At 61.2% G+C, this 57,671-nt stretch carries 49 protein-coding genes (1 of these 49 running past the window's edge); 24 read left to right on the top strand and 25 right to left on the bottom strand.

What is annotated here, in order from left to right:
* Positions 1-374 carry the beginning of an ABC transporter substrate-binding protein gene (locus tag PMI03_RS04875; protein ID WP_007690463.1) on the bottom strand. Its footprint begins 1,237 nt before the window's first position, so the window shows 374 of its 1,611 coding nt (coding positions 1-374); the start codon lies at positions 372-374; its stop codon lies beyond the left edge, outside the window.
* Between the two features lie 282 nt (positions 375-656).
* On the opposite strand from PMI03_RS04875, the gene PMI03_RS04870 reads away from it, so the two are divergent.
* Positions 657-1,670 (top strand): LysR substrate-binding domain-containing protein, encoded by a 1,014-nt coding sequence (locus tag PMI03_RS04870; RefSeq protein WP_007690462.1) that lies wholly within the window; start codon positions 657-659, stop codon positions 1,668-1,670.
* A 9-nt stretch (positions 1,671-1,679) separates the two neighbouring features.
* Here PMI03_RS04870 and PMI03_RS04865 read toward each other — a convergent pair whose 3' ends face one another.
* The 6 genes from PMI03_RS04865 to PMI03_RS04840 are packed head-to-tail and all read right to left on the bottom strand — an operon-like array spanning position 1,680 to position 8,004.
* A complete protein-coding gene (locus PMI03_RS04865; protein WP_007690460.1) occupies positions 1,680-2,528 on the bottom strand; it encodes an NADPH-dependent oxidoreductase in 849 nt (282 codons plus the stop codon).
* 13 nt (positions 2,529-2,541) lie between these two features.
* Positions 2,542-3,873: an LLM class flavin-dependent oxidoreductase gene (locus PMI03_RS04860; RefSeq protein WP_007690458.1), complete on the bottom strand. Its 1,332-nt coding sequence runs from the start codon at positions 3,871-3,873 to the stop codon at positions 2,542-2,544.
* Positions 3,870-5,093 carry an acyl-CoA dehydrogenase family protein gene (locus PMI03_RS04855; protein WP_007690456.1) on the bottom strand — a complete coding sequence of 408 codons (1,224 nt, stop codon included), beginning with the start codon at positions 5,091-5,093 and terminating at the stop codon, positions 3,870-3,872. Before PMI03_RS04855 ends, PMI03_RS04860 begins: the two co-directional genes overlap by 4 nt.
* A gap of 13 nt (positions 5,094-5,106) precedes the next feature.
* Positions 5,107-5,448, bottom strand: a complete 342-nt coding sequence (locus PMI03_RS04850; RefSeq protein WP_007690454.1) for a DUF3088 domain-containing protein — start codon at positions 5,446-5,448, stop codon at positions 5,107-5,109.
* 10 nt (positions 5,449-5,458) lie between these two features.
* A complete protein-coding gene (locus tag PMI03_RS04845; RefSeq protein WP_007690452.1) occupies positions 5,459-6,814 on the bottom strand; it encodes an LLM class flavin-dependent oxidoreductase in 1,356 nt (451 codons plus the stop codon).
* Between the two features lie 11 nt (positions 6,815-6,825).
* Complete coding sequence (locus tag PMI03_RS04840) at positions 6,826-8,004, bottom strand: acyl-CoA dehydrogenase family protein (protein ID WP_007690450.1); 1,179 nt, start codon at positions 8,002-8,004, stop codon at positions 6,826-6,828.
* Positions 8,005-8,390: 386 nt separating this feature from the next.
* Here PMI03_RS04840 and PMI03_RS04835 point away from each other — a divergent pair, with 386 nt between their 5' ends.
* The 13 genes from PMI03_RS04835 to PMI03_RS04775 all read left to right on the top strand — a co-directional run bounded on the left by PMI03_RS04835 (position 8,391) and on the right by PMI03_RS04775 (position 23,557).
* Complete coding sequence (locus tag PMI03_RS04835; RefSeq protein WP_007690448.1) at positions 8,391-9,233, top strand: ABC transporter ATP-binding protein; 843 nt, start codon at positions 8,391-8,393, stop codon at positions 9,231-9,233.
* A 21-nt stretch (positions 9,234-9,254) separates the two neighbouring features.
* Complete coding sequence (locus PMI03_RS04830; RefSeq protein ID WP_007690446.1) at positions 9,255-10,331, top strand: ABC transporter substrate-binding protein; 1,077 nt, start codon at positions 9,255-9,257, stop codon at positions 10,329-10,331.
* A gap of 34 nt (positions 10,332-10,365) precedes the next feature.
* Positions 10,366-11,184, top strand: a complete 819-nt coding sequence (locus PMI03_RS04825; RefSeq protein WP_007690445.1) for an ABC transporter permease — start codon at positions 10,366-10,368, stop codon at positions 11,182-11,184.
* A gap of 2 nt (positions 11,185-11,186) precedes the next feature.
* Positions 11,187-11,963: an ABC transporter permease gene (locus PMI03_RS04820; RefSeq protein ID WP_007690442.1), complete on the top strand. Its 777-nt coding sequence runs from the start codon at positions 11,187-11,189 to the stop codon at positions 11,961-11,963.
* Positions 11,964-12,091: 128 nt separating this feature from the next.
* Complete coding sequence (locus PMI03_RS04815; RefSeq protein WP_007690440.1) at positions 12,092-13,096, top strand: LLM class flavin-dependent oxidoreductase; 1,005 nt, start codon at positions 12,092-12,094, stop codon at positions 13,094-13,096.
* A 112-nt stretch (positions 13,097-13,208) separates the two neighbouring features.
* Entirely contained in the window at positions 13,209-13,769 is a 561-nt protein-coding gene (locus PMI03_RS04810; protein WP_007690436.1) for a GNAT family N-acetyltransferase, read from the top strand.
* A gap of 38 nt (positions 13,770-13,807) precedes the next feature.
* Complete coding sequence (locus PMI03_RS04805; RefSeq protein ID WP_007690434.1) at positions 13,808-15,442, top strand: ABC transporter substrate-binding protein; 1,635 nt, start codon at positions 13,808-13,810, stop codon at positions 15,440-15,442.
* A 70-nt stretch (positions 15,443-15,512) separates the two neighbouring features.
* Positions 15,513-17,138, top strand: coding sequence for an ABC transporter substrate-binding protein (locus PMI03_RS04800; protein ID WP_007690432.1), 1,626 nt, complete (start codon positions 15,513-15,515; stop codon positions 17,136-17,138).
* Between the two features lie 56 nt (positions 17,139-17,194).
* Entirely contained in the window at positions 17,195-18,196 is a 1,002-nt protein-coding gene (locus tag PMI03_RS04795; RefSeq protein ID WP_007690430.1) for an ABC transporter permease, read from the top strand.
* Between the two features lie 10 nt (positions 18,197-18,206).
* Positions 18,207-19,079 carry an ABC transporter permease gene (locus tag PMI03_RS04790; protein WP_007690428.1) on the top strand — a complete coding sequence of 291 codons (873 nt, stop codon included), beginning with the start codon at positions 18,207-18,209 and terminating at the stop codon, positions 19,077-19,079.
* Positions 19,076-20,758, top strand: a complete 1,683-nt coding sequence (locus PMI03_RS04785; protein WP_007690426.1) for an ABC transporter ATP-binding protein — start codon at positions 19,076-19,078, stop codon at positions 20,756-20,758. Before PMI03_RS04790 ends, PMI03_RS04785 begins: the two co-directional genes overlap by 4 nt.
* Before the next feature lie 63 nt (positions 20,759-20,821).
* Positions 20,822-22,174, top strand: a complete 1,353-nt coding sequence (locus PMI03_RS04780; protein WP_007690424.1) for an LLM class flavin-dependent oxidoreductase — start codon at positions 20,822-20,824, stop codon at positions 22,172-22,174.
* Positions 22,175-22,219: 45 nt separating this feature from the next.
* Positions 22,220-23,557 carry an NtaA/DmoA family FMN-dependent monooxygenase gene (locus PMI03_RS04775; protein WP_007690422.1) on the top strand — a complete coding sequence of 446 codons (1,338 nt, stop codon included), beginning with the start codon at positions 22,220-22,222 and terminating at the stop codon, positions 23,555-23,557.
* A gap of 30 nt (positions 23,558-23,587) precedes the next feature.
* Here the strand turns inward: PMI03_RS04775 and PMI03_RS04770 are convergent, their stop codons facing one another.
* Genes PMI03_RS04770 through PMI03_RS04755 form a run of 4 tightly spaced genes read right to left on the bottom strand, consistent with a single transcriptional unit; the run spans position 23,588 to position 28,175 of the window.
* Positions 23,588-24,535, bottom strand: a complete 948-nt coding sequence (locus PMI03_RS04770) for a spore coat protein U domain-containing protein (protein ID WP_007690420.1) — start codon at positions 24,533-24,535, stop codon at positions 23,588-23,590.
* Positions 24,536-24,550: 15 nt separating this feature from the next.
* Positions 24,551-26,965: a fimbria/pilus outer membrane usher protein gene (locus tag PMI03_RS04765; RefSeq protein WP_007690419.1), complete on the bottom strand. Its 2,415-nt coding sequence runs from the start codon at positions 26,963-26,965 to the stop codon at positions 24,551-24,553.
* Positions 26,937-27,656, bottom strand: coding sequence for a molecular chaperone (locus PMI03_RS04760; RefSeq protein WP_007690418.1), 720 nt, complete (start codon positions 27,654-27,656; stop codon positions 26,937-26,939). Before PMI03_RS04760 ends, PMI03_RS04765 begins: the two co-directional genes overlap by 29 nt.
* Before the next feature lie 21 nt (positions 27,657-27,677).
* Positions 27,678-28,175, bottom strand: a complete 498-nt coding sequence (locus PMI03_RS04755) for a spore coat U domain-containing protein (RefSeq protein ID WP_007690417.1) — start codon at positions 28,173-28,175, stop codon at positions 27,678-27,680.
* Positions 28,176-28,670: 495 nt separating this feature from the next.
* On the opposite strand from PMI03_RS04755, the gene PMI03_RS04750 reads away from it, so the two are divergent.
* Positions 28,671-31,232: an FAD-dependent oxidoreductase gene (locus PMI03_RS04750; RefSeq protein ID WP_007690416.1), complete on the top strand. Its 2,562-nt coding sequence runs from the start codon at positions 28,671-28,673 to the stop codon at positions 31,230-31,232.
* A 108-nt stretch (positions 31,233-31,340) separates the two neighbouring features.
* Here PMI03_RS04750 and PMI03_RS04745 read toward each other — a convergent pair whose 3' ends face one another.
* From PMI03_RS04745 to PMI03_RS04725, 5 genes are all read right to left on the bottom strand, one after another.
* A complete protein-coding gene (locus tag PMI03_RS04745) occupies positions 31,341-31,841 on the bottom strand; it encodes a GNAT family N-acetyltransferase (protein ID WP_007690415.1) in 501 nt (166 codons plus the stop codon).
* A 19-nt stretch (positions 31,842-31,860) separates the two neighbouring features.
* Entirely contained in the window at positions 31,861-32,754 is an 894-nt protein-coding gene (locus PMI03_RS04740) for a carbohydrate ABC transporter permease (protein WP_052034254.1), read from the bottom strand.
* A gap of 5 nt (positions 32,755-32,759) precedes the next feature.
* A complete protein-coding gene (locus PMI03_RS04735; protein ID WP_007690413.1) occupies positions 32,760-33,650 on the bottom strand; it encodes a carbohydrate ABC transporter permease in 891 nt (296 codons plus the stop codon).
* Positions 33,647-34,747: an ABC transporter ATP-binding protein gene (locus PMI03_RS04730; RefSeq protein WP_039973627.1), complete on the bottom strand. Its 1,101-nt coding sequence runs from the start codon at positions 34,745-34,747 to the stop codon at positions 33,647-33,649. The genes PMI03_RS04735 and PMI03_RS04730 overlap by 4 nt, the downstream gene beginning before the upstream one ends.
* Positions 34,748-34,861: 114 nt before the next feature.
* On the bottom strand, positions 34,862-36,118 hold the full coding sequence (locus tag PMI03_RS04725; RefSeq protein ID WP_007690410.1) for an ABC transporter substrate-binding protein: 1,257 nt from the start codon (positions 36,116-36,118) through the stop codon (positions 34,862-34,864).
* Positions 36,119-36,325: 207 nt separating this feature from the next.
* On the opposite strand from PMI03_RS04725, the gene PMI03_RS04720 reads away from it, so the two are divergent.
* A complete protein-coding gene (locus PMI03_RS04720; RefSeq protein ID WP_034522229.1) occupies positions 36,326-37,078 on the top strand; it encodes a GntR family transcriptional regulator in 753 nt (250 codons plus the stop codon).
* Between the two features lie 47 nt (positions 37,079-37,125).
* Here the strand turns inward: PMI03_RS04720 and PMI03_RS04715 are convergent, their stop codons facing one another.
* The 6 genes from PMI03_RS04715 to PMI03_RS04690 all read right to left on the bottom strand — a co-directional run bounded on the left by PMI03_RS04715 (position 37,126) and on the right by PMI03_RS04690 (position 45,522).
* A complete protein-coding gene (locus tag PMI03_RS04715; RefSeq protein ID WP_039973626.1) occupies positions 37,126-38,157 on the bottom strand; it encodes a GH25 family lysozyme in 1,032 nt (343 codons plus the stop codon).
* Between the two features lie 180 nt (positions 38,158-38,337).
* The gene (locus PMI03_RS04710) at positions 38,338-39,525 is read right to left on the bottom strand and encodes a galactarate dehydratase (RefSeq protein WP_007690404.1); all 1,188 of its coding nucleotides are present in this window, start codon (positions 39,523-39,525) and stop codon (positions 38,338-38,340) included.
* A gap of 80 nt (positions 39,526-39,605) precedes the next feature.
* Positions 39,606-41,327, bottom strand: a complete 1,722-nt coding sequence (locus tag PMI03_RS04705; protein WP_007690402.1) for an ABC transporter ATP-binding protein — start codon at positions 41,325-41,327, stop codon at positions 39,606-39,608.
* A gap of 7 nt (positions 41,328-41,334) precedes the next feature.
* The gene (locus tag PMI03_RS04700) at positions 41,335-42,456 is read right to left on the bottom strand and encodes an ABC transporter permease (RefSeq protein ID WP_007690400.1); all 1,122 of its coding nucleotides are present in this window, start codon (positions 42,454-42,456) and stop codon (positions 41,335-41,337) included.
* A 9-nt stretch (positions 42,457-42,465) separates the two neighbouring features.
* Positions 42,466-43,452, bottom strand: coding sequence for an ABC transporter permease (locus PMI03_RS04695; RefSeq protein WP_007690398.1), 987 nt, complete (start codon positions 43,450-43,452; stop codon positions 42,466-42,468).
* 129 nt (positions 43,453-43,581) lie between these two features.
* Positions 43,582-45,522 carry an ABC transporter substrate-binding protein gene (locus tag PMI03_RS04690; RefSeq protein WP_007690395.1) on the bottom strand — a complete coding sequence of 647 codons (1,941 nt, stop codon included), beginning with the start codon at positions 45,520-45,522 and terminating at the stop codon, positions 43,582-43,584.
* Between the two features lie 213 nt (positions 45,523-45,735).
* Here PMI03_RS04690 and PMI03_RS04685 point away from each other — a divergent pair, with 213 nt between their 5' ends.
* The 7 genes from PMI03_RS04685 to PMI03_RS04655 all read left to right on the top strand — a co-directional run bounded on the left by PMI03_RS04685 (position 45,736) and on the right by PMI03_RS04655 (position 52,766).
* The gene (locus PMI03_RS04685) at positions 45,736-46,449 is read left to right on the top strand and encodes a FadR/GntR family transcriptional regulator (RefSeq protein ID WP_007690393.1); all 714 of its coding nucleotides are present in this window, start codon (positions 45,736-45,738) and stop codon (positions 46,447-46,449) included.
* A gap of 98 nt (positions 46,450-46,547) precedes the next feature.
* On the top strand, positions 46,548-47,447 hold the full coding sequence (locus PMI03_RS04680) for a dihydrodipicolinate synthase family protein (RefSeq protein ID WP_007690391.1): 900 nt from the start codon (positions 46,548-46,550) through the stop codon (positions 47,445-47,447).
* 78 nt (positions 47,448-47,525) lie between these two features.
* On the top strand, positions 47,526-49,112 hold the full coding sequence (locus PMI03_RS04675) for an ABC transporter substrate-binding protein (protein WP_007690389.1): 1,587 nt from the start codon (positions 47,526-47,528) through the stop codon (positions 49,110-49,112).
* A 6-nt stretch (positions 49,113-49,118) separates the two neighbouring features.
* The gene (locus PMI03_RS04670) at positions 49,119-50,216 is read left to right on the top strand and encodes an ABC transporter permease (protein ID WP_007690387.1); all 1,098 of its coding nucleotides are present in this window, start codon (positions 49,119-49,121) and stop codon (positions 50,214-50,216) included.
* Between the two features lie 5 nt (positions 50,217-50,221).
* A complete protein-coding gene (locus PMI03_RS04665) occupies positions 50,222-51,157 on the top strand; it encodes an ABC transporter permease (RefSeq protein WP_007690385.1) in 936 nt (311 codons plus the stop codon).
* The gene (locus tag PMI03_RS04660; RefSeq protein WP_007690384.1) at positions 51,154-52,011 is read left to right on the top strand and encodes an ABC transporter ATP-binding protein; all 858 of its coding nucleotides are present in this window, start codon (positions 51,154-51,156) and stop codon (positions 52,009-52,011) included. The genes PMI03_RS04665 and PMI03_RS04660 overlap by 4 nt, the downstream gene beginning before the upstream one ends.
* On the top strand, positions 52,008-52,766 hold the full coding sequence (locus tag PMI03_RS04655) for an ABC transporter ATP-binding protein (RefSeq protein WP_007690383.1): 759 nt from the start codon (positions 52,008-52,010) through the stop codon (positions 52,764-52,766). The genes PMI03_RS04660 and PMI03_RS04655 overlap by 4 nt, the downstream gene beginning before the upstream one ends.
* A gap of 56 nt (positions 52,767-52,822) precedes the next feature.
* Here the strand turns inward: PMI03_RS04655 and PMI03_RS04650 are convergent, their stop codons facing one another.
* On the bottom strand, positions 52,823-53,611 hold the full coding sequence (locus tag PMI03_RS04650; RefSeq protein WP_039973625.1) for an inositol monophosphatase family protein: 789 nt from the start codon (positions 53,609-53,611) through the stop codon (positions 52,823-52,825).
* On the bottom strand, positions 53,611-54,483 hold the full coding sequence (locus tag PMI03_RS04645; protein WP_039973624.1) for a glycerophosphodiester phosphodiesterase family protein: 873 nt from the start codon (positions 54,481-54,483) through the stop codon (positions 53,611-53,613). The genes PMI03_RS04650 and PMI03_RS04645 overlap by 1 nt, the downstream gene beginning before the upstream one ends.
* Before the next feature lie 187 nt (positions 54,484-54,670).
* Between PMI03_RS04645 and PMI03_RS04640 the strand changes: the two genes are divergently transcribed.
* On the top strand, positions 54,671-55,819 hold the full coding sequence (locus PMI03_RS04640) for an ROK family transcriptional regulator (protein ID WP_039973623.1): 1,149 nt from the start codon (positions 54,671-54,673) through the stop codon (positions 55,817-55,819).
* Between the two features lie 30 nt (positions 55,820-55,849).
* Here PMI03_RS04640 and PMI03_RS04635 read toward each other — a convergent pair.
* Positions 55,850-57,671 (bottom strand): bifunctional diguanylate cyclase/phosphodiesterase (locus PMI03_RS04635; RefSeq protein ID WP_007690379.1); only part of this gene is annotated, 1,822 nt, incomplete at its 5' end.

The raw sequence follows: 57,671 nt of genomic DNA, 5'->3' as shown, positions 1-57,671 counted from the left end.
AGGGCCAGGATCGAGAAGGCGACATCAGCCGAGGTGAAATCCTTGCCGTCATGCCATTTGACGCCCTGGCGCAGTTTGAACGTATATTGCAGGCCGTCGTCGCTGACCTGCCATTCCGTTGCGAGTTGCGGAATGGGCTTGAAGTCCTCCAGCCCATAGGCCAGCAGCCCCTCGGTCACCTTGCCGCTGACGCGCGTCGTCGGGCCGGCCGTGTGGGCGAGCGTGACGAGGGTTGGCGGCTCCGGCTGAACGAGCAGGGTCAACGTTCCTCCCGCCGTCGGCTCGCCGGCTTGCGCAAAGCGGCCCAGCGGTGCCACGGCGCCGATGGCGGCAAAGGCGAGGACTTGATTGAACTGCCGTCTTCTGATGTTCATGAATTTCCCCAGGCTTGATCTCTCGGCAGTGACCTGCCGGTGCTATCTTCAGATCGGAGGCCGGAAATTCGGAAGAATGTTTTTCTCACCGTCTTTGAAAGAAAAGCTTCGCGCGACGCGCTGAGGCAGAGATGGTAATCTAGTAAAAATATAGACTATTCCGAAGTTTTAGTTTTTGCTTCCGCAAAGCGGTGCTTCAGGGAAAGAAAATGTTTCCATCGCGGCGGGCAAACGCAAAGCACGTTCTCGTCTAAGCCGGCATGATTGTGTTGCAATCGCCCTATGATGACGATCGCGACCCCCCGGAAAAAATCCATTCAGCCGACCCTGGCGCGTCTGCCGCCGCTGACGTCGCTTCGTGCTTTCGTCGCCACGGCGCGGCACCTGAATTTTCTGCGCGCGGCAGAAGAGCTGCATGTGACGTCGGCTGCGGTCGGGCAGCAAATTCGTCTGCTCGAGGATTATCTTGGCCAGCCGCTCTTCCATCGTACGCGGGGGCAATTGCAGCTGACATCAGCCGGACAGGCGTTGGTGCCCGGTCTGACGGACGCCTTCGATGCGGTTCTCGGCGCAATGACGCAATTTGCCGCCAGCGATCACGAACAGCCGATCCGGGTTTCCGTGGCGCCGTCTTTCGCGAGCAAATGGCTGATCCCACGGCTGGACGGTCTGCGCCGCGCCGCGCCGGGACTGCAGGTTCTGGTCGATGCCTCCGCGCAACTGACTGATCTCGACAGCGGCGATGCCGATTGTGTTATCCGATATGGCAGCGGCGCCTATCCCGGTCTCGTGGTGGATCATCTGTTCTCCGAGGCGGTCATACCGATCTGCAGCCCGGAATTCGCCGAGCGGCATTGGCTCCGCAACGGTCCGGAGGCGATCGAAGGCGTGCCGCTGCTGCATGAAGATGGCGCGGAGCACGATCATTCCTGCCCGGACTGGAATGCCTTGCTGAGGGCGGAAGGACTTTCCTACCGGCTATCGTCGCAGGGCGGCTTCCGTCTCAGCCAATCATCGCTGGTTATCGATGCGGCCTTGGCGGGGCAGGGGCTTGGTCTCGGCAAGGTCCGGCTGGCGGAGGCAGAACTCAGGGCCGGCCGGCTCGTCTGCCCCTTCGGCAGTCCCCAGCCCGTCAGCTTTTCCTATTTCTTCGCGACAACGGCCACCAAGGCGCGCCTAATGCGCGTCGATCTCTTCCGCAACTGGCTGCAGGCGGAGGCGAAGACGCTGCAGGCGATCGATGAGGTCCTGACATGGAATACACGCCCGGACCTCAGCATTATCGCCGCTGAATAGAGACAATCTCTACTTCAGCTTGAAACCGAGTTTGCGCACGGCAGCGCCGAGGAGATGACGTCCTTTGAGAGCTTCGACGGTGCCGATCCTGTTCTTCACCAGCTCGGTCCAATCCGTCAGCGGCAAGGACTGTTCCGCCTGAAAGCTGCCGAGAACGGCATTGTAGTCCCTGAGATCATCAGAACGAGGTGTCGTGTCGTAACGCTCGTGATGCAGGACAGTCGTCTGCGGCAACCGTGGCTTGACCCCGGCAGGAACGGCCGGATCGGGGTAGCCGACAGTCAGGCCGAAGACCGGGAACACGCCTTCCGGCAATTCCAGCTCGCGGGCGACCACTTCCGGATCGTTGCGGATCGCGCCGATATAGCAGGTGCCGAGCCCCAGCGACTCCAGTGCCGAGACGGCATTCTGCGCGGCAAGCGCCGCATCGATGACCCCCAGCAGGAAACTTTCGATATAGTCGAGACCTTCAGCCGGCGCGCCATCATCTGTAGCGATCTTGCGTGGCCGATTGAGATCCGCAAGCCAGATCAGCAAGAGTGGAGCCTGCTTGATCTGCCGCTGCGTGCCTGCGACCGTGTTCAGCCTGCTTTTGCGTACCTCGTCCGTAACGGCGATCACGCTCCAGGCTTGCAGATTGGAAGAGCTGGGTGCCGACTGGGCGGCGGCGATCGCCAGATGAAGCACGCTGTCCGGAACCGCCTTGGGCAGATAATTGCGCACACTGCGATGCGACAACAGCGTGTCGAGCGTCTCGTTCCAATCGCCCGAAAGGCGCTGGTCGTTGCGATAGCGCTCGGTGGCAAGGATGGTCAGGCGATCATCCTCTTCGGTCCTGACGGGGGCTAAGGATGTCATAGGGTCTTCTCCTTCATTCGGCGGCAGCTATGGCATAGGGATTGGCGGGACGTGCGAGGCCAAGATGATCGCGGAGCGTCCGACCGGCATAGTCCTGCCGGAAAAGTCCGCGGCGGCGCAGGATCGGCACGACTTCGTCGACGAAGACCTCCAGTCCATGCGGCAGAACATCCGGCATCAGGTTGAAACCGTCGACGGCGCCTGAGCGGAACCATGTCTCGATATCGTCTGCGATCGCTTCCGGCGTGCCGACGATGGTGCGATGTCCCGTTCCGCCGTTGAGCGCCCGGATGAGGCCACGCACGGTCAGCTGGTCGCGCCGGGCAAGCGCAAGGGTCGCCTGAAAGAAAGTGTGCCCGCCATCGGGTGGCAGCGGAATATCGTCCGGCAAGGGCTCGTCGAGCTTCAGCCGTTTCGGGTCGATCTGCAACACGCCGGACAGCCGCGCAAGACTATATTCCAGCGGGATGAGCTCGCGCAGCTCTTCCTGTCGCCGTTTGGCTTCCGCCTCCGTGCTGCCGATGATGGTGGCGAGACCGGCGAGCACCAGCAGGCTGTCTGGCGCACGGCCGAAGCGTGCTGCTCGGGCCCTGAGATCACCGGCATAGTCCAGCGCTTCCTCGAAAGACTGGGACGCCGAGAACACAGCTTCGGCATGCTCGGCCGCGAGTTGCCGCCCGTCGTCGGAGCCACCGGCCTGAACGAGAACGGGGTGACCCTGTGGTGGGCGCGGGATGTTGTGCGGGCCATGCACGGAAAAATGCTTGCCGCGATGAGCGATCGCATGCACCCGCGTGGGATCGACGAAGCGCCCGGTGGCGACATCGCCGAGAAATGCCTCTTCCTCCCAACTGTCCCACAATGCCTTGACGACCGTCGTGAATTCGGATGCCCGCTCGTACCGGCTGCCATGTGCCACCGGCTTCTCGAGGCCGAAGTTCCGGCTTTGCGAGAGATCGGCGCTGGTGACGATGTTCCAGCCCACGCGACCGCCGCTCGCATGATCCAGCGTCGCGAAGCGGCGGGCGATGTTGTAGGGCTCGTTATAGGTGGTCGACGCCGTGGCGATAAGGCCGATGCGGTCGGTATGGGCCGCGACGGTTGCCAGCACGATCGTCGGTTCCAGCGATGTCAACGGACGGAAATCGACGCGATCGGAAATGGCCGCCTGGTCGGCGAGGAAGATCGCATCGAAGGTGCCGCGCTCGGCGACGCGGGCAACGTTGATATAATGGTTGATGTCGAAGGAGGCGCGGGGATCGCTGCCTTCCATCCGCCAGGCCGCCGGTGAAAAGCCGGAATGCAGGATGTTGATGTTCAGGTGCAACTGCCGTTTCGCGCTCATTGGAAGATCCCCGGCTCAGGAAACTCGCCGGTCAGAAACCAGTTTCCGACGTTACGCGTCTTGTATTCAGCGGGGTTGTGAAGTGTGTGGATGCGGACGTTGCGCCAGAAGCGGTCGAAGCCATAGGGCCTGACGGCCGAGCGCGCACCCATCACCTCGAAGATCTCGCTGGTCACCTCCAGAGCGACACGGCCTGCCAGGACATTGGCCGAGGCAACGGCGATCGCTGTCTTGCCACGATCCTCCGCCGTCAGATCCTGGCCCTTGGCATAGGCATCGTCCAGCGCTGTCAACGCGCGGTCGGCAAGCGCCGTTGCCGCCTGCACCTTGATCCAGAGCTCGCCATATTGTCGCTTGATCCAGGGGTCGTCATGATGGCGTTCGACGCCGGAATGGATCCAGGGCCGCGATTTGGTGATGGTATAATCGCGCGCCGCAATCAAGGCACCCTGGGCGGTGCCGATGAAGACGTTGAGCAATACGCTCTGCTGTTGCATCGGCGTCAGCAAGGCGATTGCGTCACGCGACCGCTCCGGCAAAATCTCGTCGGCCCTGATCTTCACGTCCTTGTAGAAGACCTTGCCGCTGCCCGTCTGCCGTTGGCCGATGCCGTCCCAATCGTCGGCAATGGTGATCCCTTCGCGGCTTGGCGGGATATAGGCGGTGCTGCGCTGGTTCGTCTCCTCATCCTCCCAGGCGACCGTCAGGTAATCGGCGACATGTGATCCGGAAGCAAAGGGTCGGAAGCCGTTGAGGACGACCCCGCCATCCGATTCCCGCCGGCCGAAAAGGCTCTTGGAGAAGCTGTTGGTCGTATTGCCCCAGAACCATCGTCCCGCCGCAGAGCGGCGCAGAATGCCCGCTGAATAGCTATCAGAACTGGCGGTAACGGTGTTCTGCAATGGGCTGAAATGATAGCCGTAGAGGTGTCCGATCGACCCATCCACCTTGGCGAATTCGCGGACGATCCGCATGGCCGTTGAATAGCGCTCGCCGATCCCACCGAATTCTCTGGGGATCAACAGATTGACGAGCCCGCTTTCCTTCAGGAGCCTGACCTGCTCTTCCGGCCTGCCACCCTGTTGGTCCCGCTCGATCGCATCGCGGGCGAAGATGTCGCGTAGTTCCACCGCCTTGGCGAGGTACGGGTTCGTCGTATCCGGTGCGAAGAGAGTTGGCGAAAGGAGGGGCAGTTCGAAGCCGGCGGGTTTCACGGTCATGCTTCATTCCCCTTCACTTATGGAGACGCGGAAAACCGTGCCGCTCGGACAACAACTCTAGAATGCGATCCGTCGCGCTGACGAAGCGGGTTCCATTCCGATCTCCGGCGTCGGCAGGTGCTTCGCCCGCAAGAATGAGAACCGGCAGGGACTGGTTTTCCTCGCCGATGGCATCGATCACCTTTTGGCGTGGCCGGGCGAAGGGAACGCGCTCAACATCGATGCTGGCTGCGAGATCGGGAAAGCTGGCGAGCAGACCCTCGATCGCGTTGCAATGGGGGCAGGCGAAGGTGGTGCCGGGGTGTTTGGGATCGGAAAACCCCGGTGAAATCAGGAACAGCTTGTCACGCGCCATTGGTCTTCTCCTATTCTGCTGCGACCGCATTGCCAGCGGAAAAACGATTGGGCGGGCGCTTCAGCCCGAGATTTTCGCGTAGCGTCGACCCCTCGTATTCCTGGCGGAACAGGCCACGGCGGCGCAGTTCCGGCACGACGAGATTGATGAAATCGGCCAGACCGCCCGGCATGATCGGCGCCATGATGTTGAAGCCGTCGGCGCCATAGTTTTCGAAGCGCTCTTCCAGCACGTCGGCGATCTGCGTCGGCGTACCGACGACCTGCCAATGGCCGCGCGCCCCGGCGATGCGCAGATAGAGCTGGCGAATGGTCAGGTTTTCGCGTCGGGCAAGATCAAGCAGTAGTTCCTGCCGGCTCTTGCCGGCATTGGTGACCGGCGGGTCGAGCGGCACAGGGCCGTCGAGCGGATAAGATCTCAAATCGACACCACTCAACTGCGACAGGAGATTGAGGCCGACCTCCGGCTGGATCAATTCCTGCAGCGCCTCGAATTTCTCTTGTGCCTCCGCTTCGCTTCGTCCGATCACCGGGAAGATACCCGGCAGGATCTTGAGGTCGTCGTGCGAGCGGCCGAATTTGGCGAGCCGTCCTTTGACGTCCGCGTAAAAGGCGGTGGCTTCCTGAAGGGTGATCTGTGCGGCAAAGATCGCTTCCGCCGTTCGGGCGGCGAGCTCCTTGCCTGGTTCGGAGGCGCCGGCCTGCACCACGACCGGCCGACCTTGCGGCGAGCGCGGAATGTTCAGCGGCCCGCGAACCTTGAAATGCAGGCCCTTGTGTTCGAGCCGATGCAATTTCTCGGGGTCGAAATAGCGGCCGCTCTCACGATCGCGGACGAAGGCGTCGTCGTCCCAGCTATCCCAGAGGCCAAGCACGACGTCGGCGAATTCCTCCGCGCGGTCGTAGCGGTCGCCATGCAGGATTTGCGTATCGTGGCCGAAATTATAGGCGGCGTCGGGATCGGACGACGTCACCAGATTCCAGCCCGCACGCCCGCCGCTCAACCGGTCGAGCGATCCGAACTGCCGCGCCAGATTATAGGGATCGGAGTAGCTGGTGGAGGCAGTTGCGATCAGCCCGATATTCTTGGTGACGCTGGAAAGCGCCGAAAGCAGCGTGATCGGCTCGAACGGATAGACGCCGCTATGCGCCTTGCGGCTCGCCGCATCAACATCCTTCAGCCGCGCGGCCACGCCGTCGGCAAAGAAGATCGCATCGAACTTCGCAGCCTCCGCCAGCTTGGCGAGCTCGATATAGTTCTCGAATTCGGTGCCGACCGATGCCTGCGGATGCCGCCAGGCGGCTACATGATGGCCGGTGAACAACAGGAAGGCGCCGAGCTTGATCTTGTCCTTGCGTCTTGCCATGGAGAGTCCTTTCAGCGGTACATTGCCGGTATGGGAAACTCGCCGGTCAGCAACCAGGTGCCGACGGTGCGTTTCTTGTATTCGGCGGGATTGTGCAGGGTGTGGGTGCGGACGTTGCGCCAGAAACGGTCGTAGCCATTGGCGTTGGTGGCCGAGCGCGCGCCCATGACCTCGAAGATTTCGCTGGAGACGGCGAGCCCGATTTCGCCCGCATAGACATTTGCCGTGGCGACGTCGATGGCCGCGATACCGCGATCCTCGTGCGATAGGCTTGGCCCCTGATTGAAGGCTTCATCCAGGCTCCGGGCCGCCTTGTCGGCAAGTTCGGTTGCCGCCAGCGTCTTGATGTAGAGATCGCCATACTGCCGCTTGATCCAGGGATCGTCGCTATGCTTCTCGACGCCGGAATAGATCCAGGGGCGTGACGATGTCGTCGTATAGTTTCGCCCCTCGTCAAGCGCGCCCTGGGCGCTACCGACGAAGACGTTGAGCAGTACGCTCTGCTGCAACAGGGAGATCAGCGACGTATAGGGCGTCAGCGGTACATTCGGCGCACTAATCACCTCGTCGTCGAGGACTTCGACATTGTGGAAGCTGACCGTGCCGCTGCCAGTCTGGCGCTGGCCGATCCCGTCCCAATCGTCCTCGATGACGATGCCATCACGGCCGGCCGGAACGGCGGCGGTGATGCGCTCGCCCTCCGGGTTCTCCCATGAGATCTGAATATAGTCGGCGATATGGGAACCGGAAGAAAAGGGGCGCTTGCCGCTGACGATCCAGCCATTGTCGATGCGCCTTCCCGACGATGTCTTCGACATGGCATTGCCGGAATTGCCCCAGATCAGGTTCCCTGCGGCCGCGGCGCGCAGCCAGTGATCCTTCTGCGCGCTCGAGCCACGAAAAAGAACGAGATTGAGCGGAAGATGGTGATATCCGAAAAGATGGGCCAGCGAGCCATCCGTTCGGGCGAATTCCCGCACGACCCGCAGGATGGAGAGCCAGGACGCTCCCTGTCCGCCATAGTGCCGCGGAATTTGCGCCGATGGCAGCCCGCTTTCCTTCAACAGGCAGATCTGTTCGACGGGCCTGCCGCCTTGCTTGTCGCGCTGTACGGCGTCGCGATCAAAGATCTGCCGCAGCTCGACGGCCCTGGCGACCAGGGGATCTGTTGTATCCGGTTCGAAGGACATGGTTGCCTCACGCATCTGGCCTTGGCGGCCCTGCTTCGCATCGTGTGTGAGGGTTCGGCGACTGATGCCGCAAGTCCAGCAATATCTATTTGATCTCGTGAGAAGAAATTCTTTCCTGAGCGCCATGTTGAGCTCAAGGCGCGTGCATGCATCCGGCTCCTGATCAATCCTCATGGAACATTGTCCGTGCTGTGGGCGTCGCCAGCGATGACAAAATCCGAAGCGGCTCGCTTAAATAGAATATAATTTCTATAGATTATAATATTTACTGCTAGCCTCTCCTGACTCTACTGGGGAGAGAACGATGACCGGCAAGAAACGCCAGCTCAGGCGCAGAGCCTCCCTTTAGCCGACCGGCCATCGCCGCCGAATGGGGACAGGGAAGAATGAGCGATCCTTTGCATCTGAAGATCAGCCATGTGACGCGGCGGTTCCAGGTCAATGGCGAAAGCCTGACGGCGCTCGACGATGTCAGTCTCGACATTGCCGAGGGCGAGTTCGTCACCATTGTCGGCGCCAGCGGCTGCGGAAAATCGACGTTGCTGCGTCTCGGTGCCGGGCTGGATACCGCCACCTCCGGCTCGATCACCCATGCGGGAAAGCCCGTCACCGAACCGAGCCTCGATCGTGGCATCGTCTTCCAGGAGCCCCGATTGTTCCCGTGGCTGACGGTTGCCCGCAATGTGGCGCTCGGTCTGGAAAATTCCGGACACAGCAAGGCGGACAAGAAGAGGCTCGTCGAAGAGCATCTGGAGCTGGTCGGGCTTTCCGGTTTCGCCAAGGCCTATCCGCACCAACTTTCGGGCGGCATGGCGCAGCGTGCCGGCATTGCCCGCGGTTTGGTCAATCGTCCTGATGTGCTGTTCCTCGACGAACCCTTCGGCGCGCTCGATGCCATCACCAAGGCGCGGCTCCAGGACGAGTTGCAGGAGATCTGGGCGAAGGAGCGCATCACCATGGTGCTGGTGACACATGATGTCGACGAGGCGGCCTATCTCGGTGATCGCGTCGTCGTCATGTCGCCGCGACCCGGCCGCATCCGCGAGATCGTTCCGGTGGATTTGCCGCGACTGCGCGCGAGGACCTCGCCAGCACTGACCGAGGTGCGCAACCGCGTTCTGGAAAGCCTCAATGCGACGACGCATCCCTCGCCAAGTCTCCGTGCGGTTTCGCCGGGGGGAGGGCAACGCCCGGCAGATGCCAGACCGGCCATCGCCGCCGTCAGATAAATCAGGAAACGGAGTAGCTTTATGAAACTGGTATCTATTTCCCGCCTTGCCGCTGGCGTGGCCCTTGCATTGGGCATGTTTGCCGCATCCGCCCAGGCGGAAGAGCCGCTGGTCATCCATATCGGCTACGCCGCAATCGGCGTCGACAACCGTCCCTATTCGGAAGGGACCTCGGCGGCGACGGCGCGTGCCGGCGAATATCTGGAAAAGGAATTCGCCAACGATCCCAACGTCAAGATCGAATGGACTTTCTTCAAGGGCGCCGGCCCGGCGGTGAACGAGGGGTTTGCTAATAACCAGCTCGACTTTGCCTATCAGGGCGATCTACCAGCGCTGATTGGACGGGCCACCGGTCTCAAGACCAAATATCTTCTCGCCAGCGGGGCGCGCAAGCCGCTCTATCTGGCCGTTGCCAAGGATTCCGGCATCAAGAAGATCGAAGATCTGAAGGGCCGTAAGATCGCCCTGCAGCGCGGCACCAACGGCCACCTGGCCGCGATCAAGATTCTGGAGGCGCATGGGCTGAAGGAGCGTGACCTCCAGGTGATCAATCTCGACAGCGCCGGAACGGTGGCAGCGCTTGTCAGCAAGGATATCGATGCCGCCTTCGGCGACACCCAGCTCATCAATCTCGCCGCCAAGGGCAGCGCCGACGTCATCTATACGACGAAGGGCGACGATCCCCGCTTCGGCCGCAATGCCGGCATCGTCGCGCGCGAAGCGTTTATCGACGCTCACCCCGAGATCACGCAGCGGGTCGTCGATGCTTTCGTCAAGGCGGCGCAATGGTCCTCGGAGGAGCCCAACCGAGCAGCCCTTTTTGAGCTCTGGCACAAATCCGGCACGGAAATCCCGATCCTTGAGGAGTATTTCCGCAACGATACGCTCGTCTACCGCAATTCGCCGCTGATCGATGACCTGCTGGTCTCGCAGTACAAGGAGCAGGCGGTGAAGAGCAAGGAATACGGCCTTATTCGTCGTGATGTCGATCTCAACGGCTGGTTCGAGCCAAAATACCTCAACAATGCGCTGGAAAGGCTCGGCCTGAAGACATTCTGGCAGCCCTATGGCGCTGACGGAAAGCCGGTCGCGTCCTGATCGCGGGCCTTGAAAACAGAGTAAAGGGAGCGGCATGGCCGCGTTTTTCGAGACTGCCGCGCATGCCGGCATCCGGCTTCCCGCTCCATGGCGCAGGCGTCTTGCGATCGGGACTACGGCTCTAGTTGTTCCGCTTGCACTGTTGGTCCTCTGGTGGGTCGCCTCCGCCAGGGGCTGGCTGCCACAACAGATCCTGCCGCCGCCCGACTATGTCTATCAGGCGGCACGGGACCTGATCGTCAGCGGCGAGCTTCTCTACCATACGGGCGTCAGCCTGCGCCGCGTCATTATCGGCTTTGCCATCGGCGCCAGCGCCGGCCTGGTTCTCGGCATATCGATGGGCCTTTCGGAACGGGTCGAGGATTATGTCAAGCCGCTGTTCTTAGCCTTCGCGCAGATCCCGACACTCGGCTGGATCCCGCTCCTCATGCTGTTCGTCGGCATTGACGAGACCCTGAAGATCATCATCATCGCCAAGGGCGCGATCGTGCCGATGACATTGAACACGCTGACGGGAATACGCGGCGTTTCCCCCGGATATCTCGAGGTCGGCCGTGCCTTGCGTTTCAGCCGTTGGCAGACCTTGCGGCTGATCGTGCTGCCGGGTGCCGTGCCTTCGATATTCACCGGCATCCGCTACGGCCTCACCCATTCCTGGACCTCGCTTGTCGGGGTGGAACTTCTGGCTTCTTCCGAAGGGCTTGGCTACCTGCTGGTCTGGGGACGGCAGATGTTCTGGCTGGATACCGTCATCGTTGCGATGATCGCTATCGGCCTCGTTGGTTTCATCATGGACAAGGGCCTGGATCGCACCGAGGTGCTGCTTCAGCGCTGGAAGCGGCAGGAGATCTGACCATGGCCACTGCAAGCAGGGCAGTCCGGTTTCGCCGTGGCATCACCTTGCCGATCCTGATGTTCGTTGCCTGGGAAGTGTCGAGCCGAACGGGCCTTGCCGACCCGCGCTTTCTGCCATCGCTGGAAGAAGTCGCCCGCACCGCCAAGCGCGAGTTGTTCGACAATGATCTGATCGGCGAACTCGGCTTCAGCCTGATGCGCAATATTGCCGGATTTCTAATCGGCTGCGTTATCGGGATCGCGTTCGGCACGTTCCTGGCGCTCTCGCGCATTGCCGACAGGCTGCTGACGCCAACCTTCAACGGCTTGAAACAGATCTCGCTTCTCGCCTGGATCCCGCTGATCTCCGTCTGGTTCGGCTTCGGCGAGCAGGCAAAGATCGTCTTCGTGGCGCTGGCATCTTTCATTCCAATCGCTCTTAACACCTATGACGGCATGCGGGATGCGCCCGATGACCTGATCGAGGTCGGACGCGCCTTGAAATTCAACGCCCGGCAGCGGGTGCTGCGCATCTATCTTCCGTCCGCCATGCCGTCGATTGCGACGGGTGTACATCTCGGGCTGATCTATGCCTGGCTTGCGACGGTCGGGGCTGAATATTTCCTTGCCGTCGGACGCGGCGTCGGCGGTCTGGTCATCGCCGGCCGAGAACGGTTCGACATGGCCCTCGTGATGGTCGGCGTTCTCGTTCTAGGCCTTGTCGGGTTCTCGTTAAATCGTCTGGCGCATGTCCTGGAATCCTATCTGCTTCGCTGGCGGCCGAAACAAACGCCTTGAAGGGCAGCGCCAGATAGGCCGAAAGACATTCTTCGCCACCCGCTCATATTGGAATTTCGTTTCTCGGCAATTTAGACCATTAAACATATAGATTAAATAGATAATTGAAAAGTTTGATGGCGGATTAGATGAGTTACGCGTTGAGTTTGCTCGACAAAAGTCCGATTGATGGACAGGAGGAAGCGAGTACGGCATTGGCCCGGACACTTGTCCTGGCGCAGCGGGCCGAGCGCTGGGGCTTCCATCGTTTCTGGGTCGCCGAACATCATAACAATGCGCGACTTGCGAGCTCTTCTCCGGAAGTGCTGATCGCATTCCTGCTCGCACATACATCCCGCATCAGGATAGGCTCCGGCGGCGTGATGCTACAGCACTACAGCGCTTATAAGGTTGCCGAAAACTTCAATCTCTTGGCAACGCTGGCTCCTGGCCGCGTCGACCTCGGGGTCGGAAAGGCGCCCGGCGGCCTTCCTTTGTCGACCCGGGCGCTGCAGGGCGCCTATGATCCGGCACGCAAACCGACATTTGCCGAGCAATTGGCCGAACTTGGTGCTTTCCTTGGCGATGAGGCGGCCGAGGACGATCCGGAGGCTGGCCTTCGAGCCTACCCGGTGCCGGTCACTCCGGTGAAGCGCTTCCTGCTCGGTGCCAGTATCGAGAGCGCGGAACTAGCGGCCACCCATGCGTGGAATTTCGTCTATGCGGGGCATCTCAACGGCGACGAAGCCTTGCTCGACAAGGTGCTCGCGACCTATCGCGACGCGAGCGGCGGAAAGATCCCGCTGCTTGCCATTGGCGTGATCGCCGCCGAAACCGATGCGGCGGCAGAGCGTCTTGCCGGCGACCTCAGACGCTTCAAGGTGGAGGTGAAGGACGGTCAGAGCGTCACGGTCGGCAGCCTTGCCCAGGCGGAAGAATATGTTCGGCAGGCGGGCGTGACCGACTACCGGATCGAGGAGAAGATGCCGGGCGTCATTCGCGGCACCGCCGACCGTATTCATGGCGAACTCGATAGGCTGCACCGACGCTATGGGATCAGCGAATTTATTCTCGATTGCCCCGTCGCCGAGGCGCAAGCGCGCCTCACCTCGATCGACCTTCTGGCGGCGACCCATTTCGCTGTTGCCGCATGACATATCTCCTCCAACAGCAAGCCGACTTTTGGGATGGCCGCATCCGCTTCATTCGCGGCCGCACCAGCGTCGGTGACAGTACAATCCACGCGGCACGGGAGGCCGCCCAACGATGAGTGACAGCATTCGCATCGCCACGGTCGACGACGCGCCGGTCTTGCATCGTCTGTTGCAGGCCGCTTATCAGCCATTGCGCGAGATGAACATCCAGTTCACCGCGACCACGGCCGACGTCGATCTGGTTCGAGAGAAGGTTCGCCGTCATACGACTTTCGTTGTCGAGCGCGACGAGGCGATCATCGCCACGGTCTCCGTCCGCTTTCCCTGGCCGATGGGCGAAACGCATCTGACGAGCTACCCGTTCATCCACTGGTTTGCCGTTTCGCCGGACTTCAAGCGGCAATCGATCGGCAGCGCTCTGCTCGATCATGTGGAGTTGACCTTCCTGCGCGACCAGATCAAGGCGCCGGCCGTCTATCTCGCGACCGCCACCCGGCATCCATGGCTCGCCGGCATCTATGAGCGCCGGGGCTACGAGGGCTTCTACAAGCACACCAAGAACGACGAAGAGATCGTCCTCCTGCGCAAGATCCTCAACCCGGACATCTACGAGACGCTGGAAGTCGCCGAATACAAGCGCTTCGCGCCGCAGCTGCTGGCGCAGGCGCAATAGCGGCCGATCGACATTCAAGGGCATCGAGGGGACTGGGCATGGCGGTAACGAGAAGAGGTTTTATAGGAACGGCGGGCGTCGTCGCCTTGACGGTAGCTATCGGTCATCGAGCGGCGTGGGCTGGAAGCAATGCAGTACCGGTCAAGGGCGGTTCGCTCGTTTATGGCGTCGAAACCGAGCCAAATACGCTGAACCCGCATCTCAACGGCCAGGCCAAGGCCAAGCTGGTGCTGCGCAACGCCTATGAATCCCTGCTGGCCCGGACCGCCGACGGCGGATATGTCCCCTGGCTCGCGGCCGGCTACGAGATTTCCGACGACGGCAAGACCTATACGTTCAAACTGCGCGACGACGTCACCTTCAGCGACGGCGAGAGGCTCGATGCCGCGGCCGTGGTGCTGAATTTCACCAAGCTGAAGGAGCCGCTCTATTCGGGCAGCATCAGCGCCGGCTATCTCTCCTATGTCATGGAAGCCAAGGCGGCAGATCAGCACACTGTCGTCTTGAAGCTCGATCGGGTCTACGCGCCGTTTCTCGACGGCGTGGCCAGCATCGATATCCTGTCGCCGCGCGCCTTTGCCTCCACGCAGATCAAGTCTGGCGGTCCGGAGATCGCCGGCACCGGACCTTTCATTCTCGACCGTTATGTCAGGGGCCAGGAGATCCATTTCGTCCGAAATCCGGATTACAAATGGGCGCCGGCAAGTGCCGGGCATCAGGGACCTGCCTATCTCGACGAGGTGACCTATCGTTTCCTGTCTGAATCCTCGGTCCGCACCGGCGCGCTCATCTCCGGACAGGTCGATGTCATTGAGGGGATTTCCGGCAACGACGCCGCTCTCTTCAAGGACAATTCCGATTTCACCTATCAGAGCGCGCTCAATCCCGGCACGCCCTACACGCTCTATCTCAACACCACCTACGGCCCGACCAAGGACGTCAGGGTGCGCAAGGCGGTGATTGCTGCGACCGATGTCGGCCAGATTGTCGACTCCGTCTATCGCCGCGAGCGCACACGCGCCTGGGGCGTCCTGACGCCGGCGGACAAGGATTTTTACGACGCGAGCATCGAGGGCAGCTATGGCTTCGATCCGAAGCTTGCCAATCAGTTGCTCGACGAGGCGGGCTGGACTGTGCGCGATGCCGATGGCTTTCGCACAAAGGACGGGGTGCGCCTTTCGATCGAGATCGTTCAGGCGCAGGTGACGCTGCGCGACCAGCGCGATGTGCTGTTGCAGGCATTGCAGGCCCAGGCCCGGCAAAGCGCGGGCATCGAACTCATCCTGAACAATGTCGATTCCGGCACCTATAGCGAGCGGCAGAAGAGCGGCAAATACGGCGCCATTCCCAACTCCACCACGAACCAGGGGAATGCGGTCACCATCTATTTCCACTACCTGCCGCCGGACCAGGGCGGCTCGATCAACTACAGCCGAACCGAGGCGCCTGAGGTTCTTGCCTGGCTGAACAAGGCAGCCTCCACGCTGGATGCCAAGAAACGCTTCGCCACCTACGCCGACCTCCAGCGCTTCGCCATCGTCGAGCAGGCCTTTGGCCTGCCGCTCTACGTCCCGGAAGACCAGATCGCCGCATCGACAAGGGTGCGCGGGGTCGGGTTCCGCCCGTTCAAGCAACTGCCCGAAAATGCCTACGACATCTGGCTGGGAGCCTAGTGGGAGACGGGCGCCGCCCCGCCTTCGTCACCGATCAGCTTCCTCCTTCATCATGGAGATAATGCCCAATATGTTTTCCCGACGATCTTTCCTGAACGTTACCGCGGCCACGCTTGCATCAGTTCTGCTGCCCATCACCGCGCAAGCGCAGGATGGCAGCCCCGTCAGCGGCGGCAAGCTCGTCTGGGGCGTGGAGACGGATCCGGCAACGCTCAATCCGCAGCTCAACGGACAGGACAAGACCAAGCTCCTGCTGCGAAACGTCTACGAGTCCTTGCTTGCCCGCACGGCGGACGGCGGATACGTCTCCTGGCTTGCCACCGGTTACAAGATCTCCGATGACGGCAAGAGCTATACTTTCACGCTGCGTGACGGCGTCACTTTCAGCGACGGCGAGAAGCTGGACGCCGCTGCTGTCGTCACCAATTTCACCAAACTCAAGGATCTCTCCTATTCCGCCGGCAGTGCCAGCGCCGCACAGGCTGCCAGGGTGGTCGATGCCAAGGCGGTGGACGATCACACCGTCGTGCTGACGCTGGGTGATGTCTATGCGCCGTTCCTCGATTTCGCCGCCAGCCTCGAGATCCTGTCGCCCAAGGCCTTTGCATCCTCGCAGTTGAAGTCTGGTGGGACGGAGATTGCCGGCACCGGGCCGTTCATCCTTGAGCGCTACGTCAAGGGCCAGGACATCCACTTCGTCAAGAACAAGGCCTATAATTGGCCGCCGAAGATCGCGTCCCATCAGGGGCCGGCCTATCTCGATGAGGTCACCTATCGCTTCCTGCCGGAATCCTCCGTGCGGACAGGCGCGTTGACCTCCGGGCAGGTCGACGTCATCGAGGGTATCTCCGGCAATGATGCCGGACTGTTCAAGGACAATCCGGACTTCAGTTATCAGACGGCCTTGAATACCGGCACGCCCTATTCGCTGTTCCTGAACGTCACCTATGGCCCAACGCAGGATATCAAGGTGCGCAAGGCACTTGCAGCGGCCATCGATGTCGATGCCGTGCTCAAATCCGTCTATCGCGGCGAGCGCGCCCGAGCCTGGGGCATTACCTCGCCGATCGACACGCAATTCTACGACAAGACCATCGAAAGTGCTTATGGCAGCGATCCGAAGCTTGCCAATAGCCTGCTCGATGAAGCCGGATGGACGGCACGCGACGCCGACGGCTTCCGTACCAAGGACGGCAAACGCCTGACGATCGAAGTGGTCCAGGCGCAGGCGACAGTGCGTGATCAGCGCGATGTGCTGTTGCAGGCTCTTCAGGCTCAGGCGCGGCAGAATGCCGGTATCGACCTGCTAATCAACTACGTCGACGCCGGAACCTATACCGACCGCCGCAAGACCGGCATCTTCGGCTCGATCGCCAATTCCAATACGCCGACAAACGCGATTGATATCGAATATCACTATCTGCCGCTCGATAAGGGCGGTTCGATCAACTACAGCCGCGCGTCGGCGCCGGAACTGCTCAGCTGGCTGAAAGCCGCCGCCTCGACGCTCGACGATAAGGAGCGCTTCGCTCTCTACGCCAAGCTGCAGCGCTTCGCGATCGTCGATCAGGCCTATGCGCTTCCGCTTTACGAACCGGAAGATCAGGTCGCGGCCGCTTCCTATGTGAAGGGCATCAGCTTCCGCCCATTCAAGCAATTGCCCGAGAGTGCCTACGACATCTGGCGCAGCGAGTGACGATCTGAACCCGCGCCGCCTTCCGCATCCTAGCGGAAGGCCAAGGAGCAAGTGATATGGACGTTGAGAATGTGACAGCACTTCGCCAGGCGCCGGTTTCCCCGGTATCTCGGCGGCTTTTCCCTGCGCGCGGCACGTTGCAGTCGCAGGTTCTCGGGCGCGTCGGCTCCGGCATCGTCGTGCTGTGGGCGGCCGTGACGCTCAGCTTTGTCAGCCTGCATATCGCGCCCGGCGATATCGTCGATCTCCTGATCGGCGAGCAGCTTCGCACACCGGCGGTGGAGGCGGCGATCCGTGCCGAATGGGGCCTCAACGAGCCGCTCTATTCGCAATATCTCTCCTATCTCGGGCGCATCCTGCATGGTGATTTCGGCCGCTCCTATATTCTCCAGACCGACGTCTCAGCCCTGGTCCTTTCGCAGCTGTTGCCGACATTGAAATTGACGGCTGCCGCTCTCGTTGTTGCCGCCGTCTTTGCGGTGGTGAGTGCGGTCGCCACCGCCGGTCGGCGCTGGTCCCGGCGTATCGCCGGCGGCTTGGAACTCGTGCTGATCTCGACGCCATCCTTCTGGCTCGGCATTGTCCTGCTCTTCGTCTTTTCCTTTACGCTCAAGCTCTTTCCGGTCGCCGGCGACCGTACGTTCTCGGCACTCGTGCTCCCGGCTCTTGCTTTGGGCCTGTCGCTTGGTGCGGTGATCGGCCAGGTGTTGCGCGAAGGGCTGGAGCGGGCGCTTGAGGAACCCTTTGCGCTCACCGTACGCAGTTGGGGAGCGAGCAGCGTGACCCTGCGGCTGCGTCATGGGTTACGCCATGCCGCCCTGCCGGCGGTGACGCTGATGGGCTGGCTCGTCGGCGGCCTCCTGTCCGGCGCCGTCATCACCGAGCAGGTTTTTGGACGCCCCGGTCTCGGCAAAGTCACTGTCGACGCCGTGCTCGGCAAGGACCTGCCGGTGGTGCTAGCGGTCGCGATCCTGTCCGCCTTTATCTACGTCGTTCTCAGTACGCTGGTCGATGTGCTCTATCTGTTTCTCGATCCGCGTCTGCGGTCGCGTACGTGAGGTATCCGACATGAGCCTCTCGACAACAGTTTCACCCGCCGCCGGTCTCAATTTCCGGCGCATCCTTGTGGCTGCCGTCGCCCGGCCTGGCCTGCTGGCCGCCTCGACCTTCCTCCTTCTGGTGGCTCTCGGAGCGGCTTGGCCGCATCTCTTGAGTTCCTATAATCCGATTGCCGCCGATCCACTCCAGGCGCAATTGCCGCCGGATGCCGCGCATTGGTTCGGCACGGATCAGCTTGGCCGGGACGTCTTTTCCCGCGTCGTCCATGGCGCGCGCTATTCCATCCTGATCGGCGTTAGCGCCGTGGTGATCGCGGCGACCGTGGGATCGATCCTGGGGCTGGCCGCCGGGCTGGCGCGAGGGTTGATCGATGAGGCGATCACCCGCTTCCTGGATGTCGTCTCCGCCTTTCCCGATCTCTTGCTGGCGCTGGTGCTGATTTCCTTTACCGGCCCCGGTACCTACAATCTCATCTTCGCCCTCGGCGTCGCCTCTATCCCACGCTTTGCCAGGGTGGTGCGCGCTCAAACCTTCGTCATTGCCGAATCCGGTTATGTCGAACAGGCGCGGACATTCGGCCTCGCTCCGGCCGTGCTGATCCTGCGGCATGTCCTGCCGCATGCGATCGCCCAGGTCCCTATCCTCGCCACCATAGGCCTTGGCACCGCGATCATCAGCGCCGCCGGCCTGAGCTTTCTCGGTATGGGCCCGCAACCGCCGACGCCGGAATGGGGTGCCATGTTGGCGGAGGGGCGCAACTATCTGCGCGTCGCCTGGTGGATCGGCGTCTGGCCGGGTGTCGTCATCACGCTCACGGTGATCTCCGTCAGTGTTCTTGGACGGCAATGGCAAGCCGCCTTCGAAGGCAGGAGGCGCGCATGACCCCGCTCGTTCACGTCCGCAACCTTACTATCGCTTTCCCGGGGGCAGGGGAGGCGAATGTCGTCGTCCGAGGTCTCGACCTGACCATCCAGCGCGGGGAATCCGTGGCTCTGGTGGGTGAATCCGGTTCCGGCAAATCCGTGACCGCACGCTCGCTGGTCGGATTGAGCGGCCCCGGCGCGACGGTGAGCGCCGATATCTTCGACGTAGATGGCGAGAGTGTGCTTGAGTTTCGCGAACGAGACTGGCGGCGCCTTAGAGGGCACAAGGTCGGCTTCGTGCTGCAGGATGCGCTGGTGTCGCTGGATCCGCTACGCCGCGTCTCGCAGCAATTGTCGGACGCGATTGGAAACCGTAGCCTGCTGCGGCGTCGCGAACTGCGGGACGACAGCGCGGCTTTGCTGCGCTCCGTCGGCATTGCGGACCCGGAGCGGCGCCTGCGGCAATATCCGCATCAGCTTTCCGGCGGATTGCGCCAGCGTGCCCTGATCGCGACTGCGATTGCTCGGCAGCCGGCCCTTGTGATCGCCGATGAGCCGACCACGGCGCTCGACGCGACTGTGCAGAAACAGATCCTCGACCTTCTGGCGGAGCGTCGGCGTGCCGGAAACACATTGCTGCTGATCAGCCATGACCTGGCCGTGGTCTCGCGGCTGGCGGACCGGGTATTGGTCATGCGCAATGGCGAGGTCGTGGAGGAAGGGCGCACGCAGGAAATCCTCTCCGCACCGCGTCATCCCTATACGCGCCAGTTGCTTGATGCGATCCCGTCCGCGCACTCTCGTGGCTACCGGCTGGCGCCCGCCAGCGACGACGCCGGCAAGCCGCAAGCAGAGGGCCTGACAAAGGTACCGGCGCAGGCAAAGGGTGCCGAGCGGCTGAGAATTCCTCTTCCCGCAAAGCAGATCGATGCGCGGCGAAGCATGCTTGTCGCCGAACACCTGTCGAAACGCTATGGCAGCGGTGCTTCGGCATCCCACGTTGTCAACGATGTTTCCTTCCGGTTGGCCGCAGGCGAAGCCCTCGGCATCGTCGGCGAATCCGGGTCGGGAAAGACGACCGTCGCGCGGATCATCCTCGGCCTCGTTGCTGCCGATGCCGGAAGGGTGCTCGTCGACGGGCGGCCCTGGAGCGGGCTGACCGAGGCACAGCGCCGGGCGCAGCGTGCCGGCATTCAATTGATCGCGCAGGATGCGCTGAGCTCTTTCGATCCGCGATATACGGTGGAAAAGATCGTCGGCGAAAGCCTGGATTCGGTCGGCATTTTCGGTGCCGAGCGCAGGAAGAGGGTCATCGAAATTCTTGACGCGGTGCGCCTGGGAACCAACTTTCTCGGCCGCTACCCGCGCGAGCTTTCCGGCGGGCAACGGCAGAGGGTTGCGATTGCCCGCGCCTTTGCCCCACGCCCGAAATTGCTCGTCGCGGATGAGCCGGTCAGCGCGCTTGATGTTTCCATCCAGGCGCAGATCCTCGATCTGCTCGCCGAGCTTCAAGCCGCCTCCGGCACCTCGCTCTTGTTCATCTCGCACGATCTCGGCGTCGTTCATCATCTGACCGACCGTGTCGTCGTGATGAAAGAAGGGCGGATTATCGAGACAGGCGATGTCGGCACGGTTTTTTCGACACCCCGGCACAGCTACACCCAGGCCCTCTTGGAGGCCATTCCCACCTTGGCGTGAACTGCCTGGCCGCAATTGGCCGTGAGCAGCTTGCGACATTGACGATCATCAAGGAACGTGACGATGAGTGACAAGACGAAAAAGCGGCAGATCAGGCTCGGCGCCATCATCCAGGGCGCGTCCGGCAACATGTCCGCCTGGCGGCACAAAGATGCGATTGCGGATGCCAGCATTAACTTTGATTATTGCAAGGCGCTCGCCAAAAAGGCCGAAGAAGGCAAGATCGATTTCCTGTTCATCGCCGATGGGCTCTACATCAATCACAAATCCATTCCGCATTTCCTCAACCGTTTCGAGCCGATCTCCTTGTTGTCGGGTCTCGCCTCGACCACCTCGCACATCGGCCTCGTCGGCACGCTTTCGACCTCCTACAGCGATCCCTTCACCGTCGCGCGTCAGTTCTCCAGCCTGGACCATCTGAGCGACGGTCGCGCCGGATGGAATGTGGTCACGTCGCCGCTCGAAGGCTCGGCCAAGAATTTCTCCCGGGCAGAGCATCCCGAGCATGGCAAGCGCTATCACATCGCCACGGAATTCCTGCAGGTGACCAAGGGTCTTTGGGATTCCTGGGAGGACGATGCCTTCGTTCGCGACAAGGAGACCGGTGTTTTCTTCGACCCGGACAAGCTGCATACCCTTCATCATAAGGGCGAGTATTTCTCCGTCGAAGGCCCTTTGAATGTAGGCCGATCGCGACAGGGCCGGCCGATCCTGTTCCAGGCGGGTGCTTCGGAGGACGGCAAGAAGCTGGCCGTCGGTGAGGCCGACGCGATCTATACGCGGCAGGAGACGATCGAGCTGGCTCGCGAATTCTACCTGGACGTCAAGCGGCAACTGGTGGAGAATGGCCGTAGCGAGGACGATCTGCTGCTTTTCCAGGGCATTAGCATCATCGTCGGCGAAAGTGCCGAGGATGCCGAGCGCAAATACTGGGAAACGGCCGAACTGGTGACGATCGAAAATGCGCTCGATTATCTCGGTCGCTATTTCGAGCATCACGATTTCAAGCAATATCCGCTGGACGCGCCGTTCCCGGATATTGGCGATCTCGGTCAGAACAGTTTCCGCAGCACGACCGATACGATCAAGAGTAATGCGCGCGAACGCGGTCTCACCTTGCGCCAGGTTGCACTCCAGGCCGCGACGCCGCTTCCGAGCTTTATCGGCACGGCGGAGACGGTCGCCGACGGATTGCAGCAATGGTTCGAGGCCGGCGCCACCGATGGCTTCATCGTCAGGGGCGGGACGCCGACCGCCTTCGACGATTTCGTCGACCAGGTGATCCCGATCCTGCAGGCGCGCGGTCTGTTTCGCCATGATTACGAAGGGGAAACCCTGCGCGACCATCTCGGTCTGCCCTTTCCGGTCAATCGCTATGCCGCAACACCGAAGGAAGAGCTCGCGCGCGCCAGCTAGGCGCCGGCGAGAACCATGCGTTATTGAGAATCCAGGAGTTCCCACATGACTATCGCTCGTCCCCGCCGCCTGAAGACGCTGGTTGGCGCCGGCAATTTCGCCTTTGCGTCCAATGATGAGAGCCCTATGGCCGGTGCGCGGCGGTCCGTCGAGCTTGCGCGCAAGGCGGAAGCGGAAAAGATAACCGGTCTGTTCACGGCCGACCTTCTCCATGCCGATCCGGATGGTCTTTCCGGCACGACGGGGACGCAGGAGCCGATCGTGGCGCTGGCCGCGCTCAGTCAGGTGACATCGCATATCGGCCTGATCGCGACGGTATCGACCACTTACCATCATCCCTATAACCTCGCGCGCCTGATCGGAACGCTGGATCATGCAAGCGGCGGACGGGCGGCGTGGAACGCGGTGACGTCTTCCGTCGGCGAGGAAAATTTCGGAGGCGACACACTGCCGGATCCGGCAAAGCGCTATGCGCGCGCTACCGAATTTATCGAAGTGGTCAATGCGCTTTTTGACGCCAATAGTCCGGAGGCTGCACGGCGTGGTTCCAGCGGCTCGATCAGCGTTGATCCTTCCAAGCTGCACCGCATCGACTATCGCAGCGAGCACTTTCAGGTTCAAGGCCCGTTGAACGTTCCGCCACCGCCGCAGGGCCGCCCCGTGCTGTTTCAGGCGGGCCAGTCTACCGAGGGTGTGACACTCGGCGCCCGTTATGCAGAGGTGGTTTACACCTCGCAGCCGACACTTGAGGCGGCCATCGCCTTCGTCGGGGAGTTGAGACGGCAAGCGCGCGGCTTCGGTCGCGGTGCCGATCTGCCGTTGGTGATGAACTCCTTCCACTCCGTCATCGGCGAAAGCGAGGCCGACGTCGCGCGCCGCCTTCGGGAAAAACACGAAAAGATCGACTATCAGAAGGGCCGGCTGAAGCTTGCAGACATGCTGGGGGGCGATATCGACCTGTCGGACCTGTCGCTCGATCAGGCGTTGCCTCAGAGCCTGCTGCCGGAGATCGACAGCGTTAACCGCCGGCGCGGCCGGGTCGAGATTTTTCGTCGTTATGTGCAACAGGGGCTCAGCCTTCGCGAGCTGATCATCCAGGCACAGGAAACCGGCCACTGGTCGGTCGCCGGCACCCCGGAGCAGCTTGCCGATGCCCTGGAAGAGCGTTTCCGGGCCGGCGTGCTCGACGTCATTTCGCTCCACGGTCTCGGCAACCCGGACCAGGAGGATCTGCTGCTGAACGGGCTCCTTCCTGAACTGCGCAAACGCTCGCTGCTGGACATGGACTATCTTGACGGTGACTTCCGCGCCAACCTCGAACTACCGAAACCGTGGATACTTCACGACAGGGAGGCGGTCGCTCGCCAAGTGAACGGTCGATAAGCCGTTTCGAGGCTGCGAAACCGTCTTTAATCAATAGGTCAGCGTCACAACCACTGTATCGGTATAGGTTCCAGGCGTCGGCGTGGTCTGGGGAGGCACGCGGCCATAGACGGTCAAGACTTGGGCGGCGCCGGTTCCGGTTCCCGCCACCGTGCTGCCCGGCGTGGTCGCATCGCCCCAGGGCTGAGATCGGTTCGTATCCTTATAGAGCCCATAGGTCACGGTTTCCGCCGCCTTCGACATTTTGCGCGCCGTCGGCGCGGCATTCGCGAGGCCGCCGCCCAAGGAGATCGTATAGGTCGTTCCGGCTGTGCAGGTCGCTGTTACCGAGCCTGTGGCGTCGACATTGGCGCTCAGAACGCCCCTGGTACCGAAATCGACATTCCCCACGCTGACCAGACAATTGGCGGCAACATTGGCGTTAACGTTGAAGGACACGCCTGTCAGCGTTCCCGCAGGTGCATCGCAAGTGGTGTCGGCGCTGTAACGATAAATGAAATAGGTGTCGGCTGTCGCAAAGGCCGAAAGATAAGGCCCTGGCGCCGCTGCGCCCTGGCTACCCAACACGGTCCCATAGAGGGTTGTGGAGCTATTGACGAACCCAAGCAGGTTCAGGTTCACGGCGTAAGCGGGTGGCTTGGCGGGGTAAGCCCAGTTATTCGACCCCCAGACGATGCTCCGGCCGGAATCGGAATAGAGCTGATAATTCAGGGTGTGGGTTCCATTCAGCATCTGACGCGCCGCCGCCGAAGACGCGCCGCCGCTGCCCGCGCCAATGCCGGGGCAAATCAGGATACGTCGCTGCGTGAGAAGATCTCCGGTGCAGCTGACGCTTATCGTCGCTATCGAATTGACGGGGCCGCCGGTCAGAGTGTCGACCGGACCGAAGCTCATGTCGGTGGCCGTGAAGCTGCAACTTTGCGCAAGACACAGGGAAGGCAACAGCGAGAAAAGCAGGAAACCGATTGCGCGTAGCATTCCTTGATCCTTGGCTCACAAACATCTCACGTCATTGATGACGACTTGTTTGCCCGGTTGAGGCTTGTAGGGAAATTCGGCGTGGCATGTGCTGCCGTCCTGGAGCGAGATGTCGATTGCGTTTCGCGCGCCCAGGCCGCGGAGATAGACTTGGCCATCATAGCCGGTGACGAACTCTTCGCTCGTCCCTTGCAGTTTGCCGTTGAGGCCGGCTTGAAGAGGCACCCCGTTTTTATCGGTGATGGTGATCAGCGCGGCTTTCGGGGTTTCCGAGACGCCGAATTTTACAACGACGCCGCTACGGGCGGCGGGAACAACGACCTCCTTCGTCGCCGGCACATCGGCATCGATGGGAAGGTTTTTCGGGTCGATGGATACGGTATTCGGCTCATAGGAATTGAGGTTCGGCACGAGAATGCGGCCGCTGTTGTTGGTTTTGCCGACCCGTCGGTTCTGCTGCTGGACCTCGACGCCCGGCGTGCCGACATCGACAACGGCAAAGGCGTCATCGATACGGGTGGAGGTAAAGATATCACCGCCGGCAACGGCAATGGCACCGTCCATCTGGCCGGTGGCGCGGACATTCCCGTCATACTGCTGAACGCCGGCCTCGAAACGCGCGAAAGGCGCGCGATAGCTCATCGACGCTTGCCGGTTTGCGTCCTGACCTTCCGAGGTCCGCGCGCGCCAACCGATGCTGCCGTCTTCCGGCTGCTCCGACTTGGAGATATCGGCCACGACATTGAAACCGTCGGGGCCGCTTTCGATGCCGGTGCTGGCGGAGATGTTGTTTCCGAATGGTATGGAAAGGCCGGCGAAAATCCCGAAACTCTTGCGGTCGTCGAGATCGGCGAAGGCCGTGGCGTAAAAGCTCGCCCGCTTGAAGGTCTGGCTATAGGAGAGGCCGGCAATCTGGCTTTTCCGGCCATCGGCATTTTCAAATCTTGTGTAGGAAAGGTTGAGGCTGGATAGATCCAGTGGCGCGGGAACGCTTAAAGTGATCTGGTCGATGGCGCGGGGCACGCCGGCGCTGAGCACGGTGAACTGCCCGGAGCCGTTGGACGTCGGCTCGGCCGTAACGGATGCTATGTCGTCATAATTGTCGAAGGCGCGCTGCATGCGGGTGTAGATCGACCAGTCATTGTAGCTCATTTCCAGCGTGGCGTTGAACAATGCGCCTGAGCGGCTGCCGCTCGAGCTTCCGGCGACGGCGGCTGATGCGACACCCCAGGCACCGATCGGAAAGGCGGCGCCGATGCCGCCATTGAGCAGGTTCGCCCCGCCCTCGAAATGGCTTTCCAAGGTCAGCCAATCCGTCAATCCGTAGCGCGCCGTGGCAACGCCCATGATGCGGCCGTCATAATCGCTGGATTCGATGCCGAAGTTGCGGCGCGGAGCGCCGACCTCGACCGAGAAGTCGTACAGGCCTTGGCGCAGGAGCCGGTTTGACGAATAGAACGGCAGCGTCGCGGTTGTTTCGCGCCCGAGACTGTCGCGCAGGACGACGCGGGCCTCGCCGGCGCCGGAAAATACCGGCAGGTTGGTGACCTGATATGGACCGGCCGGAACGTCGCCGGAATAGGACCTGACGTTCTGGGTGTAGATTTCGAGCGTGGAGGGAACCGCCGCCGTTCCCTCGAATGCGGGCAGGGGTTCCGTCACCAGATCGGATCGCAGCGCGAAATTGCGCTGCGCCTGGATGCCGCCGAAATAGACGGGGCGGGTCCATGAAAGACCTCCGGTGGTGAAGTCGCCCACCCGGTAGGTTATCAGCTTCTTGGGGTCGGAGTAGCTCCAGGTCGTGTTGAGCCTGGTTATGCCGTCAAGGCTGCCATCGGAATAGCCGGCTATGAACGACTGGCTCAGCGCGCCATAAGGGCTGAAGACGCGGGCATCGAATGAGCCGGAAATACCCTGAAACAGGCCGGCATCGCTGTCGCCCAGGCTATTGGAGCTGGCAAAGAGGGAGTAATTGAGCACACTTCCATAGCCGGACTGGGGTTCCGGGATGTCATTCCTCTGTTTTGTCCCGATATTGATGATACGCGCTGCGCGGCCGCTATTCGTCGTTGTCACGTAGATCTGCTGGTTTTGCGCATCGACGCGGTAGGACAGGTCAGGCAGCTTGTCGAGCTCAATCAACGCGTCGTCGGCAGCGCCTGCCGGTGGCTTTATGCCGACTTCGCGAAGCTCTCCGGCGCTTGCCTTGAGCGAGCCGTCAGGCTGCTGCTTGAAGTTGCCAATCATCTTCATCGAAGCATCGTTGATGAACACCTCAAGAAAAAGATCCCGCGCATCGGCAGGCATGTCATCGGTATTGGCCGTTGCCGGCTCGTTTGGCACTTCTTGCGCGTGCAGCGCGGAGACGCAGAAAATGGAGCATGCAATGGCGATCCAGAGGCTAGCGCTTCGTGATTGCGATATTGGCATTGAACGGCCCAAGATCACTCTGGCCTTGTAAGGTTACTGCGCCGCCGGAAAGCGATTTTGCGCTCCCGATCGGCCATTGCATTGTTGTGCCGCCAAGGACGTAGCCGACGAGGCCGTTGCGACCGCCGATTTTCGTGGCTCCTTGCTTGAGGATGACGTTCGACAGACGAAAGCGACTGGCGCCATTGTTCTTGCCGGTCAGGAAAAGGCTGTCGCCCTGCCGGCTCAGATTCCAGGAGACATCAGCCGCCTTGGCATCGGCATTCTTGAAAAAGACGGGGATGGAGTGGCGTACGATCAAGGTCACGGTGCCGGCCTTTGCGCGGGAAGGATCCGGTAGCTCATCGACGATGACGCGATAGGTCTCCTCGGTCCGTACCGGCGCCTTGGTCGTTCTGATCACCCTGACCGTATAGCCTGCGTTCGGCGCCATCTTGGTCGCCGGCGGGCTGGCCACGACGTTTGTCGTCGGTTCCAGTTTTTCGACGCCGCCTGTCTGGCTCCACTTGAAGACACGCACCTGCACGTTGATGGGATGATCGCCATCATTGGTCAGGTTGAGCACACCGGTGCTGTCAGGCGCGATGAGCTCAAGATTGGTGGGCGCCGCGCGCAAGGAGGCGGCGTTTGCAAGACAAGCATTCAAGAGAACAAGCGCCATCGTGGCAAGGCATGTAAACATGCGTTGCATAGCAGCCTCCTAGCAATGAATTCAGTAGGTGACGGTAATCGCCACCGTGTCGGTATAGGTGCCGGCAGCCGGTGTGGTTTGCGCCGGAACCCGTCCATAGACCGGGATGTTCTGCACGTTGCCGTTGCCCGTGCCTGCTACCGTATCCGTCCCGGCCGTCACGCCCCAGAGAAGGGTGTGTCCGCTGTCACGGTAGATGGAGTAATTGACCGTCGCCGCCCCCGGGCCGGTCATTTGGCGAACGGCCGTGGTCGCGCTGGCGCCCGCACCGGCACTCAAGCCGACATTATAGGTTTGCCCCGTCGTGCATTGAACGCCGATGGAGCTGGTTTGGTCGTTCGTGGCATCGAGAACGCCCTTGGTGCCAAAATCGAGATCGCTGGCGCTTTGAACCTTGCATTCTGCCTGGATGACGATCCGAACCGTCATATTGCCGGACGCCGTGGCAGCCATGACGGGTGCTTCTGTGATGAAGATTGCAGCACCGACGAGTAAGGCACCGCGTAGCGCTTTCAACATATGTAGTCCCCTCCGCAGCTTCCCCACGAACCTGCTAATATCCTAAATTAATCATATATGGATCGTGATGGCAACAAGGCAAAAAGATATTAAGTTCTTTTCCTGGGAAATTAGAGGTTTCCCGCAGTAAAATGATACTTACTGAAGAATTACCGGAATATATTCGGTTCGCTTTCGTGAAAAAGTTAACAAATTATAAACTATATTGTTGCGACTCGGCTGGAGCGGATACGGAGCCTCTTTGCTTCGGCTATTTGCCAATAGAAGACTGGACCGTCGTTCGCTCGGCAAACCGATTCGCATCTGTCGGGTTGAGCCCGGCCTGTTAGGACGGTTTGTCGTTCTTCGACATCTGATGTCAGAGCTTGAAAATCTTTTGCGGCCATATACCCGTGGGCTGGTCGTGATGCATTTTGATAATGTCGCAGAAAAGCACCGATGACGTCGCCGCTCGCGCTAATGTCTCGGCAAATCCAAAGTTCGGAGTCGCAAGCAATGGCAGAGTTTCCCCAGAAGGCCAAGGTCGTCATCATTGGCCTGGGCGGTATCGTTGGCGCATCGATCGCGCATCACCTGATCGAGCGCGGATGGGACGATATCGTCGGCATCGATAAATCCGGCATCCCGACCGATATCGGCTCGACGGCGCATGCTTCCGATTTCTGTTACACCACCAGCCATGATTATCTCTCGGTCTGGACCACGCAGTACTCCATCGATTTCTTCGAGAAGATGGGGCACTACGCCCGCATTGGCGGCCTCGAGGTTGCCCGCACGGGTGACGACACCTGGATGGAAGAGATCCGGCGCAAGGCTTCCTCTGGCAAGGCCTTCGGCACCAATGTTCGCCTCGTCACCCCCTCCGAGATCAAGGAAATGTTCCCGCTGATCGAGGAAGATCAGGTGCAGGGCGGCATGTTCGATCCGGATGCCGGCCTCGTCGTTCCGCGTTCGCAGACCGTCGCCGGCAAGCTGGTGGACGCAGCCGAGAAGTCCGGCAAGCTGAAGGTATTCGGCAATACTCCCGCGCAGTCGTTGATTGTCGAGGGTGGCCGCATCAAGGGTGTGGTTACGCATCGCGGCACGATCATGGCCGATTACGTCATCGTCTGCGCCGGCATCTGGGGCCGCCTGATCGCCGAGATGGTCGGCGAAGACCTGCCGGTCATGCCGGTCGATCATCCGCTCACCTTCTTCGGGCCGTATAACGAGTTCGAAGGTACGGGCAAGGACATCGGCTTCCCGCTGCTCAGAGACCAGGGCAATTCCGCCTATATGCGCGACACTGGCGATCCGAAGACGACGGAAGGCGGCCAGATCGAGTGGGGTTACTACGAGACCACCAATCCCCGCCTTTGCCACCCGCGCGACATCCTTGAAAAGCACGAGGCGCGCCTGTCGCCCTCGCAGCGCGACCTTGAGATGGAGCAGATCATCGAGCCGCTCGAGCGCGCCATGGAACTGACGCCGATCCTCGGCGAGCTCGGCTACAATGAGGGTCATTCCTTCAACGGCCTGCTGCAGGTTTCCGCCGCCGGCGGTCCGTCCTGCGGCGAAAGCCAGAAGGTACGCGGCCTCTGGTACTGCGTCGCCATCTGGGTGAAGGACGGTCCGGGCTACGGCAAGCTCATCGCCGACTGGATGACCGACGGTCGCACCGAGATCGACCACAACAGCATCGACTATGCGCGCTTCTATCCGCACCAGCTGACGGAAGAGTTCATCGAGGGCCGCTGCTATGAAGCCGCCCAGAAGATCTACTTCCCGGCCGTGCATACGCGCGAACCCTACGCCTCGGGCCGCAACGTCAAGCGTTCGCCTTTCTACGAGCGCGAGAAGGAGCTTGGCGGCTACTTCATGGAGCTCGGGGGCTGGGAGCGCGCGCATGGTTATGCCGCCAACGAGCACCTGCTGGAGAAGTATGGCGATCGCGTGCCGGTGCGTCAGAATGAGTGGGACAGCCGCCACTTCTGGCGTGTCTCCAACGCCGAGCATCTCGCGATGAGTGAGGATTGCGGTATCGTCAATCTCTCGCATTTCCACATGGTCGACATCGAGGGGCCTGATCATGTCGAGTTGCTCGAATGGCTGTGCGCCGCAAAGATCGGCGGCGATGGCAATATTGGCAAGGGTATCTACACCCACTTCCTCGACGACGAGGGCATGGTGCGTGCCGACTTTACCGTCATCCGCATGGCCGACCGTTGCCGGTTGATCAACGGTGCCGATGCCGGTCCGCGCGACTTCCACTATATGCGCCGCGTCGCCGAGGATCGGGGTCTCGACGTCACCATCACCGACGTCACCGAGAAGTTCATCACCATCGGTATCTGGGGGCCGAATGCCCGTGAGACGTTGAAGAAGGTGGTGGCCGATCCGGCCGGGCTCGATGCGGAAAACTTCCCCTTTGCCGCAATCAAGCAGATCCAGATCGGCGGCAAGCCTGTTACCGCCTTCCGCATCTCCTACGTCGGTGAGCAGGGCTGGGAACTGCACATGAAATACGAGGACGGCCTTGCCGTATGGGATGCGCTGCGCTCCACCGGCGTGATGGCCTTCGGCGTCGAGACCTATGCGAACTCGCGTCGTATGGAAAAGAGCCTTCGCCTGCAGAATGCCGACCTTCTCACCCAGTACAATCTGATCGAGGCAGATCTTGCCCGTCCGAAAGTCAAGGAAGCCGACTTCCGTGGTAAGGCAAAGCATCTGGAGTACAAAGCCCGTGATCATCAGCCCGCCATGCTTTGCACGCTGGTCATGACGGACAACACCGACAAAAATGGCGTCAAGCGCTACCCGGTCGGCAATCTCCCGGTCATGGACCCGGAAACCGGCAAGGTGCTGATCGATGAGCTCGGTCGCCGTTCCTACACGACCTCCATCGCTTTCGGTCCGACCATCGGCAAGAATATTGCCCTTGCCTATCTGCCCTGGGCTTACTGCCAGGAAGGTCGCAAGCTGAATGTCGAATATTTCACCGAGACCTATCCGGTCGAGGTTGTGAGCATCGGCTACAAGCCGCTCTATGACCCTGAAAACCTGAAGCCGAGAAGCTAAGCGGAGCTATCCGTATTCTGCCTCTCAAGGCTCATGCATAAATCAACGCCGCCTGGATGAGGTGATCTCCAGGCGGCGTTGATTTTTCCAGTCGTGGCGGCATCGATGTCAGTCGGATTCCGACACTTCGCTCGGATTGGCAAGCGGCAGCATGCCGCGATAGATGCCGGGCACGGAGCCTTCGATCGGGATCGCGCCGACGCTCCGGCGATAAAACTCCATCGGGCCGGCGCCGCCGATCACACCGTAAGCGTAGCCCTGGGCGTGCATGTCCAGAAGCGTCGTCAGCAGCAGTGCCTGGCCCACACCTTTGCCGCGCATCGACGGATCGACGCCGGTCGGCCCGAAGAAACCCTTCGCGGTTGCCTCGTGGCAGGCAAAGCCAACCAGCACGTCATCTTTGACCGCGATAAAGCAGGTCGGCGGCTGGCGCATGGTGGCGGCCGTCGCCTCCGCCGCCCAGCCCACGCCGAACAGCGGCTGGATCCAGGAGGTAAGAGCGTTGAGTTCCGGTGCTAGCACCCTGCGGATGACGATCCCCTCGCTGTCCATCCGCTTCTGCAGCGCCGGGTCCGGCTTCAATTCATAGAGCTTAACAAGCATGTCCATCGGTCTATCCTTTGCCGCCTCAGCCTTTCACCGCGCCTGCCGTCAAGCCGGCGACGATCCGCCTCTGGAAGAAAAGAACCACGATGATGAGCGGTAGCGTCACGGTGACGGAGGCTGCCATGATTTGCCCGAAAGGATATTCGAAGCGGCTGGTGCCGGCAATCAGGCCGATGGCGACCGGGACGGTGCGGTTCTCGTCGGTGAGGGTGAAGGTGAGTGCGAAGAGGAATTCGTTCCAGGCGAGGATGAAGGCGAGAATGCCGGTGCTCGCAAGCGATGGCCCCATCAGCGGCAGGAGGATCTTCATCAGAATCCGGAAGTGCGAGCACCCATCGATGATCGCCGCTTCTTCGAGCTCGCGGGGGAACTCTCGGATGAAGGTGGTCAGGATCCAGGTGGTGAACGGCACCGTCGAGAGCAGATAGGTCAGCACCAGCGCGCTCGGGCGATTGAAGAGCCCCATCCAGTTGATCAGCTCGAACATGCCCGACAGAACGACCACTTGCGGGAAAATCGACACCATCAGCACGATCATCAGCATCGCGCGCCGCTGTGGAAAGTCGATACGGCCGAGTGCATAGGCGGCGCTAAGCCCGATGATGAGCGATAGAAACGTCGTTGTCGTAGCGACATAGACGGAATTCAAAAGAGATCTCATGAACACCGGATTGTCGATCAGCTGCCGGTAGTAGGTGAAGTCGAAGGCCGGCAGAAGCGCCGAGTGGTAAAGTGCAGCACCCTGCTTGGTCGAAGAGACGAAAGCCCAATAATAGGGAAAGAGCGTGTAGAAGAGCACGAACAGGAGTGCCACGATCTGCAGGCCCCTGACGCACCGCCGCCTCATTCGATAATAGGAGGACGATTTGCGCTGGGGTTTTTGGATGCCGGATCCTTGCGTGATTGCGTCTGCCATTTGCGTCAGTGCCCCGCTGCCCGGTCGAGGCGAAGCACCCCGATGATGATGATCGCGGCAAGTGCCACGAGCAGGAATACCCAGGTCGATGCGGCCGAGCCGACACCGAGTTCCTGAAAGCTGATCAGCCTGTCGCGGGCGTAGATCGATACGGTCATGACATTCTCGTTGCTGGCGGCCATGACATAGGCAAGGTCGAACATTCTGAGCGCGTCGAGCACGCGAAACAGCACTGCCACGCCGATGGCTGGCCGCAGCATCGGCAGGGTGATCGACCAGAAGCGTTTCCAGGCTGGAATGCCGTCCACTTCCGCGGCCTCGAAGATCTCCGGCGAGATCAGCTGCAGGCCGGCGAGGATCAGCAGCACCATGAAAGGCGTGGTCATCCATACATCGACGAAGATGACGGCGCCCATGATCAGCGAGCTGTTGGCCGTCCAGGCTATGCCATGGTCGATGAAGCCGAGTTCGATGAGCAGCTTGTTGATGACGCCGAACTGGTCGTTGAGCATCCATTCCCAAATCTTGGTCGAGACGACGACCGGGATCGCCCAGGGAACGAGGATGGCGGCGCGGGCAAGCCCGCGGCCGGGGATCGCCTCATTGACGAGAAGTGCTATGGCGATCCCGAGAACCGTTTCGATCGCAACCGAGATCACGGTGAAGATCAGGGTGTTTTTGACGGCAACCCACCAGCCACGATCCTGGATGACCTCGATGAAATTATCGAAGCCGATCATGGAATAGGCGGAGGGATTGTCGAGATAGGCGTCCGTGAAGGCGAAGAAGAAGGTGCGCGCGAGTGGCCAAAGGGCGACGACCAGCATCACCACGATAATGGGAACGAGAAACAGCCATGCGGCCCGGTGATCCCGGCGGGCAAGTCGAGCGCTCATTGATCGGTTGCCTCCGGACTATCCAGCGCCAGGCGCTTACCCTCGGCATCGAAGACAAACATCGCCGTGTCGGCAAAATCCAATCCGACAGGCTTGCCGATGAGATGCTGGGCAGGTGCCATCGCAAGCCGGATCACCCAGATGACATCGTCCGCGATACGGCAATAGCCGAAATGTTCGTGCCCAAGATCCTCGACGCGCTCCAGCGTGCCGACGATGCGGCCCTCGAGCGCATCGACGAGGCGCAGCGCTTCCGGCCGAATGCCGATCGCGGTGACGGGCTCGGCCGATGCCTGCACCGCGGCGCCGATGGAGAGGCCGCCAGGCCCTTCGATCCGGCCGGCACCCGCCGCCTGGCGCATTGCGACCGGCAGGAAGTTCATGCGCGGGCTGCCGATAAAGCCCGCCACGAAGCGGTTGTCCGGCGCGTGATAAAGCTCTTGCGGCGTTCCGATCTGCTCGATACGGCCATGGTTGAGAACGACGATCCTGTCGGCGAGCGTCATGGCTTCGGACTGATCATGCGTCACATAGATCATCGTCGTCTTGAGATCGTCGTGGAGCTTGGCGATCTCCATACGCATTTCCATACGCAAGTCGGAATCGAGGTTGGAAAGCGGCTCGTCGAAAAGGAATATTTCCGGCTGGCGCACCAGCGCCCGACCGATCGCCACGCGCTGGCGCTGGCCACCGGAGAGTTCCCGCGGCCGGCGCTCGAGCAGATGATCGACCTTCAGCATGCGCGCGACCGATGCGACCTTCTGCCGGACCGCATCGCGCCCCATGCCCAGGGTTTCCAGCGCAAAGCCGATGTTGCGCGCGACGCTCATATGCGGGTAGAGCGCATAGGACTGAAAGACGAATGCTACGCCGCGCTTGGAGGCCGGCACATCGGTGACATCGTCGCCCCCGATGCTGACCACGCCCTTCGATGCGGAGATGAGTCCGGCGACAATGCGCAGAAGCGTCGACTTACCGCAGCCGGACGGACCGACGAAGACGACGAACTCGCCGTCGTTGATCTGCAGATTGACGTCCTGAATGACGCTATGCGTACCAAAGCTCTTCGAAACGGATTCAAGCGAAACCGATGCCATTTTACACCCGGGCCTTATGATCATGGAAGCTCGCCACCTCCAAGCGGCGGCGAGACAGCGGCGCGTTTGGCGGGCGGGAAGATAAGATCTCCCCGCCGGCGCTCAAGCTTGGTGTCAGCGGCTTTCCTTGAGTTTCTCGAGCCGGCCGGCAAGCGACGTCAGGCCGGATTTGATGTCGGCGCCGCCAGATAGCATGTCATGGACGGTGCGATAGAAGGCCTGCGACACCCTGTTGTAGCTGGTGCCGGTGTAGCCGGACGGGCGCACGGCGCTGTCGGCGAAGGCCTGCTGGTTGTCCTTGAGGAAGGGGATCTTTGCCAGGATCTCCGGATCGCTATAGAGCGCCGGGATGGACGGATTGACCGCATCCTTGAGCGCCCGCATCTTCTGCATGTCCGGGCCGGTGATGAAGTTGACGAAGTCGGCGGCGACCTTCGGCTTGGCGGAATATTTCGATACGCCGTAATACATCGGCCCCAGGCAACCGCTGGACTTCTGCCCCTCCTTGCCGACCGGCAGCGGCATGACGCCGACCTTGTCGATGATGGCGCTTCCCGCCTGGTGCGACGTGCCCCAGACATAGGGCCAGTTGCGGTGGAAGACCGCATTGCCGGACTCGAAGATCGCCCGCGACGCTTCTTCGTCGTAATTCAGTACACCGTCCGGGCTGATCGAGCCTATCCAGCCCTTGGCCTTGCCGATTGCCTCGGCGGCCTGAGGATTGTCGATTGTTACCTTGCCATCGTCGGAAATGATCGTGCCGCCGCCGTTCGAGGCTATAAGTTCGATGGCGTCGCAGGTCAGTCCCTCATAACTCTTTGCCTGCCAGGCATAGCCCCACATGTCGGGATGGCCGGCTGCACGTTCCTTGTCCTGGATTTCCTTGGCGGTTGCCGCCAGTTCGTCCCAGGTCTTCGGCGGCTGCTTGCCGTATTTCTCCAATAGATCCTTGCGGTAGAACATCAGCCCGACATCCATATAGGCGGGCATGGCGACGAGGTTACCGCCCAGTTTTGCAGCATTGAGCGTCGAGGCGAAATGCTTGTCCTGATCGGCCTGCGGGACCAGCGTCTTCAGGTCGAGCAGGTTGCTCTTGAACATGCCGAGCCAGATGACATCGAGAAACAGGACGTCGACGTCGGTCGATTTCGCCGCAAGCAACTGCTGATAAAGCGGGATCGCATCGTCCAGCAGCGCGGGCATCTTGTTGATCTTCGCCTCATTGCCTGTCTTCTCCTTCCAGGCATTGGCGACGTTGGTGCACAATTCGAATTCCGTCGGGGCGCAAAAGACGGAGATCGTCTCGGCATGGGCCGAGACCGTCCAAAGGCCGGCGCAGAGCGAGAGGGCGGCAAGGCTTTTCCTAAACATGAACTGTTCCCTTGATTGTGATAACGCTTCGGCATCGTGCGGAACTCTACGGCTCCTTGACGTTAATAGGACTGGTTATGACCAGTCATGTCAATATGGACTTTCAAGAGATTTGCGTCAAAGATGGCGAAGGCCTGAATGAGGTCGCGAGGGAAACGGCATTTGAATACGCGCCAGAGCAAGGGAACGTTGATTGAAACACAAGACATGGTTGATCGAGGCGATCCGCGCCCGCTGCACAAGCAAGTGTACGAAGCCTTGCTGGCGTCCATCCGCGACGGCAAGCTTCCCTTGCGCGGCAAGCTGCCGTCCGAGCGCGAACTTGTCGATCTCTATAATGTCAGCCGCATCACGGTCCGCCACGCAATCCGCGAATTAATCCAGCAGGGCGTGGTGCAAAGCCAGCCGGGCAAGGGGCTCTACGTCACCGAGCATGGCGGCGGATTCGAGCTGCAGGTTCTGAAGAGTTTCACCAGCACCGCATTGGCCAACGGCCGCAATCCCGGTCATCGCCTGATCGAAGCCAGCATCGTTCGCGCACCGCTCGACATAAGCCGTCCGCTGTTCCTCGCGCCCGGTGCGGAGGTGGTCGTGCTGACCAGATTGCGTCTGATCGACAATATACCGGCGGTCATCCAGACCGACTGGATTCCCGCCGGCCGCGTCGCGGGCCTTCTGGATCTCGACTGGGGCGTTGCCAACCGCTCTCTCTATGCGGAATTGCGCGAACGCTACCGGATTTATCCGAAGCGCGGACAGACGACGCTAAGCGCGCGCATCGCCACCGATGAGGAAACGGCTATCCTGGAGCTTACGCCGCCGGCCGCCGTTCTGACCGTCGACCAGATCGCCTTCGACGATCGCAATCGGCCGGTGAACATGACGGCGCTCGTGCACCATCCGGCTCGCTATCCGCTGACGCTGCTGCAGTCGGAAACCGGCGATTTCACACAATATTGAACCGGTCGGCGCGACTGTAACCCGTCGCTATCGGATGGTTACGGGGTTCAGTTCGTCGCCACCCATTTGTGCCATTCGTCCTCACTGCCATGGAAGGCATTGAGGTCGATCCGGCCTTCGACGCCATGCGACAGGCCTGAGCCTGAATATTGCCAGAACAGCCATTTGCGGCCCGGATAGACCTTTGACGGATGTTCGGCCACCGCGCGCAACCAGAAGGGGTGCTCGAGAAATGCGTCCCTCAGATTGTCGCGATAGAAATCCGGTGCGGTATAGATGATCGGACGCTGGCCGTAGTACCGTTCCAGCTTGTCCATGAAGGTCTGCATTTTTTCGAGGACGCGCTCGCGCGAGACGCGCTGCTTGCAGCTCGATTCGCCGTTCCATTCGACGTCGATCACCGGCGGCAATGCACCCGCTTCCTTCGGAACGTTGCGGATGAACCAGTCGGCCTGTTCGCCGGCGGTCCGGCACCAATAGAAGAAGTGATAGGCGCCGCGCTTCAGCCCGGCCTCCTTGGCCTTGCGCCAGTTCTGCCTGAACATCGGGTCGAGATGGTCGCCGCCATCGGTCGCTTTGATGTAGACGAAGTTCGCGCCCTGCGTTTGCAGCGTCTGCCAGTCGATATCGCCCTGCCAGCGGGAAACGTCGACACCGTGCACGGCAAGCTTTCTCGGCGAGGAGACGCCGAAATTGATCGGTTTGGCGTCGCGAAAACGGCGGGCGTAGATCGGCGAACGCGCCAGCGGCGCTATGCTGCTGATCCTGGGGTTGGCAGGCATCAGCAACGCCACGGGCCTTTCCGCGGGAAGCGGGGTGCCTTCCGTCTTGGCCACCGACAGGAACGCTTGTGGGCGCGGACCTGGCGCTGATGGAGCGTATAAGCCCTGCTGCTGTTCCGCCTGCGCGATCACCTCGCCGACACTTACTGAGGGCACGGGGCCGTCCGACCGGGCAATGGAATTCGTCGTTTCGGCTGATGGTAGACCGGCTGCGAGGTCGCCCGCACCGGAACTGGTGGAGCAACCTGACAATGCCAGGGAGGCAAGAAGGATTGCTGATACAGCCGAAATACGCATAGGAGCCCGCACGCAAAACAAGGATCGACAGCACAATCGATGCCGTCGGGAGTTCACCAGCTCGTATTGCTAACGGACAATTACCAAAAAAGACTGAATCCAATCTTTACGGGCTCGCTTTAGGTGCGAGCCGGGCCGGCATGATGGCCATCGAGGCAGCATGCCGGCCTAACCGATCACTCAGGCAAAGGCATAAGAGCCGTCAGGACGTTTCGGAACACGGCGCTGCCAATGGATATAACCTTCCTCTTCCATCGCCTTTTCGTCCATCTCGACGCCCCAGCCAGGCCTGTCGGGCCTAAGCTCCAGATAGCCGTCCTTCGGCAAATATGGGTCGACGACATAACGCGTCTCGCCCTGCCGCTTTTCGATATCTTTGCCGCCATAGACATAGGCCTGGCCCTTGGGCAGACGATATTCGAGAATGCGGAAGTTCTGTGTGGCCGCCGAAAAGTGAACGTTGACGGCGGTTGCCAGCGGGCCCATCGGATTGTGCGGCGCCACGCCGACGAAATAGGCTTCGGCAAGGGTCGCAATACGCCGCATCTCGCTGATGCCACCGACGACGCAGATGTCGGGCTGGATCAGATCGGCACCCTTGACCTGAAGCAAGCGTAGGAATTCGTTGCGATTGTAGAGCGACTCCCCGGTTGCCAGAACGCAGTTCAGCCCCTGCTTGAGGTCGCCCCACATGTCGATATTTTCGGGACGCAGCGGCTCTTCATAAAACAGCGGATCGTAGGGTGCGAGCGCATTGCCGAGCTGCCTTGCGGCAACCGGCTCGAAAATCTGCGCATGCGCGTCGAAGGCGATCTCGTAATCGTCGCGCACGGTCTCGCGCAGCGAGCGGAAATAGTCCGCCGACGCTTTGACGACATTGCCCCAGCGATGGGCGTGAATGTCGACGCGCCAGGGGCTGAGCTTGAAGGCGGTGAAACCCCATTCGGCATTGAGTCGGTCAAATTCGTCGCGGGCGGCCGGTGCATCCGGCGCGGTATAGACACCGGCATAAACCTTGACGCGGTCGCGCACGGCGCCGCCGAGCAGCTTATAGACCGGAACATTCGCGGCCTTGGCGGAGAGGTCCCACAGGCAATGGTCGAGCGCTGAGATGGCTGAAAGCCCGAGCGCGCCGGGCGGGAAGCGGCTTTGCTGGATCAGCAAGTTGACCAGATAGTCGATGCGGGTCGGGTCCTGGCCGGACAGAAAACCGTAGAGATAATCGAGAATGGGCGGCAGCGCCTTGTCGGGGCCGTGATTGTAGCATTCGCCCCAGCCCGTCAGGCCGTCATCCGTGTCGAGTGCGACGATAACGCGGGGGCGGTCCTTGTCCCGGGTCATGAAAACCCGCATGCGGTCGATCTTCATCTGTCTGTCCTTCTATCGATTGCAACAGTCATGGTGCGGAAGGGAGCTCCGCACATGAGGGGGTATCGGCGCGATCGTCATCACGCCGCGCTGCCGTTTTTCAGCACGTCCGGTTCGACGTAGCGGAAACGCCGCGAATGATCCCGATCACGCGGATCTGGGCGGGGAATGGCGGAGATGAGTGCTTGCGTATAGGCGTGCTCGGGTGTGTTGCAGACCTTGTCCGCATCGCCGACTTCGACAAGCCGGCCTTTATACATCACACCGACACGATCGCACATATAACGAATGACGCCGATGTCGTGGCTGATGAAGATATAGGCAAGGCCAAGCTTGTCCTGCAGCCGCATCAACAGGTCGAGCACCTGGGAACGGACCGATACGTCGAGCGCCGATGTCGCCTCGTCGGCGACGATGATGCGCGGGTTGAGGGTGATGGCGCGGGCAATGCCGATACGCTGGCGTTGGCCGCCGGAAAAAGCATGCGGATATCGTTCGCGCGTCTTCGGATCGAGGCCCACCTGTTCCATCAGGTCGCAAACACGCTCATCCAGCGCCCGGCCTTTTGCGATGCCGTTGACCAGAAGCGGCTCGCCAATGATCTGCGAGACGGTCATGCGCGGGTTGAGGGAGCCGAAGGGATCCTGGAAGACCATGCGCAATTCGCGTCGTGCGGCCGCGAGACTCTCTCCCTTCGCGGTCGCCAGATCGACGATGCCGCCATCGGCGCGGCGATAGAGGATCTCGCCGGCAGTTGGGTCGAGGAGGCGCATGATCGAGCGACCCATGGTGGTCTTGCCGGATCCGCTCTCGCCGACTATGCCGAGCGTTTCGCCCGGAAGCAGCGATATCGAGATATCATCGAGCGCTCTCACTTCGCCGAAGGCCATCGAGACATTGCGCAGCTCGAGAATAGGCGCTGCCGTCCTGTCGAGCGGCGGGCGCGCCAGCCTGATCTCGGCCTTCTCCTCGAGCTTCAGGACGGAGCCGATCAGCATGCGCGTATAGTCGTCCTTCGGCGCGTGAAAGATCTGCTCGACCGGCGCATATTCCTTGGCGACGCCATTGTGCATGACGAGCACATCATCGGCGATCTGTGCCACGACGCCCATGTCATGGGTGATGAACAGTACCGCCATGCCATAGGCCTTTTGCAGCCGGGCAATCAGGTCGAGGATTTCGGCCTGCGTGGTCACATCGAGCGCCGTGGTCGGTTCGTCGGCGATCAGAAGCTGCGGCTTGCAGGCGAGCGCCATGGCGATCATGGCGCGCTGGCGCATCCCGCCCGAATATTGAAATGTGTATCGGTCCACCGCTTTGTCCGGCGATGGGATCTCCACCTGTTTGAGTAGGGATATAGCCTCAGCGCGAGCTTCCGCCTTGCTCATTTTGGTGTGAAGGCGAAGCGCCTCGATGATCTGGTCGCCAACCGTGTGCACCGGCGAGAGCGAGGCCATCGGCTCCTGGAAGATCATGGCGATGTCGCGGCCGCGTATGGCGCGGATCTGGCGGCCGCGCGGATTGAGGCTGACGATATCGATAGAGCTTCCGTCCGAGCCGTTCAGGATGATCGAGCCGCTGGCGATACGGCCGGGCGCATCGACAATCTGCAGGATCGAGCGTGCCGTCACCGACTTGCCGGATCCGCTCTCGCCGACGACGCAGAGTGTCTTTCCCGGCTCGATCGAAAAGGAGAGGTTGTCGACCGCGCGGAAATTGCCGGTGCGCAAGGGAAAGTCGACGCTCAGGCTCTTCACCTGCAGAAGCGGCCTGACGCCCGTCATGGAAACGATATCGGTCATGCCGGCCTCATTTGTTATAGGGGTCGGCTGCATCGCGCAGGCCATCGCCGAGAAGGTTGAGCGCCATGACGGCGATGACGACGGCAAGGCCCGGCATGAAGAGCCATGGCGCCGTGGCGATCGAACGGATGTTCTGGGCCTCGCGCAGAAGCACGCCCCATGAGATGGTCGGTGGTTGCAGGCCAAGCCCGAGGAAAGACAGCGATGTCTCCGCAAGGATCATCGCCGGCACGGCGAGCGTGATCGACGCGATGATATGGCTGGCAAAGCTCGGCAGCATGTGACGAAAGATGATCCGACTCTCGCGGGCGCCGTCGAGCCTTGCCGCGGCCACGAATTCTTCCGTACGCAGAGATAGGAAGCGGCCCCGGACGACGCGGGCGAGCTGCGCCCAGCCGGTCAGCGATAGGATGATGGTGATCATCATATATTGCAGTGCTGCCGGCCAGCCCTGCGGCAGTGCCGCGGCCATGGCAAGCCAGATCGGGATGGTCGGCAGCGACAGCACGAAATCGATCAGCCGCTGGATGAAGAAATCGAGCCGGCCGCCGTAATAGCCGGAGACGCCGCCGAGCACGATGCCAAGCAGCAGCGAGAAGAAGACGCCGACAAGGCCGATCGACAGCGAGATCTGCGAACCCTGTACTGTCCGGCTGAAGACATCGCGGCCAAGCCGGTCGGCGCCGAAGAGCAGGAGAGGGGTAGTTTTGTCGGATGAGGCAAGCAGATGGATGTTGGAGTTGAAAAGACCCAGCACCGAATATTCGTAGCCACGCCCGAACAGGCTGACATCGACCCGCTTCGTCCTGTCTTCCTTGAAGATGGCTGCCAGGGTTTCCGGGTCGCGGGTGAGCTTCAGCGGATAATAGTGCAGGCCGAGGGAGAACCCGTTGTCGGTATCGATGAAATGCAATTGCTGCGGGGGATGAAAGGTCGCCCGCGCGTTTTGCAGAGTGGGGTCGTTGATGGCGAAAAAGCCCGGGATGATGGCGACGATGTACATGATCACGGTGACGACGAGGGCCACCATGGCAAGCTTGTGCCTGCGGAAGGCCCACCAGATCAGCTGCCATTGCGAGGCGACGGCGGCGCGGTCCGGCGGAATATTTGTGACGGCAATGTCGGCCATGAGCGGCTCCTATTCCAACCGGATGCGGGGATCGACCAGCGCGAGCAGGATGTCGCTGATCAGCGAGCCGATCAGCGTCAGTGCGCAGATCAACAGCACGAAGGCGCCGGCGAGATACATGTCCTGCGCCATCAGCGACTGCAGCAGCAGCGGTCCCGCCGTTGGCAGATTGAGGACGATCGCGACCACGACGGAGCCGGAAATCAGGTTGGGCAGCAGCCAGGCGATCGTCGAGATGAAGGGATTGAGCGCGATCCGCAGAGGATACTTCACCAGCAGCCGGAACTCGGAAAGTCCCTTCGCTCGCGCGGTCGTCACATAGGGTTTAGGCAGCTCATCGAGCATGTTGGCGCGCATGACGCGGATGAGGCTTGCCGTCGAGGAGACGGCAAGGATGATGACGGGCAGCCATAGATGCGTGAGAAGGTCGAGCATCTTGGCGATGCTCCAGGGCGCGGTCTCGTATTCGGAGGAAAACAGCCCGCCAACATCCTGGCCGAACTCAACGGCTGCGACATACATCAGCACCAGCGCCAGCAGGAAGGACGGAATGGCAAGGCCGAGGAAGGTGAAGGCGGTAAAGAGATAGTCGCCGATCGAATATTTCTTGACAGCGGAATAGACGCCGATCGGCAGCGCGATACCCCAGGTCGCGATCAATGTCGCCAGCGCCAAAACTAAGGTCAGCGCCATGCGCTCCCAGATGAGGCCCGAGACCGGCTGCTGCCATTCGAAAGAGATGCCGAAATCGCCGCGCGACAGGATGCCCCATATCCATTTGATATATTGCACGATCATCGGCTGATCGAGGCCGAAGCGCTCGCGCAATTGTGCCGCTGTGTTCTGATCGACGACCTCGTTCGAGGAGGCGAGCGTGGCGATATAGGTCGTCACGTAGTCGCCCGGCGGCAGCTGGATCAGCACGAAGGCGAGGAAGCTGATCGCGAAAAGCGATGGGATCATCCACAGAAGGCGTTTGGTGATGAAGACCAGCATGAAGCGTCCCTATCCCTGCATGGAACGCCGCTTTTCGAAACCGGCAGGCCCAGGAAGGCCCATCATTGGTGTCGAGCGGCGCGCTTGAAAATGGCGCCGCCCGCGAGGGGCGGCGCTGAGTCGGCAAAATCAGCTTGTGAAGGTAAACTGCTGCGGCAGCGCCGGTCCCGGATTGGGCCATGACCAGCTGTCGGGCTGCTTCTCCGGCACATTGCGCAGATTGTTGCGGATGATGCCGAAGCCGCCGACGGCAAGGCACAGGCCGACGGTCTCGAATTCCTCCGCGGCGATATCGAAGATCTGCTTCATGGCCGCACCGCGCTTGTCGAGGTCGGCGGTTGAGCGCGCTTCGTCGAAGAGCTTCATGCGCTTCTTCTGGCTCTCCGGCGGCTCCTCGCCCTGCTTGCCGTTCGAGGTGTACCAGACCGACCATGGAATGGCGTAGCGTGAACCTTGCGGATGGAAGGCGAAGAAGTCGCGCGGGTCGAGCATCGGATCAAGGCCGCCAGGCCCCGGCCACACCTGCGCATCATGGGCATTGTCGTCGCCGCGCGTATAGTAGAGCGCGCGCTCGATCGTGTTGACCTTCATGTCAATGCCGATCTGCGCCCAATGCGCCTTCACCAGTTCCAGCGCGTCGACGAGATCTGGATAGAGCGTCGGGATGACGTCAATGGCAAAGAAGATCTTCTGGCCGTCCGGCCTCAGTCGGAAACCGTTGCCGTCCTTCTTGTCGTAGCCTGCCTTGTCCAGCATCGCGCCCGCCTTGTCGGCATCATAGTCGGTGAACTGGCGCGCGAGTTTTTCGTGATACCAGGGGTGTTCGGGACGCGGCCCGGCCTGATAGCCCTCGCTCTGGCCGAAATAGACGATGTCGATCACTTCCTGGCGGTTGATGCCGAGCGACAGCGCCTGCCGGAACGACTTGTCAGCGAACATCTTGCGCATGGTCGGGTCTTTGTGGGTGATGTTGAAGTAGATCTGGCACTGCTGCGAAGTGGAGGGTACGAGCGTCAAAAGGCGGTAATCGCCCTTCTTCATGTTTTGCGAGAGCGTCGGCTTGTTGGCGAGCACGCTGATATGGCGTTCCTGAATATCGATCTTTCCCGAGATGACGTTCAGCATCAGGGATTCGACATCCTGCGAAATGCCGAAGTTGATTTCGTCGATATAGGGCAGCTGGTTACCTTCGGTATCGACCTGCCAGAAATAGGGGTTTCGGGTCATGACGACGCGCGTCGCGCCGCCGGTATAGGGCTCCTTCACGACCCAGGGGTCGAGCGTCGGTTTGTCGACATTGCCCCATCGTGACGGGATCTCGATATCGCCGCAGCGCGCCCGGAATAGCTCAGGCCAGCTGCTGACGCCCGCCTTCTTGGCGTCGTCGGCGACGTTCGGATTGTATTTCGGCAGGAACTGGCTGCAGTAATGTTTCGGAAACAGCGTCGGATGCTGGCCGAGCGGCGTCGCGAGGTTTTCCAGATAGAGCGCATTTGGTGCCGCGAAGGTGAATTTCACCGTGAAGTCGTCGAGCTTCTCGACATTGACCACCTTGCCCGCGACGGACAACTGCGCAGGTGCTGCGCTGTAGAGGTCGGTATTCTTAACGCAGTCTTCGATCGCGAAAACGACGTCATCGGCGGTAAAGGGATGGCCGTCCGACCAGCGTGCGCCTTCGATCAGGTGGAAGGTGAATTGCGAGGCGTCGTCATTGACCTCCCAGCGCTCAGCGAGATTGGGCAGGACCTGCGTGAATTCCATGTTCCAGCGCACGAGGCTCTGATTGCCCACCATGCGCAGGATGCCGTTATGGTCCGACGAGCCTCTGAGGCCGCGCCGAAGGGTTCCGCCATAGGTGCCGACCTTTTCGAAAGGTGTCACGACCATCGGCTTTTTCGGCAGCCGGTCGGCGAGCGGCGGCAGCTTTCCGCCCTTGACGAGCTCGGCCAATGCGGGGGCTTCGCCGCCTGCGGCGGCGGCTCGACCGGCAAGGGACAAGGCCGCAACGCCTGCCATGCCCCCAAGAACGGCGCGACGTGTCACGCCGCGAGACAGTATTTCATCGCGCATCCATATCCCTCCCGTTTGATGCCGGCACGACTTTGTCTGAGCCGGCGCGACAGGCTCCCGACCCATCGCAAGGCGTCCTTTTGGCGCCGCGAGCAGACCATAGATACGTTCTCAGATAATTACAAGAGTTGACAGATATTAACAGATTTAGTAGCCCTGCCGCCTAGAAAATGGGTTGAACCTTGTCGCCGGGCGGCAAAACAAAGGATGATGATGACATTGTCGGCCGTCACTGCACCGGACGGGGGCGCAACGCGCTTCGGCGACATCATCTACGAGAAGATCGTGGGCATGATCGCGGACGGAAACTTCCCGGTGAACGAAAGATTGCCGTCGGAGGAAAAGCTTGCCGTCATGTTCGGGGCGTCGAGGCCGGTCATCCGCGAAGCGCTGGAGCGCCTGAGGGGTGACGGCCTGATCGTCTCGCGCAAGGGGTCCGGCTCCTATGTGCGGCAACGACCGGATTCGTCCGTGCTGAAGATGGTGCCGGTCGGCTCCCTGGCCGATGTGCAGCGGTTTTTCGAGTTTCGCGCCGGCCTCGAGGCGGAAGCGGCCGAGCTTGCCGCACGCAACTGGCAGCCGGCGGACAAGGAACGAATTTCAGCCGCTCTTCTCAACATCGAGCAGTGCCTGAGCGACGGCAAGCTCGGCGCCGAAGAGGATCAGGCGCTGCACGATGCGATTGCCATGGCGACCGGAAACCAGTTTCACATCACGCTGCGCGAATGGTTCAAGCCGCATTTCGCCATCGGGCATTCCGTCACGCGAAGCCTGAGCCTCAAGCGCACGCCCGAGCAGATACGCACCGTCCAGGACGAGCACGCGGTGATCGTCAAGGCGATCTTCGAACGGCAGGAGACCGAGGCGCATGACGCGATGAAGCGGCACATATTGAACGCTCGCGCCCGCATGTTCCAGGGGGTCTGAGCAGCAGTGGGAGGAAGGGATGATGCGGCGACCGGCTGTGACCGATGCCACCGCCCTTCCATTTCGATCATCGGTGGAGAGCTAGCAAGGGGAAGAAGATGAGTATCGCAACCATACGCCAGGCGCTGAAAGGTGTGTCCGGTGTTCCCGTGACGGCCTATGACGATAGGGGCGAGGTCGAACCCCGGATCACGGCGAAGGTCTATCATCGGGTCGCCGCTGCCGGCATCCACAATATCGTCGCGGCGGGAAATACCGGCGAGTTCTACGCCCTGACACCTGAGGAAATCCGTCATGTCCACGAGGCAGCGGTTGCAGGCGTCGACGGCAAGGCACCGGTGACAGCGGCGATCGGCAGATCTCTGCGCGAGGCGATCGCAATGGCAAAGAATGCCGCTGTGATCGGTGCATCCGCGGTCATGTCGCATCAGCCTGTCGATCCCTTTGCCGCACCCGCAGCCCAGATCGACTATTTCTGCGATCTTGCGGAAGCGTCGCCCTTGCCGCTGGTCGCCTATGTGCGCGCCGACGGCTTCAGCGTCGACGACATGGTGCGCCTTGCCGGCCACGCCAACATTGCCGGCATCAAGTTCGCGACGACGGATTTGATGCTGCTCTCCAGGGCGATCGCAGCCTCGGACCCGGCGGGCGCATTGTTCGTCTGCGGTCTTGCCGAGAGCTGGGCACCGACCTTCACCGCCGCCGGTGCGCGCGGCTTTACCTCCGGTCTGGTCAATGTCGCGCCGCAATTGTCGCTCGCCGTCCTCGATGCGCTGGACAAGGGCGATTTCGCCGCGGCGCGTGCGATCGTCAACAAGCTCGAGCCGTTCGAACGCATGCGTACGAAATTCCGCAACGGCGCCAACGTCACGGTGGTGAAGGAGGCGGTGACCTATTCGGGTCTCAATGTCGGCCCCGTGCGTGTGCCGGGATTGCCGCAGCTCGATCAGAAGGATCGGGAGGAGCTGCATCGCCTGCTGAAGGACTGGGAGGGGTAAGCGCACCGAGCCTGTGCGCTGCTACAGACTGCAAAAGGCGTGGGCGCTGCCCGCGCAAAAAGATTGGGAGGTCTTGAAATGTTGAAGAGCTTGCTGACATCGGTGGCAATCGCCGCTGCCTTGATTGCCGCGCAGCCATCCTTAGCCGCATCGCCGCCGAACATGCTGGTGATCGGCACCAATCTGACCGGCATCCGCACACTCGACCCGGCGCAGAACAATGCACGCACGGTGTCCGAGCTGATCTCCAATCTCTACGACAATCTGGTGCAGCTCTCCCCGGACGACCTCCAGACGCTGAAGCCGATGCTTGCAACGAAGTGGAGCGTTTCGCCGGACGGCAAGATCATCACGCTCACTTTGCGTGACGATGCGACCTTCCAGAGCGGCAATCCCGTGACGGCGGAGGACGCTGCCTGGTCCATTCAGCGCGTCATCAAGATGGGGCAGGTCGGCTCGACCGATATCGCGCCCTGGGGCTTCACCGCCGAGAACGTCGACAAGCTGATCCGGGCCAAGGACGAGCATACGCTGGAGGTCGAGCTGCCGCAGGCCGTCAATACCGATCTCGTGCTCTATTCTCTCGCCGGCTCGTCGATCGGCATCATCGACAAGAAGACGGCCCTGTCGCATGAGGCCAACGGCGATTTCGGCGGTACATGGCTTTCCGCCAATTCGGCAGGCAGCGGGCCGTTCACGTTGGCGCAGTGGCGGCCGAACGATGTCGCGATCTTCAATGCCCGCAAGAACTATTGGGGCGGCGCTCCGGCCATGACGCGCGTCGTTGCCCGCCATATCCCGGAATCGGGCAATCTGCGTCTGCAGCTGGAGGCCGGCGACGTCGATATCGGGCAATATGTTTCAAGCGGCGATCTCGATGCGCTCTCCACCAACAAGGCCATGGTGATCGACAATGTTCCAGGTCTTGGCTTCTACTATATCGCGCTCAACCAGAAGGATCCGGATCTGCAGAAGCCCAAGGTTCGCGAGGCGTTCCAGCATGCCTTCGACTGGAAGGCGATTTCCGACAACATCATGCGCTACACCGGCTTTCCCTGGCAATCGATGATCCCGCGCGGGATGATAGGCGCACCGGAAAATGCAACATCGCGCTATGACTACGATCCGGCCAAGGCCAAGCAATTGCTGGCAGAGGCAGGCTATCCGAACGGCCTGAAGAAGGTGCTCAATCCATCGGCGGCGGCAACCTTGCCCTTTACCGAGGCGCTGCAGGCAAGTGCCCGTGTTGCCGGTATCGATCTCGATCTAGTGCCGGGCGAATTCATCCCGGCGTTTCGCGAGCGCAAATACCAGGTACTCCTCGGCAATTCCGGTGCCCGGCTTCCCGATCCCTTCGCCGTCGCCACGCAATATGCCTACAATCCCGACAATAGCGACGAGGCGCGTCTCGGCAGCTATTATCTCTGGCGGGCCGGCATGAAGGTGGACGAGCTCAACACGCTGGTCGACCAATCGATGAAGGAGCGCGATACCGCCAAGCGCACCGACCTCTTCAAGAAGATGGACGGCATCTATGGCGGCATGGACTCGCCGCTGATCATCTTCTTCCAGCGCACCGATCCCTATGTCATGCGCGCCAACGTCAAGGGCTATCACGGGCATACGACCTGGTCGACGCGCTGGCACGACGTGACGAAGGAGTAATCGCCTGTGACGAGTGCCGAGTTGACACCGAAACGCGATACCCACGGCAGTGTGGATCGGGATGCGTTCGCGGATACGCCGCCGCATCCGCTCGTCGCCCTCCTGCGGCGATTGGCGGGCAGCGTCGTGGCGATCGTCACCACGCTGCTCGGGCTACTATTTCTTACCTTTTCGATGGGGCGACTACTTCCAGCCGATCCGGTGCTTGCCATTACTGGGTCAGAGGTGAGCAAGGCGGTCTATGATCGCGTCTATAACGAGCTTGGGCTCGGCCAGCCGATCTGGATGCAGTTCCTCACCTATGTTGGGAAGATCGCGACCGGCGATCTCGGCACCTCGGCCACGACCGGCCAGCCGATCCTGACCGATCTCCTGAGCATTTTCCCGGCGACCATCGAGCTTGCCATCATCGCCATGATCATCGGCATCGTCGTCGGCGTCCCGCTCGGCATCACCGCAGCCGTCCGGCGCGGCACGATCCTCGATCACATCGCGCGCATCGTCGCCCTTGCCGGCCATTCCATTCCGATCTTCTGGATGGGGCTGATGGCGCTCTTCGTCTTCTACGCCAAGCTCCAGCTCGTTGGTGCGTCGGGTCGCGTCGACGTTCTGTATGAGGGGCTCGTGACGCCAGTCACCGGCTTTCTGCTGATCGATTCCGCTATGGAAGGCCAGTGGGACGTGTTTCAAAGCGCGCTCAATCACATCATCCTGCCGGGCGCGATCCTCGGTTATTATTCCGTGGCCTATATCTGCCGCATGTCGCGCAGCTTCATGCTGGAGCAGCTCGGCCAGGAATATATCGTGACGGCAAGGGCAAAGGGGCTTGGACGGCGCAAGGTCGTCTGGCGCCATGCCTTCCGGAATATCCGCGTCCAATTGCTGACAATCATGGCGCTGACCTTCGGCGGCCTGCTGGAAGGCGCGGTGCTGATCGAGACGGTTTTCGGCCGGCCTGGGCTCGGCCAATATCTGACGCGAGGACTGCAGATGAACGACATGAATGTCGTCATGGGCGCCGTGCTGACGATCGGCGCCGTCTTCCTCACCATCAATATCATCTCGGATGTGCTTTATCGCATTCTTGATCCAAGGACACGGTGACGCCGATGACGATCTCCGCCGAACACACAGATCGCGCCAGCGGCAACAGCTTTCGCAAATGGCTGCTCGCGCCCGAGCCCCAGGGATGGTTCCAGTCCTCCGTGCAGCAATTCCATCAGGGCTGGCTGAAGTTCCGCCTGCATCCGCTCGGCCTTATCGGCCTTGCCATCATCGTCCTGCTGATCCTCGTTGCCATCGCCGCGCCCTTGCTGACGCGGTATGATCCGATCGTGCAGGACATGGCGGGGCGGCTCGCGCCGCCATCGACGCAGCATTGGCTCGGTACTGACAATTTCGGCCGCGATGTCTTTGCCCGCATCGTCTATGGCGGGCGCACGACGCTCTATATCATCATGCTCGTCTCGGTCATCGTCGCACCCTTGGGCCTGCTGATCGGCACCTGCTCCGGCTATTTCGGGGGGATTGTCGATGAGATCCTGATGCGGATCACCGACATCTTCCTGTCTTTTCCAGGCCTGGTGCTGGCGCTGGGCTTTGCGGCGGCACTCGGCCCCGGCATCACCAATGCGATCATCGCGATCTCGCTGACGGCCTGGCCGCCGATTGCCCGGCTCGCGCGCGCCGAAACGCTCAGCCTGCGCAAGGCGGATTTCATCGCCGCCGTGCGTCTGCAAGGCGCGACGCCCTTGGCGATCATCACTCGCCACATTCTGCCGATGTGCATCCCCTCGGTGATCGTACGCGTGACGCTCAACATGGCCGGCATCATCATCACCGCCGCCGGCCTCGGCTTTCTCGGCCTCGGCGCACAGCCGCCCTGGCCGGAATGGGGGTCGATGGCGGCCACAGGCCGCGAATTCATGCTCGACAGCCCCTGGGTCATCGCCGCCCCCGGCATTGCCATCGCGCTGGTAAGCCTTGCCTTCAACCTCGTCGGCGATGCGCTGCGCGATGTCCTTGATCCAAGAGGTGCGGAATGAGCTCTCCCCTCATCGATATCCACAATCTTGAGATAGCCTTCGGCGGCGGCTCCGTGCGGGCCGTGCGCGGCGTCAGCTTTTCGCTGGGGCAGGAAAAACTCGGGATTGTCGGCGAATCCGGCTCGGGCAAGTCGACGGTCGGTCGCGCCATCATGCGGCTGCTGCCGCCGACGGCAATGGTCAGCGCCGAACGGATGAGTTTTCGGGACGTGGATCTGCTGAAAGTGGATGAGCGCAAGATGATGACGATCCGTGGGCGGCGGATCGGGCTCATCCTGCAGGATCCGAAATATTCGCTCAATCCGGTCATGCGGATCGGAGAGCAGATCACTGAAACCTATCGCCTGCATTATCCCAAGGCGAGCGCGAAACAGGCCTACGGCCAAACGTTCGCGATGCTCGACGCCGTCAAGATCCGCGATGTCGAACGGGTGGCCCGCCTCTATCCACACGAGATATCGGGCGGTATGGGCCAGCGTGTGATGATCGCCATGATGCTGATTGCCGAGCCCGAGGTTCTGATCGCCGACGAGCCTACATCGGCCCTTGATGTCACGGTGCGGCTCGAAATCCTCGCCCTGCTGGATGAGCTTGTCGCCCGGCGCAATCTCGGCCTGATCTTCATCAGTCACGACCTGAACCTTGTGCGGAATTTCTGCGACCGCGTGCTGATCATGTATGCCGGACGGGTCGTCGAGGTCCTTGAGGCGCGAGACCTCGACAAGGCCAGGCACCCCTATACGCAAGGCCTGCTCGCGTCGCTGCCGTCGATCGACGATCCACCGACCCGCCTGCCGATCTTGAAACGCGATCCGTCCTGGCTCGACAGCAAGATCCTGGAGAGAACGCGATGATCGAAATCGACAATCTTACCATCCGTTTCGCCGCCGGCCAGAGGCCGGTCGTGAGCAACGTCAGCTTCGGCGTCCAGAAGGGCACGGCCTTTGGCCTGGTCGGTGAATCCGGCTGTGGAAAATCCACGGTTTTGCGTGCCATATCCGGTCTCAATCCGAATTACCAAGGCAGCATCGAGCTGGACGGCGACATTCTGGACCGGCGGCGCGACCGGCCGTTCTTCCGCCGGGTGCAGATGGTGTTTCAGGACCCCTACGGATCGCTCCACCCCCGCAAGACCATCCGCTCGCAGCTCAAGGAGCCGCTCCGTAACCAGGGGATTGCCACCGGCTCGATGGATGTCGATGCCCTGCTGCGCTCCGTCGGCCTCGATCCGTCGCTAAGCTACCGGTTCCCGCATCAGCTTTCCGGCGGCCAACGTCAGCGCGTCGCCATCGCCCGCGCCCTGGTTCTGAACCCCGCCGTCCTGCTGCTCGACGAACCCACGTCCGCGCTCGACGTCTCGGTCCAGGCCGAAATCCTCAACCTGTTGGACGACCTGCGCCGTGAGCGCGGCCTGACCTATCTGCTCGTCAGCCACGATCTCGCTGTCGTCTCCCATATGTGCAGCCGCGTCGCCATCATGGAGGCGGGGGAGATCGTCGAAGAGGTCGATATCGAAAGGTTGCGAAAGGGAGAGGTCGAGCATCCCTACTCGCAGCGCCTGCTACGCGCGAGCAGGATGTATGGCAAGCAGCGGGAGGTTCTTGCTTGATGATAGGCGAGGCCGTTTGGGCCTCGTCGATACTCTTCCCACGGCTTGCTGTTTGATCAAGAGAGACCCGTATCGGTCCTGATCTCCGGCCAGAGCGGCTCAGTCGCCGCCAACAAGGCCGGCGTTCCAGCTGCGATCCATGGGACGCGGCTTGCGAGATCCTCACCGATCCGCACCTCGAGCCCAGCTTCGCGGGCAAGCACGGCACCGCCGGCGATGTCCCACATCGTCGTCACCTTCTGCAAATGCCCGTCGAAAATACCGCGTGCGGCAAAGACGAGGGAGACGGAGGTCGAGTGGAAGGCTTCGACGACCCAACCGGCGCGCCTCAACCCGATTTGAAGCTTGGCGGCATCGTCGAGATCGTCGGCCAGGCTGTCGCCAAGCGACATGATGCGGACGTCCTGCGAAGGAATGGTGCGTGCAAGCGGCCTGCCATTCATCAACAAGCCAGTGCCATCGGCCGCCGCGTAAATCTCGCCCATGACCGGCATGGCGACGACACCGAGTTCGGGGCGGTCGTCGCGCACGAAGCCGAGCGATATCCCCCAGAGCGGCGAACCACGAAGGAAGTTCGATGTGCCGTCGATCGGGTCGATAATCCAGTACGCGCCTTCGGATTGTCCGCCGAACTCTTCGCCAATGATTGATTCGCCGGGAAAGGCGGCGGCAAGTCGATCGCGGATGAGGTTTTCGACGGTCGTGTCGGCTTCGGAAACGAAGTCCTGCACGCCCTTGGCACGGGTGGCGACCGTCTGATGCGCAGCAAAGAAATGCAGCGCCTTGTCGGCCGCTTCCTCGATAATGGCGCTCGCCTGTGAGAGACGCTCGTGGGCGACGGCCATCATGCGATCCTCTTGGTCTCATGGCCGGCGAGCCATTGCTTGAATGGCGCAATCGTGTCGGTCTGGACGGCGCCGACGCCTACCTCGGCCAAGGTGCCCCATACACTTTCGGGATCGCCGAGCGCCCGGCTGTCGTTGAAATCGAGATTATGGGAGACATCGAGCGTATTGATCCAGAGGCGGATATTCTGGCGTTCCAGTTCTTCGCGTCCGGCGGCGAGATCGGCGATGTCGGAAAACTTGACCTCCACCATCGGCGCCCGCAGCGGCTCGATCAGCTTCAGGTCTTCGGCGAATTGTCCGGGCCTGACGCGAAACATCGGCATATGCGGGATGGAGCCGAACCAGTCCGCATCGATCACCGGGAAATGGCCGGATGCCGGTTCGATATCGGTCTTGATGATGATCTGGTCCTGCATATCGAGGCGCTTGATCGTGGCGATCACCAGCGGCAAGTCACGCGAATATTTCGTGTCGATATTGACGAAGATCCGCCCGCGCGCCTCCTCCAGCGCTTCCTCCAGCGTCGGAATGCGCTCGTCGGTGACGGACGCTGTCTCTCCGCCGCCACCTGAGCGAAGACGGGCATTGCGGATTGTCGTAAGATCGCTGGCGCTGACAACGCCGGTGCCGGTCGATGTCCGGTCAAGCGTCGCATCATGGATCACGACAAGCTTTCCATCGGACGTCGCCTGCGTGTCGATTTCGACGATCTCAACATTGAGTGCTGCCGCGTCGCGGATCGACGCCAGCGAGTTTTCCGGCGCTGCCGTCCACAGGCCGCGATGCGCGATGGTGAGAATATCCGGGTTGCTGCGCGAAACGAGCGAGAAAATGTCTGCGAAACGGGAGGCAGCGGTCTGGCTGGGCATGGGGAGAACTTTCGGATGGTTGAGGTTTGGGAGGAGGATCAGATCTTGCCCATTCCGGCGGGAAATGTTGCTCTCATTTCTATTAATACACTTTAGGTGTAATATTTGTGACGGGTCCAATAAAAAAGCCCCTCTGGGCATTACAGGATGGATTGCGAGCCCTCGTCCGAGCGGCTAAGCCAGAGGTATGACACTGCAAGCTGCTTCCCCGACCAGGTTCGACATGTCGCCGCTTGCGAGCGACAACGAACGGATGATCCTCGATATCGTGCGCCGTCACGAGCCGATCGCGCGTTCGACGATCACGGCGCATACCAATCTGACCCAGCAGTCCGTGCACCGGCTTGTGGAAACCCTGATGGAGCGGGGCCTTCTTTGCGCGGGCGCGCCGCTCAAGGGTGCGCGTGGCCAGCCGAGTCCGACGATCGAACTGGTGAAGCAAGCGATCTATTCCGTCGGCATCTCGATCAACACCGATTCAGCGATCCTGTATCTGGCCGATTTCGGCTGCAACGTGGTTGCTGAGGAAACCCTGAGGATGGTGCCGAGCGATCGGCAGGCGACCATCGCCACGCTTCTGGAAACTCTTCAAACCATCCTGAAAAAGCACGGCATCGCGCGCGACCGCCTGGCGGGGCTCGGCTTTTCGATGTCGGGGTTTTTCGTTATGGACAATCGCGAATTCAATGCGCCAGAGCCTCTGCGGGACTGGTCGCTCATCGATCTGCGTCCGGGTCTTGAGCGCGCTTTCGAGCTTCCCGTATGGCTGGAGAATAACGCGACGACGGGTGCTATTGGCGAAAGCCTGCGCGGCGCCGGCCTCTGGTGTTCCACCTTCGCCTATCTTTCCTTCAATTACGGTTTCGGCGGCGGCCTCATCCTTGACGGCAAGCCCTTTCATGGCTTTCACGGCAATGCCGGCGAATTCAGCGGCATCTACAATCCGGATGAATCGCCAAAGCGGCCTGCTTTGCAATATCTGATCCGGATGCTGCAGGAGAACGGCATCGATATCCATTCGATCGATGAACTGCACCAGCGCTTCGATCCGTCCTGGCCCGGCGTGGGGGCGTGGCTGGAGCAGACTATGCCCCTGCTGGATCGGTTGGTCGCGAGCTTGATCGCCGTGCTTGATCCGCAGGCGATCGTGTTCGGGGGGCAATTGCCGCGGGAGCTTGGGCGGATGATGATCGGGCGCGTGCACATGCCATCTTCGCGCGCACATCGGTATGATGTCGGGCCGCGGGAGGCGAAGCTGGTGCTGAGTGAAACGAGAGGGGATGCCGCTGCGATCGGAGCTGCCCTGCTACCGTTGAAACTCCGTTACTTCCTCTAGCGGCTCAGTTACACGCCGCATTGACCTGTTTCAAGCGATCGAGCGACGTCTGATCCGGACGGGCGGGATGCGGCCGGAAAACGATGCCGGAAATTCGGCATCGATGGTTTCATCAGGCAGAAATATCTGCCCGACCGGCTTCGGCCGCCCAAGGAAAAAGCCCTGGGCTTCGTCACAGCCTTCGACTTTGAGGATTTCGAGCTGGTGGTTTGTCTCGACCCCTTCGGCAAGAACCGGGATTTCAAGGCTTCGGCCAAGCGTCAGCACGGCCCGCACGATGGCTTTTGCTTGTATGCTGCCTTCCACTTCGCTCATGAAGGAGCGGTCGAGCTTGATCTTGTCGAATGGGAACGAACGCAGCGTATCCAGCGACGAATAGCCTGTTCCGAAATCGTCTATCGCTATGGTTACGCCCAGCGCCTTGATCTGACGCAGCACATGCAGCGTGCGGGTCTTGTCGGCGATGATGGTGGACTCGGTGATTTCGAGCTCCAGCCGGCTTGGCGAGAGCCCTGTTTCGAGCAGGATTTCGTGCACAAGCCGGGCAAGGTCGGCATGGGCAAACTGGACAGGCGAGAGGTTGACGGCGATCTTGTAGCGCTTGTCCCATGAGGCAGCCTGTTTGCAAGCCGTCCGCAGCACCCATTCGCCGATCGCAAGGATAGTGCCGCTTTCCTCCGCGATAGGAATGAATTCCGCCGGGGGCACTTTGCCGCGTTCGGGATGGTTCCAGCGCGCCAGAACCTCATATCCGCAGACCTCGCCCGTGCGAACCGAGGTCTGCACCTGGTAGTGCAGTTCGAGCTGATCCAGTTCGACGGCGCGGCGCAGATCCTGGGCAAGTGTATGGCGTTCGCGGGCAGCTTCATCCATTTTGGATTCGTAAAAGCAGACGACGCGCCCGACATCGGCCTTGGCGCGGTACATCGCCAGATCGGCATTGCTGACAAGGCGCTCCTGATCCCGTCCATCGTCGGGATAGACGGCGACGCCGATGCTGGCGCCCGTCACCGTCTCGAAATCGTCGATCCGGATCGGTTCGAACATGGTCTTTTCCAGTCGCGCGACGAAGTCCAGCAGCTCGTTTTGCCCGTTGAACCGCTTGACGGCCGCAAACTCGTCGCCACCGACGCGGGCGACGAATTCGCCGTCCTTCACCAGACGTGCGAGCCGACGTCCGATCGCCTTCAGGGCCTGGTCGCCAGCCTTGTGTCCACGAAGATCGTTGATTTCCTTGAAGCGGTCGAGGTCGATGCCGATGACGGCGAGTTTCGCATTCTCGCGTTCCGCCTGTTCCATCTCTTGGTTGAGATGGTCGGCAAAGCTGCCACGGTTGGGTAGGCCGGTCAGCAGATCGTTGAGCGCCATGTGCTGGAGCTTCTGGATGGATTCCTGCGTGGCATGTTCGTCGATCATGTAGCTGGCGACGCCGGTGCCGACGATGAGCAGGCCGACGCCAGCGACGGCAATGGCCATTGCCTGCAATACATGCGGGTCGGTGCCCGCGGCACCCGTCGCCAAAGGAGTGAGCGATACGGCGGCCATCGCCGTGAAATGGAGCGTCACGACGGCAAGGACGAAGAGCGCAAGTGCGAGGAGAGGCGAATGGCGCCAGGGCCGACGGATGGCCTGGCTGAAGGCGAATGCCGCGATGACCATGGACAGCATGATCGAGCTGGCCACGTAATCCACGTTCCACTCGATGATGCCATCGACGTGATAGGCCATCATGCCGGTGTAATGCATGGCCGAGATCGCCAAACCAACGACCAAGCCGCCTGCTTCCGGCGCCAGTCTGAAACCGCGCAGCGAGGCGGTCGTAAAGCCGAAGGCGCAGCCTGTCACGGCTAAC

The organism is Rhizobium sp. AP16 (assembly GCF_000281735.1).
GTDB classification, from domain to species: Bacteria; Pseudomonadota; Alphaproteobacteria; order Rhizobiales; family Rhizobiaceae; genus Rhizobium; species Rhizobium rhizogenes.
This window is presented reverse-complemented; position numbering and strand designations above follow the sequence as displayed.

Bases quoted from the DNA above. Each gene is read 5' to 3' on its own strand.
- PMI03_RS04870 (WP_007690462.1), top strand. From the start codon at position 657: ATGATGACGATCGCGACCCCCCGGAAAAAATCCATTCAGCCGACCCTG.
- PMI03_RS04865 (WP_007690460.1), bottom strand. From the start codon at position 2,528: ATGACATCCTTAGCCCCCGTCAGGACCGAAGAGGATGATCGCCTGACC.
- PMI03_RS04860 (WP_007690458.1), bottom strand. From the start codon at position 3,873: ATGAGCGCGAAACGGCAGTTGCACCTGAACATCAACATCCTGCATTCC.
- PMI03_RS04855 (WP_007690456.1), bottom strand. From the start codon at position 5,093: ATGACCGTGAAACCCGCCGGCTTCGAACTGCCCCTCCTTTCGCCAACT.
- PMI03_RS04850 (WP_007690454.1), bottom strand. From the start codon at position 5,448: ATGGCGCGTGACAAGCTGTTCCTGATTTCACCGGGGTTTTCCGATCCC.
- PMI03_RS04845 (WP_007690452.1), bottom strand. From the start codon at position 6,814: ATGGCAAGACGCAAGGACAAGATCAAGCTCGGCGCCTTCCTGTTGTTC.
- PMI03_RS04840 (WP_007690450.1), bottom strand. From the start codon at position 8,004: ATGTCCTTCGAACCGGATACAACAGATCCCCTGGTCGCCAGGGCCGTC.
- PMI03_RS04835 (WP_007690448.1), top strand. From the start codon at position 8,391: ATGAGCGATCCTTTGCATCTGAAGATCAGCCATGTGACGCGGCGGTTC.
- PMI03_RS04830 (WP_007690446.1), top strand. From the start codon at position 9,255: ATGAAACTGGTATCTATTTCCCGCCTTGCCGCTGGCGTGGCCCTTGCA.
- PMI03_RS04825 (WP_007690445.1), top strand. From the start codon at position 10,366: ATGGCCGCGTTTTTCGAGACTGCCGCGCATGCCGGCATCCGGCTTCCC.
- PMI03_RS04820 (WP_007690442.1), top strand. From the start codon at position 11,187: ATGGCCACTGCAAGCAGGGCAGTCCGGTTTCGCCGTGGCATCACCTTG.
- PMI03_RS04815 (WP_007690440.1), top strand. From the start codon at position 12,092: ATGAGTTACGCGTTGAGTTTGCTCGACAAAAGTCCGATTGATGGACAG.
- PMI03_RS04810 (WP_007690436.1), top strand. From the start codon at position 13,209: ATGAGTGACAGCATTCGCATCGCCACGGTCGACGACGCGCCGGTCTTG.
- PMI03_RS04805 (WP_007690434.1), top strand. From the start codon at position 13,808: ATGGCGGTAACGAGAAGAGGTTTTATAGGAACGGCGGGCGTCGTCGCC.
- PMI03_RS04800 (WP_007690432.1), top strand. From the start codon at position 15,513: ATGTTTTCCCGACGATCTTTCCTGAACGTTACCGCGGCCACGCTTGCA.
- PMI03_RS04795 (WP_007690430.1), top strand. From the start codon at position 17,195: ATGGACGTTGAGAATGTGACAGCACTTCGCCAGGCGCCGGTTTCCCCG.
- PMI03_RS04790 (WP_007690428.1), top strand. From the start codon at position 18,207: ATGAGCCTCTCGACAACAGTTTCACCCGCCGCCGGTCTCAATTTCCGG.
- PMI03_RS04785 (WP_007690426.1), top strand. From the start codon at position 19,076: ATGACCCCGCTCGTTCACGTCCGCAACCTTACTATCGCTTTCCCGGGG.
- PMI03_RS04780 (WP_007690424.1), top strand. From the start codon at position 20,822: ATGAGTGACAAGACGAAAAAGCGGCAGATCAGGCTCGGCGCCATCATC.
- PMI03_RS04775 (WP_007690422.1), top strand. From the start codon at position 22,220: ATGACTATCGCTCGTCCCCGCCGCCTGAAGACGCTGGTTGGCGCCGGC.
- PMI03_RS04770 (WP_007690420.1), bottom strand. From the start codon at position 24,535: ATGCTACGCGCAATCGGTTTCCTGCTTTTCTCGCTGTTGCCTTCCCTG.
- PMI03_RS04765 (WP_007690419.1), bottom strand. From the start codon at position 26,965: ATGCCAATATCGCAATCACGAAGCGCTAGCCTCTGGATCGCCATTGCA.
- PMI03_RS04760 (WP_007690418.1), bottom strand. From the start codon at position 27,656: ATGCAACGCATGTTTACATGCCTTGCCACGATGGCGCTTGTTCTCTTG.
- PMI03_RS04755 (WP_007690417.1), bottom strand. From the start codon at position 28,175: ATGTTGAAAGCGCTACGCGGTGCCTTACTCGTCGGTGCTGCAATCTTC.
- PMI03_RS04750 (WP_007690416.1), top strand. From the start codon at position 28,671: ATGGCAGAGTTTCCCCAGAAGGCCAAGGTCGTCATCATTGGCCTGGGC.
- PMI03_RS04745 (WP_007690415.1), bottom strand. From the start codon at position 31,841: ATGGACATGCTTGTTAAGCTCTATGAATTGAAGCCGGACCCGGCGCTG.
- PMI03_RS04740 (WP_052034254.1), bottom strand. From the start codon at position 32,754: ATGGCAGACGCAATCACGCAAGGATCCGGCATCCAAAAACCCCAGCGC.
- PMI03_RS04735 (WP_007690413.1), bottom strand. From the start codon at position 33,650: ATGAGCGCTCGACTTGCCCGCCGGGATCACCGGGCCGCATGGCTGTTT.
- PMI03_RS04730 (WP_039973627.1), bottom strand. From the start codon at position 34,747: ATGGCATCGGTTTCGCTTGAATCCGTTTCGAAGAGCTTTGGTACGCAT.
- PMI03_RS04725 (WP_007690410.1), bottom strand. From the start codon at position 36,118: ATGTTTAGGAAAAGCCTTGCCGCCCTCTCGCTCTGCGCCGGCCTTTGG.
- PMI03_RS04720 (WP_034522229.1), top strand. From the start codon at position 36,326: ATGGTTGATCGAGGCGATCCGCGCCCGCTGCACAAGCAAGTGTACGAA.
- PMI03_RS04715 (WP_039973626.1), bottom strand. From the start codon at position 38,157: ATGCGTATTTCGGCTGTATCAGCAATCCTTCTTGCCTCCCTGGCATTG.
- PMI03_RS04710 (WP_007690404.1), bottom strand. From the start codon at position 39,525: ATGAAGATCGACCGCATGCGGGTTTTCATGACCCGGGACAAGGACCGC.
- PMI03_RS04705 (WP_007690402.1), bottom strand. From the start codon at position 41,327: ATGACCGATATCGTTTCCATGACGGGCGTCAGGCCGCTTCTGCAGGTG.
- PMI03_RS04700 (WP_007690400.1), bottom strand. From the start codon at position 42,456: ATGGCCGACATTGCCGTCACAAATATTCCGCCGGACCGCGCCGCCGTC.
- PMI03_RS04695 (WP_007690398.1), bottom strand. From the start codon at position 43,452: ATGCTGGTCTTCATCACCAAACGCCTTCTGTGGATGATCCCATCGCTT.
- PMI03_RS04690 (WP_007690395.1), bottom strand. From the start codon at position 45,522: ATGCGCGATGAAATACTGTCTCGCGGCGTGACACGTCGCGCCGTTCTT.
- PMI03_RS04685 (WP_007690393.1), top strand. From the start codon at position 45,736: ATGACATTGTCGGCCGTCACTGCACCGGACGGGGGCGCAACGCGCTTC.
- PMI03_RS04680 (WP_007690391.1), top strand. From the start codon at position 46,548: ATGAGTATCGCAACCATACGCCAGGCGCTGAAAGGTGTGTCCGGTGTT.
- PMI03_RS04675 (WP_007690389.1), top strand. From the start codon at position 47,526: ATGTTGAAGAGCTTGCTGACATCGGTGGCAATCGCCGCTGCCTTGATT.
- PMI03_RS04665 (WP_007690385.1), top strand. From the start codon at position 50,222: ATGACGATCTCCGCCGAACACACAGATCGCGCCAGCGGCAACAGCTTT.
- PMI03_RS04660 (WP_007690384.1), top strand. From the start codon at position 51,154: ATGAGCTCTCCCCTCATCGATATCCACAATCTTGAGATAGCCTTCGGC.
- PMI03_RS04655 (WP_007690383.1), top strand. From the start codon at position 52,008: ATGATCGAAATCGACAATCTTACCATCCGTTTCGCCGCCGGCCAGAGG.
- PMI03_RS04650 (WP_039973625.1), bottom strand. From the start codon at position 53,611: ATGGCCGTCGCCCACGAGCGTCTCTCACAGGCGAGCGCCATTATCGAG.
- PMI03_RS04645 (WP_039973624.1), bottom strand. From the start codon at position 54,483: ATGCCCAGCCAGACCGCTGCCTCCCGTTTCGCAGACATTTTCTCGCTC.
- PMI03_RS04640 (WP_039973623.1), top strand. From the start codon at position 54,671: ATGACACTGCAAGCTGCTTCCCCGACCAGGTTCGACATGTCGCCGCTT.